General features: G+C 44.0%; 51 protein-coding genes and 3 pseudogenes (2 of these 54 cut by a window edge). 45 read left to right on the top strand and 9 right to left on the bottom strand.

Annotated features, from left to right (window positions below):
- The 6 genes from B5D54_RS03155 to radC form a co-directional block, all read right to left on the bottom strand.
- Positions 1-80, bottom strand: partial view of a hypothetical protein gene (locus tag B5D54_RS03155; protein WP_078925034.1) — the start only. Its footprint begins 1,399 nt before the window's first position; only the first 80 of its 1,479 coding nucleotides appear in the window; the start codon lies at positions 78-80; the stop codon falls past the left edge of the window.
- Positions 81-124: 44 nt separating this feature from the next.
- The gene (locus B5D54_RS03160) at positions 125-829 is read right to left on the bottom strand and encodes a WYL domain-containing protein (RefSeq protein ID WP_078925035.1); all 705 of its coding nucleotides are present in this window, start codon (positions 827-829) and stop codon (positions 125-127) included.
- 210 nt (positions 830-1,039) lie between these two features.
- A complete protein-coding gene (locus tag B5D54_RS03165; RefSeq protein WP_078925036.1) occupies positions 1,040-1,288 on the bottom strand; it encodes a hypothetical protein in 249 nt (82 codons plus the stop codon).
- Positions 1,289-1,302: 14 nt separating this feature from the next.
- A complete protein-coding gene (locus B5D54_RS03170; protein WP_032479414.1) occupies positions 1,303-1,752 on the bottom strand; it encodes a DUF2787 domain-containing protein in 450 nt (149 codons plus the stop codon).
- 69 nt (positions 1,753-1,821) lie between these two features.
- Positions 1,822-2,256 carry a DUF2787 domain-containing protein gene (locus B5D54_RS03175; protein WP_078925037.1) on the bottom strand — a complete coding sequence of 145 codons (435 nt, stop codon included), beginning with the start codon at positions 2,254-2,256 and terminating at the stop codon, positions 1,822-1,824.
- Entirely contained in the window at positions 2,253-2,714 is a 462-nt protein-coding gene (radC, locus tag B5D54_RS03180; RefSeq protein ID WP_078925038.1) for a RadC family protein, read from the bottom strand. Before radC ends, B5D54_RS03175 begins: the two co-directional genes overlap by 4 nt.
- Positions 2,715-2,873: 159 nt before the next feature.
- On the opposite strand from radC, the gene B5D54_RS03185 reads away from it, so the two are divergent.
- From B5D54_RS03185 to B5D54_RS03215, 7 genes are all read left to right on the top strand, one after another.
- Positions 2,874-3,062 carry an AlpA family transcriptional regulator gene (locus B5D54_RS03185; protein WP_172459859.1) on the top strand — a complete coding sequence of 63 codons (189 nt, stop codon included), beginning with the start codon at positions 2,874-2,876 and terminating at the stop codon, positions 3,060-3,062.
- A 115-nt stretch (positions 3,063-3,177) separates the two neighbouring features.
- A complete protein-coding gene (mads1, locus tag B5D54_RS03190) occupies positions 3,178-3,381 on the top strand; it encodes a methylation-associated defense system helix-turn-helix domain-containing protein MAD1 (protein WP_078925040.1) in 204 nt (67 codons plus the stop codon).
- Positions 3,382-3,503: 122 nt separating this feature from the next.
- Positions 3,504-5,063: a type I restriction-modification system subunit M gene (locus B5D54_RS03195; RefSeq protein ID WP_078925041.1), complete on the top strand. Its 1,560-nt coding sequence runs from the start codon at positions 3,504-3,506 to the stop codon at positions 5,061-5,063.
- Entirely contained in the window at positions 5,060-6,187 is a 1,128-nt protein-coding gene (locus B5D54_RS03200; protein WP_078925042.1) for a restriction endonuclease subunit S, read from the top strand. The genes B5D54_RS03195 and B5D54_RS03200 overlap by 4 nt, the downstream gene beginning before the upstream one ends.
- A 1-nt stretch (position 6,188) precedes the next feature.
- The gene (locus B5D54_RS03205) at positions 6,189-7,475 is read left to right on the top strand and encodes an ATP-binding protein (RefSeq protein ID WP_078925043.1); all 1,287 of its coding nucleotides are present in this window, start codon (positions 6,189-6,191) and stop codon (positions 7,473-7,475) included.
- A complete protein-coding gene (locus B5D54_RS03210; protein ID WP_078925044.1) occupies positions 7,475-10,588 on the top strand; it encodes an HsdR family type I site-specific deoxyribonuclease in 3,114 nt (1,037 codons plus the stop codon). Before B5D54_RS03205 ends, B5D54_RS03210 begins: the two co-directional genes overlap by 1 nt.
- Before the next feature lie 185 nt (positions 10,589-10,773).
- Positions 10,774-13,908 (top strand): type I restriction endonuclease subunit R, encoded by a 3,135-nt coding sequence (locus B5D54_RS03215; protein ID WP_078925045.1) that lies wholly within the window; start codon positions 10,774-10,776, stop codon positions 13,906-13,908.
- 179 nt (positions 13,909-14,087) lie between these two features.
- Here the strand turns inward: B5D54_RS03215 and B5D54_RS03220 are convergent.
- Together B5D54_RS03220 and B5D54_RS03225 are read right to left on the bottom strand one after the other, a co-directional pair.
- Positions 14,088-14,690: pseudogene (locus B5D54_RS03220) on the bottom strand (tyrosine-type recombinase/integrase); the annotation flags it as partial.
- Between the two features lie 6 nt (positions 14,691-14,696).
- A pseudogene (locus B5D54_RS03225) lies at positions 14,697-15,065 on the bottom strand (IS630 family transposase); the annotation flags it as partial.
- A 274-nt stretch (positions 15,066-15,339) separates the two neighbouring features.
- Here B5D54_RS03225 and B5D54_RS03230 point away from each other — a divergent pair.
- The 16 genes and pseudogenes from B5D54_RS03230 to B5D54_RS03300 all read left to right on the top strand — a co-directional run.
- Positions 15,340-15,774, top strand: a complete 435-nt coding sequence (locus tag B5D54_RS03230) for a MerR family transcriptional regulator (RefSeq protein WP_074373100.1) — start codon at positions 15,340-15,342, stop codon at positions 15,772-15,774.
- 1 nt (position 15,775) lies between these two features.
- Positions 15,776-18,496 carry a heavy metal translocating P-type ATPase gene (locus B5D54_RS03235; protein ID WP_078925046.1) on the top strand — a complete coding sequence of 907 codons (2,721 nt, stop codon included), beginning with the start codon at positions 15,776-15,778 and terminating at the stop codon, positions 18,494-18,496.
- A 236-nt stretch (positions 18,497-18,732) separates the two neighbouring features.
- Positions 18,733-18,963, top strand: coding sequence for a hypothetical protein (locus tag B5D54_RS03240; RefSeq protein ID WP_242004541.1), 231 nt, complete (start codon positions 18,733-18,735; stop codon positions 18,961-18,963).
- A gap of 19 nt (positions 18,964-18,982) precedes the next feature.
- Complete coding sequence (locus B5D54_RS03245; protein ID WP_078925048.1) at positions 18,983-19,225, top strand: hypothetical protein; 243 nt, start codon at positions 18,983-18,985, stop codon at positions 19,223-19,225.
- Between the two features lie 283 nt (positions 19,226-19,508).
- Positions 19,509-19,889, top strand: a complete 381-nt coding sequence (locus B5D54_RS03250; RefSeq protein WP_078925049.1) for a DUF3316 domain-containing protein — start codon at positions 19,509-19,511, stop codon at positions 19,887-19,889.
- A gap of 52 nt (positions 19,890-19,941) precedes the next feature.
- Positions 19,942-20,283 carry a P-II family nitrogen regulator gene (locus B5D54_RS03255; protein WP_078925050.1) on the top strand — a complete coding sequence of 114 codons (342 nt, stop codon included), beginning with the start codon at positions 19,942-19,944 and terminating at the stop codon, positions 20,281-20,283.
- Positions 20,284-20,313: 30 nt separating this feature from the next.
- Entirely contained in the window at positions 20,314-20,997 is a 684-nt protein-coding gene (locus B5D54_RS03260; RefSeq protein WP_078925051.1) for a heavy metal response regulator transcription factor, read from the top strand.
- Complete coding sequence (locus tag B5D54_RS03265; protein ID WP_078925052.1) at positions 20,994-22,313, top strand: heavy metal sensor histidine kinase; 1,320 nt, start codon at positions 20,994-20,996, stop codon at positions 22,311-22,313. Before B5D54_RS03260 ends, B5D54_RS03265 begins: the two co-directional genes overlap by 4 nt.
- A 77-nt stretch (positions 22,314-22,390) precedes the next feature.
- Positions 22,391-22,801, top strand: a complete 411-nt coding sequence (locus B5D54_RS16890; protein WP_139364769.1) for a hypothetical protein — start codon at positions 22,391-22,393, stop codon at positions 22,799-22,801.
- 92 nt (positions 22,802-22,893) lie between these two features.
- Positions 22,894-24,285, top strand: coding sequence for a TolC family protein (locus B5D54_RS03270; protein ID WP_078925053.1), 1,392 nt, complete (start codon positions 22,894-22,896; stop codon positions 24,283-24,285).
- 13 nt (positions 24,286-24,298) lie between these two features.
- Positions 24,299-26,008 carry an efflux RND transporter periplasmic adaptor subunit gene (locus B5D54_RS03275; RefSeq protein WP_078925054.1) on the top strand — a complete coding sequence of 570 codons (1,710 nt, stop codon included), beginning with the start codon at positions 24,299-24,301 and terminating at the stop codon, positions 26,006-26,008.
- The gene (locus tag B5D54_RS03280) at positions 26,008-29,133 is read left to right on the top strand and encodes an efflux RND transporter permease subunit (RefSeq protein WP_078925055.1); all 3,126 of its coding nucleotides are present in this window, start codon (positions 26,008-26,010) and stop codon (positions 29,131-29,133) included. Before B5D54_RS03275 ends, B5D54_RS03280 begins: the two co-directional genes overlap by 1 nt.
- 69 nt (positions 29,134-29,202) lie before the next feature.
- Positions 29,203-29,757 carry a copper-resistant cuproprotein CopI gene (gene copI, locus B5D54_RS03285; RefSeq protein WP_078925056.1) on the top strand — a complete coding sequence of 185 codons (555 nt, stop codon included), beginning with the start codon at positions 29,203-29,205 and terminating at the stop codon, positions 29,755-29,757.
- An 18-nt stretch (positions 29,758-29,775) separates the two neighbouring features.
- Positions 29,776-30,336: a hypothetical protein gene (locus tag B5D54_RS03290; RefSeq protein ID WP_139364770.1), complete on the top strand. Its 561-nt coding sequence runs from the start codon at positions 29,776-29,778 to the stop codon at positions 30,334-30,336.
- A gap of 19 nt (positions 30,337-30,355) precedes the next feature.
- Positions 30,356-30,796, top strand: a complete 441-nt coding sequence (locus tag B5D54_RS03295) for a DUF411 domain-containing protein (protein ID WP_074374971.1) — start codon at positions 30,356-30,358, stop codon at positions 30,794-30,796.
- Positions 30,797-31,130: 334 nt separating this feature from the next.
- Positions 31,131-31,488, top strand: a pseudogene (locus B5D54_RS03300) (transposase); the annotation flags it as partial.
- Positions 31,489-31,581: 93 nt separating this feature from the next.
- Here the strand turns inward: B5D54_RS03300 and B5D54_RS03305 are convergent.
- Positions 31,582-32,802 (bottom strand): tyrosine-type recombinase/integrase, encoded by a 1,221-nt coding sequence (locus tag B5D54_RS03305; protein ID WP_078925058.1) that lies wholly within the window; start codon positions 32,800-32,802, stop codon positions 31,582-31,584.
- A gap of 295 nt (positions 32,803-33,097) precedes the next feature.
- On the opposite strand from B5D54_RS03305, the gene B5D54_RS03310 reads away from it, so the two are divergent.
- The 22 genes from B5D54_RS03310 to B5D54_RS03410 form a co-directional block, all read left to right on the top strand.
- A complete protein-coding gene (locus B5D54_RS03310) occupies positions 33,098-33,373 on the top strand; it encodes a hypothetical protein (RefSeq protein WP_078925059.1) in 276 nt (91 codons plus the stop codon).
- A gap of 214 nt (positions 33,374-33,587) precedes the next feature.
- Positions 33,588-34,271: a transporter substrate-binding domain-containing protein gene (locus B5D54_RS03315; RefSeq protein WP_254847071.1), complete on the top strand. Its 684-nt coding sequence runs from the start codon at positions 33,588-33,590 to the stop codon at positions 34,269-34,271.
- 15 nt (positions 34,272-34,286) lie between these two features.
- Positions 34,287-34,955: an amino acid ABC transporter permease gene (locus B5D54_RS03320; protein WP_078925060.1), complete on the top strand. Its 669-nt coding sequence runs from the start codon at positions 34,287-34,289 to the stop codon at positions 34,953-34,955.
- 12 nt (positions 34,956-34,967) lie between these two features.
- Entirely contained in the window at positions 34,968-35,618 is a 651-nt protein-coding gene (locus tag B5D54_RS03325; RefSeq protein WP_078925061.1) for an amino acid ABC transporter permease, read from the top strand.
- Positions 35,605-36,333, top strand: a complete 729-nt coding sequence (locus B5D54_RS03330) for an amino acid ABC transporter ATP-binding protein (protein ID WP_078925062.1) — start codon at positions 35,605-35,607, stop codon at positions 36,331-36,333. Before B5D54_RS03325 ends, B5D54_RS03330 begins: the two co-directional genes overlap by 14 nt.
- 19 nt (positions 36,334-36,352) lie before the next feature.
- A complete protein-coding gene (locus B5D54_RS03335) occupies positions 36,353-37,171 on the top strand; it encodes a MurR/RpiR family transcriptional regulator (RefSeq protein WP_078925063.1) in 819 nt (272 codons plus the stop codon).
- Positions 37,172-37,212: 41 nt separating this feature from the next.
- Positions 37,213-38,226 carry a bile acid:sodium symporter family protein gene (locus B5D54_RS03340; protein ID WP_078925064.1) on the top strand — a complete coding sequence of 338 codons (1,014 nt, stop codon included), beginning with the start codon at positions 37,213-37,215 and terminating at the stop codon, positions 38,224-38,226.
- A 98-nt stretch (positions 38,227-38,324) separates the two neighbouring features.
- The gene (locus B5D54_RS03345; RefSeq protein ID WP_078925065.1) at positions 38,325-39,506 is read left to right on the top strand and encodes an amidase; all 1,182 of its coding nucleotides are present in this window, start codon (positions 38,325-38,327) and stop codon (positions 39,504-39,506) included.
- Between the two features lie 11 nt (positions 39,507-39,517).
- Complete coding sequence (locus B5D54_RS03350; RefSeq protein WP_078925066.1) at positions 39,518-41,110, top strand: gamma-glutamyltransferase family protein; 1,593 nt, start codon at positions 39,518-39,520, stop codon at positions 41,108-41,110.
- The gene (locus tag B5D54_RS17425; protein ID WP_277872740.1) at positions 41,085-41,210 is read left to right on the top strand and encodes a hypothetical protein; all 126 of its coding nucleotides are present in this window, start codon (positions 41,085-41,087) and stop codon (positions 41,208-41,210) included. Before B5D54_RS03350 ends, B5D54_RS17425 begins: the two co-directional genes overlap by 26 nt.
- Before the next feature lie 8 nt (positions 41,211-41,218).
- The gene (locus B5D54_RS03355; protein WP_277872741.1) at positions 41,219-42,316 is read left to right on the top strand and encodes a pyridoxal-phosphate-dependent aminotransferase family protein; all 1,098 of its coding nucleotides are present in this window, start codon (positions 41,219-41,221) and stop codon (positions 42,314-42,316) included.
- Positions 42,317-42,382: 66 nt separating this feature from the next.
- Entirely contained in the window at positions 42,383-43,618 is a 1,236-nt protein-coding gene (locus tag B5D54_RS03360; RefSeq protein WP_078925067.1) for an allantoate amidohydrolase, read from the top strand.
- A 118-nt stretch (positions 43,619-43,736) separates the two neighbouring features.
- Positions 43,737-45,737, top strand: coding sequence for a peptidase U32 family protein (locus tag B5D54_RS03365; protein ID WP_078925068.1), 2,001 nt, complete (start codon positions 43,737-43,739; stop codon positions 45,735-45,737).
- Between the two features lie 140 nt (positions 45,738-45,877).
- The gene (locus tag B5D54_RS03370; protein WP_078925069.1) at positions 45,878-47,473 is read left to right on the top strand and encodes an ABC-F family ATPase; all 1,596 of its coding nucleotides are present in this window, start codon (positions 45,878-45,880) and stop codon (positions 47,471-47,473) included.
- 526 nt (positions 47,474-47,999) lie between these two features.
- Positions 48,000-48,974 (top strand): autoinducer 2 ABC transporter substrate-binding protein, encoded by a 975-nt coding sequence (locus tag B5D54_RS03375; protein WP_078925070.1) that lies wholly within the window; start codon positions 48,000-48,002, stop codon positions 48,972-48,974.
- Positions 48,975-49,041: 67 nt separating this feature from the next.
- Positions 49,042-50,535, top strand: coding sequence for a sugar ABC transporter ATP-binding protein (locus B5D54_RS03380; protein ID WP_078925071.1), 1,494 nt, complete (start codon positions 49,042-49,044; stop codon positions 50,533-50,535).
- Positions 50,528-51,526: an ABC transporter permease gene (locus B5D54_RS03385; RefSeq protein ID WP_078925072.1), complete on the top strand. Its 999-nt coding sequence runs from the start codon at positions 50,528-50,530 to the stop codon at positions 51,524-51,526. The genes B5D54_RS03380 and B5D54_RS03385 overlap by 8 nt, the downstream gene beginning before the upstream one ends.
- Positions 51,526-52,485 (top strand): ABC transporter permease, encoded by a 960-nt coding sequence (locus tag B5D54_RS03390; protein WP_078925073.1) that lies wholly within the window; start codon positions 51,526-51,528, stop codon positions 52,483-52,485. Before B5D54_RS03385 ends, B5D54_RS03390 begins: the two co-directional genes overlap by 1 nt.
- Before the next feature lie 11 nt (positions 52,486-52,496).
- Positions 52,497-54,131 carry an FGGY-family carbohydrate kinase gene (locus B5D54_RS03395; RefSeq protein ID WP_078925074.1) on the top strand — a complete coding sequence of 545 codons (1,635 nt, stop codon included), beginning with the start codon at positions 52,497-52,499 and terminating at the stop codon, positions 54,129-54,131.
- Positions 54,132-54,619: 488 nt separating this feature from the next.
- Entirely contained in the window at positions 54,620-55,606 is a 987-nt protein-coding gene (iolG, locus tag B5D54_RS03400) for an inositol 2-dehydrogenase (RefSeq protein ID WP_078925075.1), read from the top strand.
- 94 nt (positions 55,607-55,700) lie between these two features.
- Complete coding sequence (locus tag B5D54_RS03405; RefSeq protein WP_040905021.1) at positions 55,701-57,407, top strand: solute:sodium symporter family transporter; 1,707 nt, start codon at positions 55,701-55,703, stop codon at positions 57,405-57,407.
- A gap of 103 nt (positions 57,408-57,510) precedes the next feature.
- Positions 57,511-57,671, top strand: the 5' portion of a protein-coding gene (locus B5D54_RS03410; protein WP_172459860.1) for a DUF294 nucleotidyltransferase-like domain-containing protein. Its footprint extends 1,699 nt past the window's final position; only the first 161 of its 1,860 coding nucleotides appear in the window; its start codon is at positions 57,511-57,513; its stop codon lies off the right edge, out of view.

Below are 57,671 nucleotides of genomic sequence, written 5' to 3' on the forward strand. Positions count from 1 at the left end.
TCGCTACTACCTCCACCACATGCAGTTAAGCTGGCGGTGAATAGTGCTAGCAGCACTGTGTTTAATTTGAATGGTTGCATAATGTTGTCCTTAAACGATGAAAAATAGGGGTGAATCAGCGAACTTATCGCTGAGTGGGAATAACCGTGTCGGAGAGTGAAAAGTCACTCGGGTACTCAAAAGTGAACGTCGATATGTCTGCCTGAGTGATGTCGGAGAAGGCGAGGGCCTCTCGCTCGTTTTTATGTTCGTAAACAAGGTAAAGCATGCCCTTTTCCCAAATCAGACCGAGTGGGGTGAGGTAGTCTGTCTGGGTATCATCGGTGAGCATCAAGCGAACTTGACGTTTGGCATTGATGGCTTGGCTGAGTCGTTCAAACACATCAAAGTCGTAGTCGTTTTGTTTGGGTAGCGCGAGACGAACCTCAATTTTGGTAGGCTCTATTACGTCACCGAGTTGCAGTGGCATAAAGGCTTCATGAATACCTTGTTCAAAGTGAAGAGGCAGCAACCTTTTCGCTGATGAAAAACACAGTCCGAGCAGCATGGTTTCCCATGCAGCGGACGAGACTTTGTTGTGGTATTTGCGTTTATAGGAGTAGCTATTACGCGCTCGCTCAAATCGCTCGACTTGGAAATAGTCGGGGTAATACATGATGACGTTCAGATAGCGCTGAATGGTACGCTTAGTGCGATCGACGCCCAGCTCGGATAAGCGAACTCGCAGCTCTTCAGCCGAGATTTCTGTCAATCGCGGAATGTGTGAATAGATTTCAAAGATGAGCTTAAAGTGCTCATCAGTCGAGAGTGTGTAGTCTGAGGGTTGCATGGCATCACCAACTTTCGCCTACCCAGCCACACGCACTGCGCTCAGTGCTTCAGTGAATGTCACGGATAGGGGTTAAACGAAGACTGGTGGCCACACAGTCTTAACGGGTCCTTATTGCAATGAGGCTAGGGTATGGATGAGCGAGACATATCCTGTCTCGCTCGGAGGGGAGGTTGCATATCTGTGATTGAGTTGGCATTTTACGACGCATTACTGTGTTGCTTGGCGGATTTCTTTGAGTAGATAACCGCGCTCGAGCAGTTCACGCACGGCGGCCCAGCGCAGAGCTTGCGTCGATGAGCAAGATCGGACGAGCTCAAGCAAATCATGGTCACTGTGTTCTTTCACTTCATCGCGAGCCTTTTGGTATTGAGCGTGAAGATAGCGACCACCTTTTGTGATGACTTGCAGCAAGAGCACAGACAGCACTCGGCGTAGTGATGGGGGATGTTTGTCCATGGGATCCCTTTTGATTATTGAGCGGTGATGTTTATCTCATCAAAGGCGTCCATATCGACGTAAGCCAGAAAGTTACTTTCCCATAACTGGTACAGCTCTTTGGCATCAGGGCGGCCTTGCATGGGCAACCAACCTCGATGAGCGACAAAGAACTCACCGACACGAAAATCAAAATCTAAGCTTCGTTCAAGTTCGGGGTAGTAATTTCCGATGTAGGCAAAATCGGTGATGTACTCGATGCTCCAATCGCCGCTGGTGGTGTGACAAATGCCCATCTCAACCGGATGAAAACCGCCTTCATCCGCGCTGTAGCTCTTATCACGAAAGTTGAACACCAGATAACGACTGGCGGCGAGTGTGCGACTGCTGTCATTAACTAACTGCTTGGTGAGTTGCTCACTCAGTAGGGCATGCAGTTTGTCTGAAATCGGTAAGAGGGAAGATGTGAAGGTTAATGAAGACATAGCAAGACCTCCTTAGGTCAGGATGAAGTCGAAAAAGAAAAAGGAAATAAAGAGAAAACAGGTGCGGCGCTAAAACTGACGGATCATGGTTAATTGCATCTCATCAAACACGTTGCGTGAAAGGTGGCGAGCAAAGGCTTTCATCCACACCATGAGCAGTTCAAGTACCTCAGGGTGAGATAAGTTAGCGGCCCCCGAATCGGGCTGATAACACCAGCGATTGGCGAGATGGAAATAGAGCTCAGGTTCAACCGCGATACTGCTTTCATTGGGATAAGAAAAACTGGCAAAGCACACTACCTGCCAATCACTGGACGGTGACTCACGTTTAAACTGCACTTCAACCGGGTGCAGTCCTTGTCGGTGTAAGTAATAACCTTTTTGGCGGCAGTTCAGCACAATGCGCTCAGCAGACTCTGAAATGCAGTAGCGAGCTATCAACTGCTCTAGTGAACGGTGAAGGTCTTCATCGAGTTCAATGTCGCCATAACGTTGCTCAATCATAACCAGCCCTTCTCAGCAAAAGAGACACTGTCTTTCCCCACCACAATGTGGTCCAGCACTCGTACATCCACCAGCGATAAAGCGTCTTTTAGCCTTTCGGTAATGCGTCTGTCGGCTTGTGACGGCGTTGCATCTCCAGAAGGGTGGTTATGGGCCAATATCACGGCCGCAGCATTCACTTCTAGCACCACTTTCACCACTTCACGCGGATAGACACTGGCCGCATCAATGGTGCCGTGGAACAGCTCTTTAAACTCAATCAATCGGTTTTGGTTATCCAACAGCAATAAGGCAAATACCTCACGCTCATAGGCCCCCAGTTTGCAGCGAATGTACTCCTTAGTGGCATCTGGATTGGTGAGCGTGTCACCGCGCACGTAACGGTGAGCAAGTATCTCAGCGGCATGTTCAAGAATCTGGTTTTCTTGATAGTGCTGCTCTTTTGTGTAATCGGTCATATCAGGCTCCGAGTGAGGTTTATTAACGGGATACACGGTAATGACATATACCTGATAATTTTTTGATTAAGCCTTGATGCGACAAGGCTTAACACATCACCGTCTTTTTTTACGCCAGCGCTTTATCCCATGAGGACCACAGACATAGGAGGACGTCCCATGAGATTCCTAAAGCTAAAAGAAGTAATGGAAAAGACAGCACTGAGCCGTTCAGCGATTTACCGCAAGATGAATGAGGGAGAGTTCCCGCAATCAGTGAGCTTGGGTTACAGGGCAGTAGCTTGGGTGGAAAGTGAAGTTGATGAATGGATGGAAGAACGTTTGCAAACCAGAGTGGTTGCCATGTAACCAACTAATCAGAGGCAGTGCACAATGCACTGCCCAGATCATTGTCCATTCCCCAATTTTCCCATATTCTCTCATAATTCATTTTATCTACTGAAGCATAGAGAAGCACTCAGCAATGGATGACCAAATTTTAACGCTGAAGGAAGTTGCAGCTTACTTGAAGCTAGCTGAGAAAACCGCATATCGATTGGCGAGTGAAGGAAAACTACCTGGCTTCAAAGTTGGTGGATCTTGGCGCTTCAAACGCGCAGATCTTGAAGTATGGATTGAAGAGCGGAAAACACACTCTGGGGATGTCAACTCAGACGATTTGAAATGATACCTGCAAGCATGTATCGAATCTTGTTTGTATTGATAACAAACGAAATTTCAACACTTTAGAAGTGCTCTCCCTTCTGGGATAGAGCAACAATCAGAAACAGTATTTTAGGAATCTGTAAAATGGTAAGTATCCAACAGCGCAAAGCCTTACAAAGCCAAATTTGGGCGATTGCTAATGATGTTCGCGGCTCGGTCGATGGGTGGGACTTTAAACAATACGTTCTCGGCACCTTGTTCTACCGATTTATTAGCGAGAATTTTGTCGACTATATTACCGGTGGCGATGATAGCATCGATTATGCTGCTATGGCTGACAATGATGAAAACATCGAGGCTGCAAAAGACGACGCTATTCGAACTAAAGGTTACTTTATCTATCCAAGTCAACTGTTTAGCAATGTTGCTACCAATGCTCATAACAACGACAATTTAAATACAGATTTGGCTGCTATCTTTGCAGCGATTGAAAACTCAGCCAATGGCTATGATTCAGAGAAAGACATTAAAGGCTTGTTTGCTGATTTTGATACGACCAGTAATCGTCTTGGTAACACGGTGGAAGCCAAGAACAAGCGCCTTGCTGCGGTGCTGAAAGGTGTTTCTGGGCTAAATTTTGGTAGCTTTGAAGAAAACCAAATCGACTTGTTCGGTGATGCCTACGAGTTCCTTATTTCAAACTATGCCGCCAATGCCGGTAAATCCGGTGGCGAGTTCTTCACACCTCAGCACGTTTCAAAATTAATCGCGCAGCTGGCCATGCACGGCCAAACTAGTGTCAATAAAATCTATGACCCTGCGGCGGGTTCGGGCTCGTTGCTGTTACAAGCCAAAAAGCACTTTGATGCGCATATCATTGAAGATGGTTTTTTTGGTCAAGAGCTCAACCACACCACCTACAACTTGGCGCGTATGAACATGTTTTTGCACAACATTAACTACGACAAGTTCAATATTCAGTTGGGAGATACCTTAACCGAACCGCACTTTTTAGACGACAAGCCGTTTGATGCCATTGTCTCTAACCCGCCTTATTCAGTGAAATGGATTGGTAGCGACGATCCAACCCTAATCAACGATGACCGCTTTGCGCCCGCTGGTGTGCTCGCGCCTAAATCAAAAGCCGACTTTGCCTTTGTGCTGCATGCCTTAAGTTACCTATCAAGCAAAGGTCGCGCAGCCATTGTTTGCTTCCCAGGTATTTTTTATCGTGGCGGTGCTGAGCAAAAAATTCGCCAGTACCTAGTAGATAACAACTACGTTGAAACCGTGATTTCACTGGCTCCTAACCTGTTTTTTGGCACCACCATTGCCGTGAATATTTTGGTGCTGTCTAAACATAAAGCCGATACCACCACCCAGTTTATAGACGCTAGCGGCCTGTTTAAAAAAGAAACCAATAACAACGTGCTGACTGACCAGCATATCGCAGACATCATGAAGGTGTTTGCCAGCAAAGAGAATGTGGAGCATTTTGCTAAATCGGTTGATTTGGATGTTATCGCAGGCAATAGCTACAACCTTTCGGTAAGCAGTTATGTAGAAGCGAAAGACAACCGCGAGCTAGTGGACATTACAGAGCTTAATGCCGAACTTAGAACCACTGTCGCTAGAATCGACGCGCTTCGCAGTGATATTGACGCCATTGTGGCGGAAATTGAAGGTGAGGAGGTTGAGGCATGAGTCAGTCAAGTTTTATAGACAAGCTGTTGGGTGGGGTTGAGGTTGAATGGAGAGCGTTAAGGGAAGTTGTAAAAACATTAACAGCACCAGCAAAGCTCAAGAGAGAAAGTTATCGAGAGACAGGTAAAACACCAATTATCGACCAAGGTGAAAAATTCATTACGGGCTATACGGACGAAGACGTTAAAGCATTACCTTTGGGGGAATATGTTATTTTTGGTGATCATTCTGAGTACATCAAATATGTAGATTTTTCTTTTGTCCAAGGCGCAGATGGCTTAAAGATTTTGAAATCTATTTCGGATAACCCAAAATATGTTTATTACGCTTTTCTAAACTTTTATCAGAAGGAACTTAATTACAAACGACATTGGGCTAGAGCAAGTGAGACTCTAATCCCAATCCCATGCCCAGATAATCCAGAAAAATCGCTGGCAATACAAGCAGAAATTGTGCGCATTCTGGATGCATTTACCGCCATGACCGCCGAGCTGACCGCCGAGCTTAACATGCGGAAAAAACAATACAACTACTACCGCGACCAGTTGTTGAGTTTTGATGAGGATGAAGTTGAGTGGAAGGCGCTAGGGAAAATCGCAGAAATAAATACTGGTCAGAAGCCATCTGAAATATTGGATACAGAGGCGGAGTTTGATTACATCAATGCTGGGACAACTAGGTCTGGATTTTGTGCTCTGAGTAATTGTGAGGGCGATACTGTGACGACCCCATCAAGAGGGCAAGGTGGCATTGGCTTTGTTGGATACCAAAATAAGTCATTTTGGTTAGGTCCCCTTTGTTACAAAATACGGTCTATAGATAACAAAATACTAATCAATAAGTACCTTTTTTATATTCTTCAGTCGAAAAATCAACTGTTATTAGGATTAAAAAAAGAAGGTGGTGTTCCAGCAGTGAATAAATCTGATTTGGCTAAGTTAGAAATTCCAGTTCCTTCTATTACAGAACAGGAGCGAATTGTGGAAATTTTAGATAAGTTTGACACGTTAGCCACTTCAATCCAAGAAGGTCTCCCCCGCGAAATCGAGTTACGTCAAAAGCAATACGAGTATTATCGTGACCGGTTGTTGAGCTTCCCTAAACCTGAAGAGTCGGCAGCTTAATATGGGTAAGGAACTAAAGGACATAGCTAAAGACTTAAAGAGCAAGAATAAAAAGGTACAGCTGATCTATGCCTTTAATGGCACAGGCAAAACGCGTTTGTCACGAGCTTTTAAGGAGGAAATAGCTCCTTCTACACAAGGCTATGGTACTGCCGGAGACGCTGGGCAATCGCGTGAGAAGTTCCTGTACTACAACGCCTTTACAGAAGACCTGTTTTATTGGGATAACGATTTAAAAGAAGATTCAAACCCAAAGTTAAAGATACAACCAAATACTTTTACGGGTTGGTTGATAGATTTGTTAAAAGATTTAGGTGAAGACGGTAACATCGCTACAAACTTTCAACGTTATACGGGTAGCAAAGCTACCCCGATATTTAATGAAAAATACAAAACTAAAATTGATGAAAAGGAAGTAACGATACCTTCATTTTCTGAGGTCACTTTTCAAGTAGCCGCAAATGAGCCAGTTAACTACGAGGCTGCTGTTGCCGCGTCTGATGGTGTCGAAAACATAGTTCAGGGTAAATACGAAGTAATAAAAATTTCAAAAGGCGAGGAAAGCAACTTTGTTTGGAGTGTTATGTACACCCTTTTACAACAAGTTATTTCAACCCTTAATGAGCCTGATGCTACAGATAGAATCACAGATAAGTTTAATGCTTTAGAATACGTATTTATTGATGATCCAGTGAGTTCATTGGATGACAGCCATTTAATTGAATTAGCCGTTGATTTAGCTGGTTTGATCAAGGCTAGTACGTCAGATTTAAAGTTTATCATAACAACGCATAGTCCTCTTTTTTATAATGTTCTCTGCAATGAGCTCAATAATAAGGCTTATCAAAAACAGGCCGATGAAACATTTAAGCTCTCTTACAATCCGAACAAAGAGTTCAAGAAGTACCGCTTAGAAAAACAGGCTGACGGCCTTTTTCAGATACTAGACCAGTCAACCGACTCACCATTTTCATACCATCTGTTCCTTTTGTCAGAGCTTCAATTGGCTATAAAGGGGGGGCAGATCAGAAAGTATCACTTCAGTTTTATCCGAAATGTGTTAGAGAAGATGGCAACATTTCTGGGGTACAACTATTGGCCTGCGCTATTACCAAAAACTGCGGAAGGTAAGCCTGATCCATTTGCTAATAGAATCCTTAATCTATCCAGCCACTCTGCCCATGCAGGCGAAGAAGTCGCGGATATTGAAGAAAAAGATAAAGAAAAGCTGGATGTTTTAGTGAAATATTTGATTGAAACCTATGGTTTCAGAAAGCAGGAAGCCTAATGACCAACTACAAAACCATAGCCGAATCGAACAATTTTATTGTTCTAGACAAATACAACAAAGAATGGCAGGTAGCAGAAAGCTACCAGAGCGAAGGTGATTTAGAACGTGAGCTGATCCAAGACTTAACTAATCAGGGCTATGAGTATTTACCTGCTCTAACGACGCCAGACGCCATGATGGCGAATGTGCGCAAACAACTACAAGTCCTCAATAAGGTCGAGTTTACTGATGCCGAGTGGGCTCGCTTTTGCGAGCAATACCTGAACACTCCCAGCGACAATATTCTTGATAAAACCCGCAAAGTGCACAGTGACTATATCTTCGATTTTGTCTTTGATGATGGTCATATAGAAAACATCTACCTGTTCGATAAGAAAACCATTGCTCGTAACAAAGTACAAGTGATACGGCAGTTTGAACAAACTGGTACGGCAGCCAATCGTTATGATGTGACGATCTTGGTCAATGGTTTGCCTTTGGTACATATAGAACTAAAAAGGCGTGGTGTAGCTATTCGAGAGGCGTTTAACCAAATACATCGCTACAGCAAAGAAAGCTTTAATGCAGAGAACTCGTTGTACAAGTTCTTGCAGTTGTTTGTGATCTCGAATGGCACCGACACGCGCTATTTTGCCAATACCACGAAGCGAGACAAAAACAGCTTCGACTTTACGATGAATTGGGCGAAGTCAGACAATACGCTGATCAAGGATTTAAAAGACTTTACCGCCACTTTTTTCCAAAAAGAAACCCTGCTTGAAGTGATTTTTAAATACTCGGTATTTGATGTCAGTAACACCTTACTGGTGATGCGACCCTACCAGATTGCCGCCACCGAACGCATTTTATGGAAGATAAAGAGCGCGTTTAACGCTAAGAACTGGAGCAACACCGAAAGCGGCGGGTATATTTGGCACACCACCGGTTCAGGAAAAACACTCACCAGCTTTAAAGCGGCACGTTTGGCCACCGATTTAGACTGTATTGATAAAGTATTTTTTGTGGTGGACAGAAAAGACCTCGACTATCAGACCATGAAAGAGTATCAGCGGTTCTCGCCTGATAGTGTGAACGGTTCAGACAGTACCGCAGGGCTTAAGAGTAACTTGGATAAAGACGATAACAAGATTGTCGTCACCACAATCCAAAAGCTCAACAACTTAATCAAAAGCGAAAGCGATTTAGCTATATACAACAAGCAAGTTGTCTTTATTTTTGATGAGTGTCATCGAAGCCAGTTCGGTGAAGCGCAGAAAAACCTGAAGAAGAAATTCAAAAAGTACTACCAGTTTGGCTTTACGGGTACGCCAATTTTCCCTGAAAACGCTTTGGGTGCTGAAACCACGGGCAGTGTGTTTGGTCAGCAGTTGCACACCTATGTGATCACCGATGCCATTCGTGATGAAAAAGTACTCAAGTTCAAAGTGGACTATAACGACGTTCGTCCGCAATTTAAGAGCATTGAGACTGAGCAGGATGAAAAGAAGCTTAGTGCCGCGGAGAGCAAACAAGCGTTCTTACATCCGATGCGTATTCGTGAAATCTCGCAGTATATTCTGAGCCACTTTAACCAGAAAACGCATCGAGCTTATTCTGGTGCGAAAGGGTTTAACGCCATGTTTGCGGTAAGTAGTGTCGATGCTGCTAAAGCCTATTATGAAACCTTCAAAACATTGCAGGTCGAGACTAAAAATGGCCCCACAAGTAAACCTCTGCGTATTGCGACTATCTTCTCATTTGCAGCCAATGAAGAGCAGGACGCCATTGGTGATATTTTAGATGAGAGCTTTGAAGTCAATGCCATGAACAGCAGCGCGAGAGAGTTTTTGAGCGCCGCGATTACGGATTACAACGCCATGTTTAAATCTAACTACGGCGTGGACAGTAATGGCTTTCAGAACTACTACCGTGACCTTGCCCAGCGCGTGAAGAATCAAGAAATAGATCTGCTCATCGTGGTGGGTATGTTTTTAACGGGCTTTGATGCGCCTACGCTCAACACCTTGTTTGTTGATAAGAATCTGCGCTATCACGGCTTGATGCAGGCGTTTTCTCGCACTAACCGCATTTATGATGCGACGAAGACCTTTGGCAATATTGTTACCTTCCGGGACTTGGAGCAAGCAACCATTGATGCCATCACCTTGTTTGGTGACAAAAACACCAAAAACGTGGTGTTGGAGAAGAGCTACAAAGAATATATGGAAGGTTTTAGCGATATTGCTACTGGCCAAGTGCGCCGGGGTTTTGTTGATATCGTAAAAGAGCTGCAAGAACGCTTTCCAAACCCAGAAAATATTGAAAAAGAACAAGATAAAAAAGAATTTGCAAAGCTGTTTGGTGAATACCTAAAAGCAGAAAACATTTTACAAAACTACGATGAGTTTGCTGGATTAAAAGCACTGCAAAGTTTAGATACCAGCGATGAACAAGCCGTCGAAGAATTCAAATCAAAGTACTATCTGGACGATGCTGACATCGAGGCAATGCAAAACATCGATATGCCAAGCGAGCGTGCTATTCAAGATTATCGCTCTACCTACAACGATACCCGCGACTGGTTACGACGCCAGAAGCAAGGTGAGGAAAAAGAAAAACTTACGGTAGACTGGGACGATGTTGTCTTTGAAGTGGATTTGCTTAAATCACAAGAAATCAACCTCGATTACATTCTTGAACTGATTTTTGATCACAACAAGAAGGACAAGAGCAAAGAAGGCTTGATTGAAGAAGTTCGCCGTATGATTCGTGGTAGCCTTGGTAATAGAGCGAAAGAAAGCTTGATGGTTGACTTTATCAATCAGACAAATCTTGATGAGTACAATGACAAAGCCAGCATTATCGATGCCTTCTTTAAGTTCGCCCAGGCTGAACAGAAGCGCGAAGCAGATTTCATTATTGCCTCTGAAAAGCTAAATGAGGAAGCTGCCAAACGTTATATTGCATCTTCACTCAAGCGTGAGTATGCCTCTGAAAATGGTACTGCGCTTAATGAAGCTCTTCCCAAACTTAGCCCATTGAACCCAAAGTACCGAACCCAGAAGCAAACTGTTTTTCAGAAAATTGCTGCTTTTGTTGAGAAGTTTAAAGGTGTGGGTGGGCAGATTTAACTGGTGAGCCATTATTAAATCAAAAGTGGCCGTCAAGCTAATAATTGTCGGTCACTCATTTAAAAAATATCAGCTTGGGGCCCTGACTAAATCACTATGTTAGAGCATCTTGGATATTAAAATCTCCAAAAATTCCAGATAGGCAGGTCTCTTCGATAGTGCGAAGTGAAGGATTAAGATTAAAAATGAATAACCATAACACTAATTCTAAGGGAAACCCCTTCATTGTAGTTGATAAATATATTAGAAAGTGGGAAATAAAAGGTAATTATCAAAGCGAAGAAGACCTTGAGCGAGAGCTGCTTGCAGACCTTAAAAGCCAAGGCTATGAATATGTACCAAGCTTAAATCGTCCAGAGAAAATGCTGGTTAATATTCGTGAACAGTTGCAAAATCTCAATGATGTTATCTTTCTCGATGGTGAATGGCTTCGTTTTGTAGAGCAATATTTAGATACACCGAGCGATGGTATCATTGAAAAAACTCGTAAGGTCCATGATAACCACATCTTGGATTTCAAATTTGACAATGGTTATGTCAAAAATATCAAACTGGTAGATAAGAAGAATATTTCAAGCAATAAAGTACAAGTGATAAGGCAGTTTGAACAAACTGGTACGGCAGCCAACCGTTACGATGTGACGATCTTGGTCAATGGTTTGCCTTTGGTACATATAGAACTAAAAAGGCGTGGTGTAGCTATTCGAGAGGCATTTAACCAAATACATCGCTACAGCAAAGAAAGTTTTAATGCAGAGAACTCGCTATATAAATTCATACAGCTATTTGTGATCTCAAATGGTACTGATACTCGTTATTTTGCTAATACCACTAAGCGTAACAAGAACAGCTTTGACTTCACCATGAACTGGGCGCAGTTAATAGATAACAAGCCGATCACAGACCTCAAAGACGTTACCGCTACTTTTTTACAAAAACATATCCTGCTTGAAGTGCTATTTAGGTACAGTGTGTTCGATGTTAGCGATACGTTGTTAGTGATGCGCCCTTATCAAATTGCCGCAACAGAACGCATACTTCGAAAAATTAATAGTGCCTATCAGAGTAAAAATTGGAGTAAGTTATCAAGCGGAGGTTATATCTGGCATACCACAGGGTCAGGTAAAACTCTCACTAGCTATAAAGCTGCACGGCTAGCTGCGCAGTTGGATTTCATCGATAAGGTGTTCTTTGTAGTCGATCGTAAAGACTTAGACTACCAAACCATGAAGGAGTACCAACGTTTCTCACCAAATTGTGTGAACGGCTCAAATAGCACCGCTCAACTTAAGCTTAATCTGGATAAAGACGATAACAAGATCATCGTTACTACCATTCAGAAGTTAAACAACCTTATCAAGAAGGAGAGTAGATTATCTATCTACAATAAGCAGGTAGTGTTTATCTTTGATGAATGCCATCGCAGCCAATTTGACGAATCACAGAAAAACTTAAAAGAGAAATTCAAGTACTATTACCAATTTGGCTTTACCGGTACGCCAATATTAAAAGGAAATGCTATACGAGGGAAAATAACTGCAAGTGTGTTTGGTGATCAAATCTCAGAACCGTATAAAATATCCGATGCCATCCGCGATGAAAAAGTACTGAAATTCAAGGTGGATTATAACAATGTGAGCTCGGAATTTGGATATATAGAAAGCGAAAATAATGAAGAAAAGCTCAGTTTTTATGAAAAGAAGAGACTGTTTGCACATCCTGAACGAATTAGAAAAATATCAGAATACATTCTCAGGAATTTCCGTCGAAAAACGCATCGCTTGCAGGGTAAAGGAAAAGGATTCAATGCCATGTTTGCCGTTAGCAGCGTTGATGCCGCGAAGGTCTACTATGAGTGTATTAATGCTCTACAAAAGGAGAGTAAAACTAAACATCCACTGAAAGTTGCAACCATCTTCTCTTTTGCAGCGAACGAAGAGCAAGAAACTGTTGGTGATATTGAGGATGAGAGCTTTGATGTGTCAGCGATGGACATCAGTGCTAAGGAGTTCTTGAGTGCGGCGATCAAAGACTATAATACTCATTTTAAGACTAACTTTGGTGTCGATAGCAACGGATTCCAAAACTACTACCGTGATTTAGCGCAACGTGTAAAGAATCAGGAAGTAGACTTACTGATTGTTGTAGGCATGTTCCTGACAGGTTTTGATGCGCCGACTCTCAATACTTTGTTTGTAGATAAGAACCTTCGTAATCATGGCTTGATACAGGCGTACTCACGGACGAACCGGATCTATAACTCCACAAAAACCTGCGGCAATATTGTTACTTTCCGTGACTTAGAAAAGGCAACTGATGACGCTATCATTCTCTTTGATACAGATAATGCTAAGCGAACGGTATTGGAAATGAGCTTTCAAGATTATATGAATGGCTTTGCAGGAAATTCGTTGAGAAAACCTTATCGAGGATATTCTGAAATAGTATCCGAGCTTCAAAGTAAATTTCCAGAACCAACCAATATAACAAGAGATAACGAAAAAAAAGAATTTGTGGAATTGTTTGGTAAATATCTTCGGATTGAAAAAATACTACAGAACTTTGACGAATTTGCAGCTCTAAAAGCTTGGAAAAAAGCCAATACAGATGATGTAAAAGCGGTTGAAGAGTTTAAAGAAAAGTACAATGTTGATGATTATGACATAGCGCAAATGAAAAGCATCGATGTACCTCTAGAACGAGTGATTCAAGATTACCAATCAACTTACAATGACATCAGAGATTGGTTGCTCATTCAGAGAGAGGCTAATCAAAGAAGCGAATCGATCATAGATTGGGATGACGTTGCTTTTGAAGTGGATCTAATCAAGTCAAAAGAGATTAATTTAGATTATACCCTTGATTTAATGATCGAACACAACAAGAAACACCAAGGTAAAGATGAGCTGATTGAAGAAGTTCGTCGTCTCATTCGCGCTAGTTTGGGCTACCGTGCCAAAGAGAGCTTAATTGTAGACTTCATTAATCAAACTGATTTAGATAAGGTTGAGAATAAAGAGGGCATAATTGATGTTTTCGTTAACTTTTCCCAAGCTAAGTTGACGAGAGAAATTGAGGAGCTGATAAATGCAGAAAACCTCAATAAAGAAGAGACTAAGCGTTATATCGCAGCATCTCTAAAACGAGGGTATGCCAGCAATAATGGAACCGATCTAAATGCGACACTTCCAAGCCTAAGTCCCCTCGACTCGCAGTACAAAACAAAGAAAGACTCTGTGTTTAAAAAGTTCGCTGAATTAACTGACAAATATAAAGAGATTGATTTGTCAAATATGGAATTTTTATCAGTTCAGAAATAGTTAAGAAATGAACTAATTCGTTCTGAGGATCACTGGTGGAAACTCGTCAAGAATAGGCTAAACAGTAGGGTTAGCTCAATATAGTGATACTGAGGTGTCTGCTCTTTAATTACTAAAAGTAGTAACCGCTTTACTTAGCTTGTCAGGGCCGAGATGAAGGGCTTACTAGCTATTTTCTATTAACCAATAACTTTTAAACCCTTAGTTCCTGTAACTGAGAGGCTGCCTTTGGCGGCCTCTTCTATATGCCCGCTCCACCAGCACATCATTGGCTTTCTGCGCTCAAGGTAATCCGTTCGATTATACGCACTGCGAACTTGGTTATCGTCAACGTGGGCGAGTGCTGCTTCTATCAAATCGGGATCAAAGCCTTGCTCGTTGAGAGTGGTACTCGCAAGCGAGCGTAAGCCGTGGCTAACAAGCCGACCAGCAAACCCCATGCGTTTCAACGCCATGTTTGCCGTTTGGCTATTACAGGGCTTTTTAGGGTCTCTATCTGACGGAAAAACAAAATCACGATGGCCACTAATCGGCTTCATCACTTCCAATAGCGCCAGCATCTGCTCAGTGAGTGGTATGCGGTGCTCTCTTCTTTTTTTCATTCTCTCGGCTGGAATGGTCCATATCTTTTCTTCCCACTCAATCTCATCCCATCTAGCGCCTGCGGCTTCAGAAGGTCGAGTCATGGTGTGAAGTTGCCACTCAATTAAACAACGAGTAGTACGCTTTATACTGGCATTGGCGATAGCTACCATTAGCTCTGGTAGTTCATCTGGTGCTATACCGAATCAACTTGAAGATGCAGGCTTGAGAACCTGAAAATTATCATTAATTCGAGATGCCAAAGAGCCTGCGATCTCTGGAAGAGTCACAGTAAAAAATTGGTCTATTGCCGCCTTGAAGTCCCGTTTACTTTTGAAGTAATCGTTGTTCCTCGACTTCTCATTCATTACTTTCCAAAGCCGCTCTATTGGATTGAGGTTTGGGCTGTAAGGTGGAAGATAATGCAGCTCGATATTAAGGACAAATGCCGCATCTCTGACCAAGTCACTACGGTGATATCCCGCACCATCTAAAATGATATGAAGCTTATGAGCTAACGGATAACTCTCTCTTAACTTACAGAAAAAGCGAACTATCGTTTCACTGTTAATGCTCATCAATAACATACCTCTTAAATTTTTTCTCAATATGCTTGACCTATGTCTAACACATAGGTTTTAAGCTACAACTAATACACATTGGTAACGAATTGGAGATAGTTATGAGTTGTTGTAACAAAGCCCCAAACGGTGGGAGCAGTGACCCTAAGTTGTTACTTAAACTGTTTATTGGGTTGTTTGTGATTATATTTTTAGTCGCATTTATTTTTGGCTAGCAACATAAAACGAATAAAGTTTCATGTGCGTTAAACCTTCAGAGGCATGGATTATGTTGACAACTGAAATTGCGAGAGCAGCAGGTGTGACTGCTGAAACAGTCAGGTTTTACACTAGAAAAGGCCTTCTTTATGCAGAGCGAGACCCCAACAATGGCTACAAGATGTACCAGCAAAGTGCGGTTAATCGCCTGAAGTTCATTTCTCATGCGCGATCTATTGGTTTTAGCCTTAGCCAGATTCAAGAAATCATTGATTACTCCGAGCAAGGGCTGACTCCTTGCCCAGCTGTGAGGCAAATGCTGACTGATAAAATCGTAGAAACCAAGCAAAAGATCGAAGAGCAACAACGCCATTTAGCCATGATGGAAGCAACTTACGCAGAGTGGAATGAAAAACCGGATATGGAGCCCAACGGCAACGCATTATGTTGCTTAATCGAGGACTGGTCTGAGAAGCACCATCAAGTATTACCCGAGGAAAACTAACATGAACACAACACAGTATTCACTAGCACTTTCCGGCATTAATTGTGGCCGATGTGTCGCTAAAATTGTAGATGGATTACGTGAACGAGACCCGGATGTATCTTTCACTATTAATGATACCAAACATAGAGCAGAGCTTATTACCACGTTAATGCCGGAAAGCGCGATAGAAGTCATTGCAAAGTTAGGCTATGCAGCTTCAATACCTACGCAACAAGAGTATCGTACATCAGTATCTAATGTTACTTGCCAACACTGTGTGGGTAAAATCACTAAAGCAATAGTTGAACTGGATGCCTCCGCTCAGGTAGTTGTTGATTTAGACAAACAAACATTGGTGGTGAATGGCAGTTTGAACGGCGATGACATTGAAAGCGTATTAGCCGAACTGGGTTATAGCGGTAATACCGATGACACACAACCACAAACTACGGACGTCATTAAATCGAATAAAGTGAAAACAACACAGGCGGTGGATGTCAGTATTGAGCTGTCATTAATTGGTGTCACTTGCGCAAGTTGTGTTAATACGATTGAAGGTGCGCTTATATCGGTGTCAGGAGTCGACTCTGTTGACGTGAACTTTGCGAATCGCACGGCGACCGTGGTTTCAAGTCAGCCTGCCAGCGTACTTATTGAGGCGATACGAGGCTCAGGATATGACGCAGAAGAAATTGTCGATCAGGCGTTAGCAAGTGACCTCAAAGAAGCGCGTGAAGCTGAGGAGTATCGCTTTAAAGTAAAACAAAGCGTTATTGGTCTTGGTCTTGGCGTACCGTTGATGTTATACGGTCTGTTCGGCGGACCAATGAATGTTAATACGCAATCTGAGCAGTTACTATGGTTGGCCGTAGGCTTAGTGACATTTTTCATTTTAGTCCGTGCGGGTAAGCACTTTTTTACTGGAGCTTGGAAGGCCTTTCTGAACCGTAATGCGAACATGGATACGTTGATAGCGCTGGGAACAGGTACCGCCTGGCTCTATTCAATGGTGGTCGTTGTTGGGCCGCAGTGGCTACCGGAAAGTGCAAGGCATCTCTACTTTGAAGCTACAGCCATGATCATTGGCTTAATCAATTTAGGACAGGCGCTTGAGTTAAAGGCGCGAGGCAGAACTTCGCAGGCTATTAAGCGTTTACTTGACTTGAGAGTCAAAACTGCCATGGTGATTCGTGACGGAAAAGAGATGTCTTTACCGATTGAACAAGTTATCGCAGGCGACTTGATTCGCGTTAGAGCCGGTGAAAAGGTCCCAGTTGATGGTGTGATTACAGAGGGTGAAACAACGATTGATGAGTCTATGCTCACTGGAGAGCCTATTCCTGTGGTTAAACAAGTGGGCAGCTCAGTGTCTGCCGGGACAATTAATGACCACGGAAGTTTCGTTTTTGAGGCTCAGAAAGTGGGCAGTGATACTGTTCTTGCTCAGATCATCAGCATGGTGTCGAACGCGCAAAACTCAAAACCACCAATCAGCCATCTAGCCGATAAAGTGTCTTCAGTGTTTGTACCAACCGTGATGATTCTATCGATTCTTACAGCACTGGCTTGGTATAACTTTGGTCCTCAACCTTCCTTAGTTTATATGATTGTGGCAGCAACCTCGGTGTTGATCATCGCATGCCCATGTGCACTTGGTCTTGCAACGCCGATTTCTACTATGATCGGTGTCGGTAAGGCAGCCGAGTTTGGCGGGTTAATCCGAAATGGTGAAGCGCTGCAAAGAGCCAGTGAATTGGATGTCGTCGTATTGGATAAAACTGGCACGATTACTCAAGGTAAACCTGAAGTAACCAATTTTGTCTCGTTGTCAGAAGATTCAGAGCTGCTGCCTCTGGTCAATGCTTTGGAGAAGGGATCTAACCATCCACTAGCGAAAGCGTTAATCGCATTTACTCAAAGTGAGGTACATGATGAAGCGAGCCTACCAGAAGTGTCAGATTTTGAGTCATTAACTGGACTTGGTGTTCAGGCTCAGTATGCGAGTCAACGCGTGTTGCTTGGCAATCGCAAGCTGATGAGCCAGTTTAACGTCAATGTTGAATCGGTAGCAGAGTATGCTTTTCAGTGGGAACAAGAAGCCAACACAGTGGTGTATTTTGCGATAGGCGATCAAGTGCAAGCGCTGTTCGGTATCAGTGACCCGATTCGAGATGATGCTCGAAGTGCGATAAATCGTTTTCACCAGCAAGGCATCCATGTCGTGATGCTAACGGGGGATAACCACAATACAGCGAAAGCGGTGGCATCACTCGCGAATGTTGATGAATATCACGCGGAATTGATGCCTGAGGATAAGCTTCACTGGATTAAGCAGTTGCAAGCGAAAGGGCATGTTGTTGGCATGGTCGGTGATGGTATCAATGATGCGCCAGCACTTGCTCAATCAGACGTTGGCTTTGCTATCGGCAGTGGTACGGATGTCGCGATTGAAAGTGCCGATATTACCTTGATGCGTAGCTCACTCCACGGTATCTCAGATGTGATTGGGATCAGTACTGCCACAATGAAAAACATTAAGCAGAACTTGTGGGGGGCGTTTATCTATAACAGCTTGGGTATTCCTGTGGCAGCAGGGCTTCTGTTTCCGTTCACGGGTTGGCTATTAAGTCCGATCATCGCTGGGGCTGCGATGTCACTGTCCTCTGTTACCGTCGTAACCAATGCGAACCGCCTGCGTTTGTACACACCGAGTTCAACTATTTCAGCCATTGAGGAGTAATAAAATGTTAGCCAATATTTTGGGTCTTACAGCAATCGTGTTTATAGCGTGGTGGTTTTGGGGTAAAAAAAACTACTAAGATGATAAAAATGTCATAAATTCCCCCCCATTACTGATCTAAGCGCTGCGATAAACTTAGTCTTAGTTAAACGAGTTTAAGTCATTTGGAGAGTAATCGAATGAAAAGCAAAAAATCAAATTGTCACAAGAATGGTCATCATAAAGGTCATGGATGGATGATGGTTCTATGCGCGTTACTAATGGTGGGTATTCCATTATTTATTCTCTCTTCTAGCCAAGAGATGTTTAGTTGGGCATACCTTAGTAGTGCGATTGTTCCATTAATCATCTGTTTAGCGATGCATGGTTTAATGATGAAGATGATGATGCCGAGTGAAAAGAAAGGCTCCGAAGCCAACGAGCAATCGGTGGAAAAAATTGAAAACAATCAACAGTTCAAAGCATAAGTAAGGGTTAGGTGATTTTATGAAAAAGTTATATATATCAGTGTTATTAAGTGGTCTAGTTGCGATGCCGGTGTTAGCAACAAGTTCCATCGATGATCAGCATCGACATCACAATGTCGCGCAAAATGAGAAAGTGCATGCTAAGCAATCTCACGCGGATAAGATGAAGGATCACGATGGGATGATGGAACACATGCAAATGATGCAAAACATGAACATGGAAGACATGCCAGAAGAGTGCAAAAAAATGATGAGTAGCTGAACAAATGAAATATTCGTAATCAGAAAAAGAGATCCCCTTTACTTTTTCGAGTAAAAAAGAGCCGCCTGAGCTACCTGGGCGGCTCTTTATCGTTTATAGCCACAGGATTCTTCGCAATCACTGCAAGGCTATTTTTGGGGGTGCTTGATTTTATTGCGGTTAAAAGTCTATCGATTGTCTCCCTCCTAAATCTTAATATGACAAAAATGTCATGTTTGAGTGCCGAAAACGGTCACACTGGTTTAGGTAAACTAAGAGCATCCAAACAGAGAAGGAAATAATAATGAATCTATTAGTCAAAACTCTATTAACTAGCTCTATTATACTTACTAGTGCCGCATCATTTGCACAACCATTGTATTCCGGTGGCAATTATGTGAGTCGAGTTGTTCATAAAACAGTCTCTATTGATGCCGTGAGCTCTAAACAGCAAGCATACACTTTAGGCCTGGAAAAACTGTCAGAGTTTGAGGATATGAGCGGGCGAGATTTAAGTACAGCTCTGGTCCCTGTAAGAACTTATGGTAGTGCTCGAAATTCTACTCACCTGAAAGATGGAGGGTATGTAACTGTTCAGGAAAGAATGAATAATCAAGGTCAGACAGAGTATGTAGCCAAAGTACATCTTAATGTTCATTATCAAGAACGAGATAGCAACAACTAATCTCAGCAGAGCTCCTAGAGCATCAATTTGTTCTAGGAGTTAAGGAGCAACTATGATTGATAAAATTTCGGTAATATTTCAGGATCAAAAGCTTGAAGATATAGAATCGGTGCTCGCGGAGGAAGGCGTGCGAAACTTCACAATTTATCAAGTACAAGGGCGTGGAAGTTATGCGAACCTAATTGATACCCATGCTTTAAATACACATTACCAACTAGATGTTTTCATTGGTCATAGCCATACTCAGATTTTAGTTGGTGCATTACTAGATACTCTATGTGTGTCACAAGAAGGAAATGGTGTTACGTCTGTCATAGAAAACGTTTTGTTGTTTGATAATAATACGAAAAATCAAATTTCTAACCCATCATATAATCACAAGCTCGATGTATAACATCCAAGGAATTCAAGGCATTTTTCTTATATGAAGTTACTCGTTGTAGAAGATGAAGAGAAAGCGGGAGCTTATCTTAAAAAGGGCTTAATTGAATCAGGCTACACTGTAGATCTATCTACCGACGGTGTTGATGCTTTGTACTTAGCTACCACCAATGATTATGACCTGATAGTCTTAGACATTATGCTACCAAAGCTGAATGGGTGGCAGCTATTGCAAACGCTTCGCAGCAGTGAAATTCCTACACCTGTCATCATTCTATCCGCTAAAGATCAGGTTGAAGATAGAGTGAAAGGGCTTGAGCTGGGAGCGAATGATTACCTTGTCAAACCTTTTGCCTTTGTCGAGTTGCTTGCTAGAGTCAAAAATGCATTACGTCATCAAACTACCACAGTCAAAACTGAGTCTGTGCTATGTATTGCTGATTTGAGCCTCGACTTGCTTAAACGAAAGGCGACTCGCAACAATGACACGATCCCTCTGACAGCAAAAGAGTTTTCTTTGTTGGAATATCTATTTACGAAGAGGGGTCAAGTCGTCACTCGCACTCAGATAGCGTCTGCTGTTTGGGATATGAACTTTGATAGTGATACGAATGTTATTGATGCAGCAGTGAAAAGATTGAGGTCGAAAATCGACAAGCCCTATCAGAAAAAACTTATCCTGACCGTGCGAGGTATGGGGTACAAACTTGATGACGCCGTAGAATGAAAGAATTACTAAACCAATCCATCGCGCGCAAACTGGTGTTTATGTTTGTCACAGCCTCTTTTGTTGTTTTAGTCGTGTTTGCTTTGACGATCCAAAACGCTATCAAGAGCCATTTTAATGAGCAGGACTATAGTCACCTAGAAACAAAACTCCGTCCTTTAACGGGCACTATTGAGCAAGATCTAGACCTGTTTAACTCTTTGGATATCTCAGCCTGGATCTTAAACAACAGACAGGTGGTGAAAACGAATAATGAAACTATTGACTTTCCACCTGAGCTGATTGGCGACTCCTCATTCGAATGGAGTGTAGACAATAAACATTACCAAGCTTTTAAGTTTGACTATCCAGATACGGAAGGCGGTGCGATTGTTCTTGCAATGGATGTGACTCACCATAAACTATTTTTCGACAAGCTAAATACCATCCTATTATGGACATTAGTTTTGACCGTGATTTTGTCTGGCGCCTACGCCTTAATTATTGTTAGAAATGGCTTACTGCCACTAAAGACATTAAAAGGGTATATCGAACGAGTTAACACTAGCAACCTAAGCATACGTATCCCAAGTAACTCACTTCCAAATGAGTTAAGCAGCTTAATTATTTCTCAAAATGAAATGTTAGACAGGTTACAAGAAGGCTTCCTCAGACTGAGTGAGTTTTCATCCGATATTGCGCATGAGCTAAGAACACCTTTGAACAATATCATGACCCAGACTCAAGTAACGCTTGGTTTAGAGCGTTCAATTGAAGAGTATCAAGATATTTTAGTGTCTAATCTTGAAGAGTTAGGGCGGTTCAATAAGACCATTTCGGATACACTTTACCTAGCTAAATCAGAGAATAAACTTTTACATAAGATCGAAGAAATGCTTGATTTAAAAGAGGTGATCACACCCTTACTTGAGTACTATGAAGTGTTGGCAGAAGAGAAAAACGTTCGATTTACCTTCGATGGCTCATCGATTTTACTCGGTGACAAAGATATGCTTCAACGAGCATTTGGTAATGTGTTGTCTAATGCGTTGAGGCACTGCTTTCATAATACGGAGATATCGGTTGTAATCACAGAGTCAGAGACGACCAACACGGTGACAATCAGCAACATTGGTGAGCCTATCTCTACGGGCTCTTTGCCCTATATATTTAAACGGTTCTATCGTTCCGATAAATCTCGTGTCCATAATGGAAGTGTTGGTGCCGGGTTAGGGCTTCCTATAGCTAAGGCTATTATGAAAGCACACAATGGGGATATTTTAGTTAATGCGAAGGATGAGCGAAGTGAGTTCGTCTTTATTTTCAATAACCTTTAGTTCTAACAAGTTTTAAATATCACTATTGCCCATCAGTTCTGATACTGTATTATGAATGCAAAGTGAAAAGGTACCACATGACAAACTCTTTGAGACAAACAAGTATTTTGATTATCAGCATCTTAGCGATGTTGATGTCGAGCTACGTCTCAAGTATGCCAATGATGGATATGAGTCCAATATCGACCTCTTCAGTTCAACCTTCTAATCATGACTCGATGGAAATGTCTGAGACTACAGCAAGCCATTATGCGATGATAGGCTGCCCATCGATGGAGGTGACAAAGAGCGATAGTTCTATTCATTGCGATAGCTCATCTACCTCTGGTGGTGACTGCTGTAAAAGCGTGTGTACTAGCGTATTTTTCCCACTCTCATCTTCTCGCTTAATCAGTACATCTGAATCTGATTTAGCCCTGCGTCACCCAATCAAAATAGGCGTTACAGTAACTCGTATTCAGAGCTTACTGCGTCCACCCTCTGTTTAATTCAACTATCATAGCTATTTAGCTCTCAATTCTTTCTGCTGGAAGGCAGAGGTTGAGGTATGTCCATATCGTTTTATCGTGGATAAACAACAATGAGTATTGAATTAAACGGCTTCAGGGCATTTAAATCCCTGAGTCTTGGGGTTGCAATTGCACTTTATGCAATGCCTGCCCTGTCACATTCGGGGTCGAACGCGACTCCACAAACTATTGCGGCTTCGACGCAGCAGTTGAATGCCCTAATTGAAGCGGCTCTAGCAAATGATACGAGTCGCTCTCAATATGCTGCGCAGTCACAGGCGATGCGTGAAACGGGCGTTGCAAGCTCGACTCTCATGGATCCAAAACTTAAGGTGGGCTTTGGCGGTTTACCTGTGGATTCATTTAAGTTTGACGAAGATCCTATGACGAACATTTCTGTTGGATTAATGCAACAGTTTGAACGGGGTGCAACGTTAGATCTTAACCAACGTAAAGCGAATCAACAGGCCGATGGTATGGCGTATCAGGTTCAAGTTCGTGAACGTGAAGTGGCGAATAGTATTACTCAACTATGGTTGGAGCTGGGCTACCTTCAATACGCAGAAACGTTGATTGAATCTAATCAACGTCTCATGGTAGAGATGGAGCAGTATATTCAAACCAATTACTCAATTGGTAAGAGCGAAGCGCAAGACCTGCTTAACACCCAACTTCAAGTCAATAAGCTCGACGAAAAACTGCAATCGAATCAACAAATGCAAAATCGAGTCGTTGCCCAGTTATCGGAATGGCTAGGTTCAGAGTGGTTGAATCGTCGTTCTATTGACTCGAATCAGGCTGGCTATCAATTAGACTGGTCGCATTTGAATGCGCTTTTAGATCAGCAAACGAGTGACACCCAGTACTACATGCTGCTTAATCAACATCCGATGTCGCAAATTGCTGAAGCGAATATCTTAGCCAATCGCACTCAAGTTGAGGTTGTAGAGCAAGCTTACACGCCACAATTTGGTGTCGAAGTGATGTATGCCTATCGCCAAGCTAACAACATGATGGGTGAGCCAGCTTCAGATTTATTGAGTGCATACCTTACGATGGATATCCCATTGTTCACTGATAATCGCCAAGATAAAAATTTAGCAGCTGCTCAATATCAAGTAGGTGCTGCTCAATATCAAAAAGACACGCTACTTGCACAGATGAATGCCCAAGTCGTTGCCTTAATGACTGATAGAGAGAATCTTGCTGAGCGCATCGAACGTTATCGAAGTCGACTTATTCCTCAATCGAAAGCACGTATTGAAGCGGTTGAGCGCGGTTATCAGAACAATACCGCTCAGTTTGGTGATGTCATTACTGCATCAACCGATGAATTGGCTCTTCAAATGGAGCTTGCTCGCCTAATAACCGATATGAACCAGGTCAATAGCAAGTTATCCATGTTACTTGGTGGTTTCGAATATAAAGTTTCTGCGCCAAACACTCAGTACAATGAACAATAATAAAGGAATCAAGATGAGTACATTTAAAGTTGCAAGCCTAGCGTTACTGATCGGCAGCGCATTGGGTTATGGAGCGAATATTTACCTTTCAGGCATGAACTATAACATGGTTGGAATGACAGCTTCTGAGTCTAAATCAAGTGATGAACCACTGTATTGGGTCGCACCGATGGACCCAAACTATCAGCGAGATAAACCGGGAAAGTCGCCTATGGGGATGGATCTTATTCCTGTGTATGCTGATGACCTCAATGGTAGTAACGACAAGCCAGGAACAGTAAAAATCGATCCTGCGGTTGAAAATAACCTCGGTGTAAAAACAGATACCGTAAAGCAAGAGGTCCTTGCACCACGCATCGAAACTGTCGGCTATGTCGCCTTTGATGAGAGTCAACTTTGGCAGACCAATGTTCGAGTATCGGGTTGGGTTGAAAAGCTTTATATCAATGCCGTTGGTGAAAAAGTGAATCAAGGTGACACGCTGTTCACTCTGTATTCCCCAGAGCTTGTAAAAGCACAAGAAGAACTGATCAGTGCCTATAAGACCCAACGTAAAGGAATGATACAAGGTGCTACCGATCGTTTGATCACTTTGGGGGTTGACCGCAATCAAATTAAATCCATCGCCCGTCGAGGTAAAGCGTCACAATCCATTGAAATTAAAGCACCGGCAGACGGCGTTATTGCAAGCCTCAATATTCGTGAAGGTGGCTACCTTTCTCCAGCTCAAGCGGTGATCAGCGCAGGTCCTTTGAATCAAGTATGGGTAGATGCAGAAGTCTTTGAACGTCAATCACATTGGATTAAACAAGGCAGTCAAGCATCTATGACATTGGATGCCTTACCAGGTGGAGAATGGAATGGTGAAGTGGATTATGTTTATCCCATTCTTGACCCTAGTACGCGTACATTGCGTGTCCGCCTTCGATTCGATAACCCACAAGGTGAACTTAAGCCGAATATGTTCGCTAACGTCGCGCTAAAACCGGTATCAAGTGATGAAGTGTTAACCATTCCACGTTCCTCAGTCATCCGCTCTGGCGGTATGACTCGCGTGGTTCTGGCTGAGGGAGATGGAAAATATCGCTCTGCCAGAATTGAAGTTGGTCGTGAGTCCGCTGACAAGATTGAGGTTCTAAAAGGATTGCAACAAGGGGAGCGAGTTGTTACTTCAGCGCACTTCATGTTGGACTCTGAATCAAGCCAGTCTGCCGACCTATCAAGAATCAATGGTGTCGAACCAACTGCTGAAACGGCGTGGGCAACCGGCGAAATTACAGACGTAATGGCTGGGCATAGAATGCTAACTATTAATCATAAACCTGTTCCTGAGTGGGACTGGCCAAGAATGACCATGAATTTTATGGTATCAGAGAACGTTGAAATGGACCAACTTTCAAAAGGTCAAACGATTGATTTTGAAATGCAAAAATCTGAATCGGGTCAATATGAAGTAGTTGATTACAAAGTGAAAGAGCTGAGCATAGATACAGAGTTATGGGTAGACGGTAATATTTCTATGCTAATGGCAGATTTTGGTATGGTGACACTAAATCATCTTCCTGTAGCCGATTGGTCATGGGATGCTGGTGAGCTCAACTTTTCAGTCGGTGGTGACTTTGAACTCTCAGGTTTTCAGGAGGGTGACAAAGTTCGGTTTCTAGTTGAGAAACAAGGATCCGATTATCTTCTCAAAGAGTTAGTTAAAAGTGAGGATAAGTAATGATAGGTGCCATTATTCGCTGGTCTATCAACAATCGCTTCTTAGTGTTGGTAGCCACTTTTGCCCTCGTATTTGGTGGGCTTTATAGCGTAAAAAACACTCCTGTAGATGCCTTACCTGATTTATCAGACGTACAAGTTATCATAAAAACAAGTTACCCGGGTCAGGCACCCCAAGTGGTGGAAGACCAAGTTACGTATCCTCTGACAACGGCGATGCTTGCGGTTCCTGGCGCTGAAACTGTTCGTGGATATTCGTTCTTTGGTGATTCCTATGTGTATATCATCTTCAATGACAAAACAGACATGTATTGGGCACGTTCGCGAGTGCTTGAATATTTAAGTCAAGTTGCGCCAAACCTTCCCCCAAGCGCTAAGCCAACACTGGGTCCAGATGCGACAGGTGTGGGCTGGATTTATAATTATGTATTGCAAGATAAAACTGGAAAGCATGACCTTGCTGAACTGCGTAGCTTACAAGATTGGTTCTTGAAATATGAGCTGCAAACTGTTGATGGGGTGTCTGAGGTTGCAACTGTTGGCGGTATGGTTAAACAGTACCAAGTACAAATTGATCCAGCTAAATTACGCGCATATGACCTTACCTTACAACAAGTCAATATGGCTATTCAAAATGGTAACCAAGAAAGTGGCGCGTCTGTAGTAGAAGTTGCTGAAGCTGAGCACATGGTTCGAACCACTGGTTACTTGTCTAGTATTGATGACATTAAAGCGCTTCCACTCAAGGTAAGCAAAAAAGGAACCCCCCTATTATTAGGTGACGTTGCTGATATTGACCTCGGACCACAGATGAGACGAGGAATCTCTGAATTAAATGGAGAGGGCGAAGCCGTAGGTGGCGTAATTGTCATGCGTTTTGGAGAAAACGCGAGCGAAGTGATCAATAATGTTAAGGATAAGCTAAACGAGCTTCAGGGTAGCTTGCCTGATGGTGTTGAGATAGTGGCTACTTACGATCGTTCTACGTTAATCAATGCAGCGGTTGAGAACCTTTGGAAAAAGCTTGCAGAAGAGTTCATTGTTGTCGCTATTGTATGTGCGTTGTTCCTATTCCATATTCGGTCTTCGCTCGTTATCGCATTGAGTCTCCCTGTCGGTATTTTAGGAGCCTTTATTGTCATGCATTGGCAAGGTATCAACGCCAATATCATGTCGCTAGGAGGGATTGCAATCGCGATAGGTGCAATGGTAGACGGTGCTATCGTTATGATAGAAAACGTACATAAGCACATTGAACGGACTCCATTGACTGACAAAAACCGATGGCAAGTGATTGGTGATGCGGCGCAAGAGGTTGGTGCACCGCTGTTCTTCTCGCTACTGATCATCACGCTAAGTTTTGTTCCTGTATTCGCATTGGAAGGTCAAGAAGGCAAGATGTTCTCGCCACTCGCCTTTACTAAAACTTATGCAATGGCGGCAGCAGCCGGCCTTGCTATTACGTTAGTGCCGGTGCTCATGGGATATCTTGTTCGCGGTAAAATATTACCAGAGAACAAGAACCCTATTAATAAAGGTCTAATTGCCCTTTACAAGCCCTTACTGAATATTAGTCTCAAGCACCCGAAAAGCATGATTGTATTGGCTATTGCTCTTATGGGGTCTGCTTATTATCCAACAATGAAGCTCGGTAGTGAGTTCATTCCTCCTCTTGATGAGGGTGACTTGATGTATATGCCAACCACCTATCCAGGTATTTCTATTGGTAAAGCGCGAGAGTTGCTTCAGCAGACAAACAAGCTAATTAAGACGGTACCCGAAGTACAGACAACATGGGGTAAAGTCGGTCGTGCTGACACTGCGACAGACCCTGCTCCCTTAACTATGATTGAAACCGTTATTCAGCTTAAACCGCGTGATCAGTGGCGTGAGGGCGTGACAACTGAGTCGCTACGAAAAGAGTTTGATGACTTGATTCAATTTCCTGGTTTAACTAACGCATGGGTGATGCCTATAAAGACGCGCATCGATATGTTGTCAACCGGTATCAAAACTCCAATTGGAATAAAAATAGCTGGAAGTGATTTAGCTGAAATTGAGAAAATAGGTGCTCAACTTGAACCTATCCTAAACAACATTACAGGCACTGCATCTGTCTATGCAGAGCGTGTTGCTGGTGGTCGCTATGTGACTATTGATATCAATCGCAAAGCTGCAGCTCGCTACGCTCTTAGCATTAAGGAGATCCAACAAGTTGTTTCTACCGCAGTAGGTGGCATGAACATTGGTGAAACGATTGAAGGCCTCGAGCGTTACCCAATTAATGTTCGCTACCCTCAAGGCTATCGTGATTCAGTTGTTAAGCTACAGCAATTACCATTGGTTACCCCAAGTGGCGCTAGAATTGCTTTAGTTGATGTTGCCGATATTCGCTATGAAGATGGGCCTCCAATGATTAAAACAGAGAACGCTCGTCCAAATGGTTGGGTGTTTGTTGATATTGATGGTCGAGACTTAGGTTCTTACGTCCAAGAGGCCAAGCAGGCAGTTGCAGAACAGCTTGATATGCCTGCTGGCTATTCCCTCGCTTGGTCTGGTCAGTATGAGTATATGGAACGAGCGAAAGAGCGTTTAGGTGTCGTAGTACCTATTACGATTGCCATTATTATGCTTTTGCTTTACTTCAGTTTCCGGCGAGTTGGTGAAGTAATGATCATCATGTTAACTCTACCGTTAGCAATGGTTGGAGGGCTGTGGCTGATGCACTACCTCGGCTATAACTTTTCAATTGCAGTGGGCGTTGGTTTTATCGCTCTGGCAGGTGTTGCTGTCGAAATTGGGGTTATCATGTTGGTATATCTCAACCAAGCATGGCATTACACAAAGCTTGATGCTAAAGAGCAGAACAAATCACTTAGTGAAGATGATTTAAGTCACTCGATTCAAGAGGGGGCAGGCTTACGCGTACGCCCAGTGATGATGACGGTATTGACAGTAATTATCGGCTTGATCCCAATTATGTACGGTGAAGGTACAGGTTCTGAAGTTATGCAACGCATCGCTGCGCCGATGATCGGAGGTATGGCGTCAGCTCTGCTCCTCACACTTCTCGTTCTTCCAGCGATTTTCAAGCTTTGGAAAATACGCGAACTCAAAAGAAACTAAACACATATACGGGCTAAGAGTAAACCTAGCCCGTAGACATTCATTAATGAATTAGTAAGGAACATAACCATGAAAAAGGTACTACTAGCCACATTATTCTCTGTGACTTCAATGTCGGTAATGGCAGGAATGGATCACTCAAACATGGATCATGGCTCGATGAATCACGCTGATATGGATAGCAGCAACATGAACCATGGCGATATGGATCACAGTCAAATGAGTAATTCGATGATGTCGATGGAGGGGATGTCTGACGTTGGTATGCCAGCAACAGGTGCAAAGCCAGATAAAGTGGTTCATGTTGTGTTGGCAGATGACATGACAATCAAGTTCAAAAAAGAAGTACAAATTGAACCTAATGATGTAGTTCAATTTGTGGTTATGAATGTTGGCAAGATTGATCATGAGTTCACTATTGGCTCAGCGAAAGAGCAACTTGAACATCGAGAAATGATGAAGAAAATGCCTCATCATATGCATGATTCTGGGAATGCAGTTACAGTAAAACCGGGTAAAGCTAAGCAGTTGATTTGGCACTTCCACGGGGATAGCAAGGTTGAATTTGCATGCAATATTCCAGGGCATGCAGAAGCAGGCATGATTAAAAAAGTGAGTTTATAGACGCTATAAAGGAACCTGATGATGTTAAAGCGTTTATTCATGCTAGCGGGTATGTTTAGTGTGAGTTTGTTCACCTATGCTTCAGAAGACTCAATTTCAGCCGGTGAGTCCACTTTTCGTACTGTAGGGGGATATGGATGTATTGCGTGTCATGGGCTTTATGGTCAAGGGGGAGGTAACGTTGGTGGGAATATCAGAGGTAACTCCTTAAATGACCTGAAATACAGCCTAGAGCATGAACAAACAATGAAGCTTTTAGGCGACGCACTAAGTGAACAAGATAAGATAAATCTAGCAGAATACATGGAGTATCTTGGAACGTTTCAATTAGTGGATTGGATGTATGAAGGTACCAAGGGGGCGCTACTCTCAGTTTCTATAGATAGCGGCAAGAAGAGTCAGTTGGTGGTACTAAATAAAATGTTTGAGTCGATGTCAATTGATCTCTCCCCTTTGGCTGGTAAACATTTAACACTGCGTGTAGAGCCGTATGAAACTCAGTACTTTGAGTGGCTTCCTGAAAAGGGAGTATATGAGCTGAGTTATGGCGATGAAGCCGTCAGTATTAACGTAAAATAGATTTTGGTTAGGTAACTTTATGAGTAAAAATTTGAGACTTATTGCACTTTCATCTTTGATTTTGAGCTTTAACGTCTTTGCTAAGCCTGTTATTGAGCTTTATAAATCGCCTACGTGTGGTTGCTGTAAGGAATGGGCAGCAATTATGGAGAAGAAAGGCTACGAAGTGAATGTTAACCATGCTCGTGATTGGAGTGATGTCAAACAAGAGTTTGGTATGCCTAATCAACTGATGTCCTGCCATACAGCTGTCATTGGTGGCTATATGATTGAAGGGCATGTTCCTGAGTCTGATATCAAACGTTTGCTTGAGGAGAGACTTGAAAATATTTCAGGAATTGCGGCTCCTGGTATGCCGCAGCATTCGCCGGGAATGGCACGACCAGGGCAAGAGTACAAAGGCTTTAATGTGGTGTCTTTTGACAAGACAGGTCACATGAAGCTGTACAATAAGTACTAAAAGTCGATTAAGCATTTTGGGCTCTTGAGGTAAGAGAGGAGCTCTTTTATTTAATTAAAAGCAGCACTTACACTAACTGAAACGAGCCCCCATCATTCCGCTTTATCCAAAAGTTTGCTAAGCGAGACTCGGGTTGACCAACAACTAAATGCCTAGAAAGGACTGTCTCTTGTAACGCTCAAAAAGTTTCAAACTTTACTGTCATAATTCTGTTGTACAGAAGGTTATTGATCAATTTAGTTTCAAACTTTATTGTCACTTTTTGTATCTAGAGCTACTTGGTATTAAACCTTACAGGATAGAAAAGTTTCAAACTTTAATGTCCTTCGACAAAACTGAAGATGAGGCCTTGCTAGCGTTAGGGAAGTTCGCTGCTCAATGGGACGCTAAGTACCCTCAAATCAGCCGGGCCTGGACAACCCACTGGGTTAATCTCAATACGCTGTTTAACTACCCAGAGGAAATCAGGAAGGCGATTTACACGACTAACGCCATCGAGTCGTTGAACTGTAGTGATCAGAAAAGCCATCAAAAAATGTAAGCTGTTCCCAACAGATGAATCGGCTAAGAAGGTCATCTTCTTAGCGATCCAAGGTGCTTCCAAGAAGTGGACGATGCCCATTAGAAACTGGCGACAAGCCCTGAACCGTTTTATGATTATGTTCGAAGACAGACTGAGTGATTATATTTAACCCCGACAGTTACACAGAATTATTTACAGTTTCGGGAGTGCTGATTTGTTCCTCTCCCTTAAGTGGCTTTTACTTTTACACCAACTTAACTTATTAGCTATCCTGTGCTTTAGCTTTAGTAATAAATTCACTCCACCAGCTCATGATTTCTTTCCTTTGTTCGAAAAAGTCAGAGCGGTTATAACTTGCTCTTGTCACATTCTTATCCATATGTGATAAACAAGCTTCTATATGAAGTGTATCAAAGCCCTGTTCGTGCAGAGCGGTCGATGCAATAGCTCTTAAACCATGTGCAACGAGTTCATCTTTGAATCCTAAACTACGTTTTAAAGCAGCATTAGCTGTATAGACGCTTACATGGCTATCAGGGTTCCGTTCACTAGGGAACACGAACTCTTTGCCGATGCTTTGAACTTTGATCTTTTCAAGGATGTCGATCGCTTGTTTGGTTAAAGGAACTCTATGCTCTCGTCTTCGCTTCATCTCTTCGGCGGGTATAGTCCAGCATTGCTTATTGAAATCAATGTCTTTCCAGCGTGTTCTAGCCGCTTCTTTTGGGCGAGAAATAGTGTGCAACTGCCATAACAAAAGTAGTTTAGTCTTATCTTGAATGTTTTCATTCTGCCGCAAACGAGTCATAAATTCACCTAGCAGCTCAGGGCGTATGGTAGGCATATTTTCTACTTTATGTTTCTCAAATGAATTGATCATCTTGGTTAATGGGTTAGCGTTAATCACATCACTTGCTACCGCATACTCCATAATTTGGTTTAAGCTCTGACAAATTCTTTTGATGGTGGATAGCTTTCCGTCTTTTTCGAGAGGGCGTAGCATTTCAATTGCATCGCGCCGAGTAATGTTACTTACTGGAAGATCCCCTAAGCTATCAAATACGTACTTTTCCAGTGTTCTCCAGATTCGCTCTGCATGAAATGAGCTGACTGACTTACGCTTCCTATCAAACCACATAGTTGAAACTTCAAGAAAGTTATCATTGTGCTTACGTAATTCTTCGATTCGTTTATCTTCTTTGAATCGTTTTGGATCGATACCCTCAGCGATTTGTTTCCGATATTCGGCGGCTTCGAGTTTTGCAGCTGCAAGTCGCAGTGAAGGGTAGGTGCCCATTGGAATTTTGGTTATTTTTCGCGTTACAGGGTGACGGTATTTGAATTGCCAAGCCTTAGTGCCTGTCCCTTTATCAGAGCGCTTAGGTCGAATACGAAGCTGTAAACCCTCTTCAACAGTATATGTATATTCCTTGTCTTTGATGACGAGAGCTTTGATTGTTGTATCAGTGATTCGTTTTGCCATAGCGAATGATCTTTGAAGTGATTATTTGAAGACCATTGTATAGTAAATTGATTTGGTGGGGTACCAGGTGGGGTATCAAAATCCTGAATTGTGGTGAGTTTTGTTGAGACGTTCTGGGATGTTGGATATATATAAGATATTGATTTTAAACCATTAAATGGAATTCTTGGTAAGTTGTGAAACTTCAATGCTGGTGACCCGGAAACCATTGAATACTGTTGTTAATCATTTGAATTTATTGCCTTTGGTTTTGGGTTTTAGCGGGTAGGGTATCCGGTGGGGCACCAAACAATTTATGAATTTGATTGGAGAGCCATACCAAATTAGCCATAACGACAGCCGCTCTTATTCTGTGCATTTTAGCATTTTTATCATGGTGCGGGAATCTGCATGTTTTAACGTATCAACGATTAAGCTGGGTGGTGATCTACCCAGTGACGGGCAGCTTTACACAGAGGCCGTAATTTCAATCAATGAGACTGGAACGATTGCACCAACATTGGTCATCTCTGCACCAAAAGTTTCACAAGGTCAGTCATCGGTAAGGTGGGGAAATTATGATTGGTTATAAGTTAATGAAATTATTACAATTTTTATTTTCATCATAAGTTGGCGCAATCGTTGCACATTGCTTAATAAATATTTCAAACGTTTCATTATCGATAAGGAGATTCACAATGAAATTATTTGCAGCAATGTCAAGTGTGATCATGTCTGCCAGTCTGTTATTTGGGGCAACTTCAGCGTAAGCCGACCAACTAGAGTCTATCCAGAAAATGGGGGTGTTGAAAGTTGCAGTACCGCAAGATTTTCCTCCATTTGGCTCGGTTGGTATCGATCTTAAGCCCCAGGGTTATGACATCGATATGGCAGGATATTTGGCCAAAAAGCTCGATGTCAAACTTGAACTGGTGCCTGTCACCAGTGCTAACCGAATTCCTTATCTGCAAACGGGGAAAGTGGATCTGGTGATTTCCAGCATGGGCAAGAACGCTGAACGTGAAAAAGTGATTGATTTCAGTGCGGCGTACGCGCCTTTCTACCTCGGAGTTTTTGGCTCGCCGGATGAAACAGTGACTAGCGCACAGGATCTGAAGGGCAAAACCATTGGTGTGACACGTGGCTCGGTAGAAGATTTAGAACTGAGCAAAATTGCGCCAAGTAATACGACCATCAGACGTTTTGAGGATAACAACGCAACGTTATCTTCATTCCTATCGGGGCAGGTGAGCTTGATTGCAACAGGTAACCTCGTGGTAACCGAAATAGCGACCCGTTATCCAGCAAAAGCGCCACAAACGAAGTTCCTTTTGAAAAGCTCACCGTGTTATGTGGGGGTGATGAAGGGCGAAGAGGCATTGTTAAACGAAGTGAACCGCCTAATCACTCAAGCGAAGCAAGAAGGCGTGTTGGAAGGCTTCTCACAAAAATGGCTTAAAGCACCGTTCCCTGCGGATCTGGGTGTGTAACGTGAAGGACGAAGCATGAGCTATCAGTTGAACTTTAGTGGTTTAACTCCTTACCTGCCACAGTTTGTGGCAGGGCTGGGAACAACCGTAGAACTGACCGTTATCTCAACCTTTGGTGGATTACTGCTCGGTACTTTGTGTGCCAGCGCGAAAACGAGTCAAGCCAAATGGCTGAAGTTTGTTTGTACCTGCTACATTGAAGTGATTCGTAACACCCCATTTATTGTGCAGTTATTCTTTATCTTTTTTGGTTTGCCTGCACTCGGCATCAAATTTTCTGCTTGGCAGGCGGGCGTGATTGCAATGGTGATCAACTTAGGTGCGTATTCGGCAGAGATCATTCGTGCGGGTATCGAAGCTACGCCAAAAGGTCAGTGGGAAGCTGGGAAAACATTGGGATTAACTCGCATGCAGATCTTCACACGGATCGTGATTTCACCGGCATATCAACGTGTTTACCCAGCGATTGTCAGCCAGTGCATCATTGTGATGTTGGGTTCTGCGGTCGTGTCACAAATATCAGTGGAAGATCTGACGTTCGCGGCCAACTTCGTACAGTCGCGCAGCTTTCTAAGTTTTGAATCGTACATGCTGACCGCCGCAATTTATTTGGTCCTTGCTATTGTAATGCGTCAGGTGTTTGCGCTGATTAAGCACGTCGTTTTCAAAAACCCATCGCTGTAGGAGAGCACAACCATGATGCAATTTACTGATTGGGATATTTTTCGCAGCCTGTTGATGGCTGCTCGTTGGACCGTTGCTCTGTCACTGATTGCATTTGTTAGCGGCGGGCTGCTTGGATTGTTTATTACCTTGCTGCGCAGTACGCGACATTCGGTGTTTACCGGTCTCATCAAACTGTATGTGGAACTGTTTCAAGGTACGCCGCTTTTGATGCAGCTATTCCTCGCATTCTTTGGGCTATCACTGGCGGGGGTAGAAGTCAGTGCTTGGACCGCTGCGGTGTTGTCTTTAACCTTATTTAGCAGCGCCTTTTTCCATGACATCTGGCGTGGTTGTATTGAATCTTTGCCAAAAGGGCAATGGGAAGCGTGCCGTACGCTAGGTCTGACCCACATGCAAACTATGCGTTACATCATTGCGCCGCAAGCCGCGCGTCTGGCGATTGCGCCGACAGTCGGTTTTTCGGTACAGATAGTGAAAGGGACTGCACTGGCGTCAATTATCGGTTTTGTTGAGTTGACCAAAGCAGGCACTATGCTCAACAACGCAACGTTTCAACCGTTCAAAGTGTTTGCGCTGGTTGCTTTACTTTACTTTGTTATCTGTTTTCCCCTTTCTGCGTTAGCTCGATATTTGGAGGCTAGAAATCATGTCACTCGTTAGTGTTGAACAAGTCCATAAATATTATGGTGAAAATCACGTCCTAAAAGGGATTGATCTCAAAATTAACCCGGGTGAAGTGGTGTCGATCATCGGCCGCAGTGGCTCGGGGAAGAGTACGCTTTTGCGCTGTATGAACGGTCTCGAAGACTATCAGGACGGCGTGATCATCGTCGATAACCAAGCGGTAGAAAACGACGATTACAAACTGCGTTTACTGAGCCGAAGTGTCGGTATGGTGTTTCAGAATTTCAACTTGTTCCCACACCTGACGGTTGGAGAAAACGTGATGTTGGCGCCTAAGTTAGTCTTGAAGAAAAGCGCAAAAGAGTGTGAAGCACTGGCACGTGAACTGTTGGAAAAGGTCGGTCTGGCCGATAAGTTTGATGCCTATCCGACCAATCTTTCCGGAGGTCAGCAACAACGCGTGGCCATTGCACGTTCACTGGCAATGAATCCCAAAGTGCTATTGTGTGATGAAATAACCTCTGCGCTAGATCCGGAACTGGTTGGTGAAGTGTTAAGGGTGTTGGAACAGTTAAAAGCGGAAGGTATGACACTGATTCTGGTGACCCACGAAATGAACTTTGCCCGTGATGTGGGCGATCGTGTCGTGTTCATGAATCAAGGTAAAGTGTGGGAAAGTGGGCCGAGTGAATCGGTGTTTATTTCACCTCAAACCCCAGAACTGCAAAGCTTTTTGTCCGCTGTTCGATAAGCATCATGATGGAGTCAGTATGACCAATAACCACCACTCACTCAGTGAACGTATTACTCAGCAGTATTCACGCTTAACCGAAAGCAGTCGCCGAATTGCAGACTATCTGCAACTGAATCCGGAAAAGATTTTGATGCTGTCGACGGCCGAAATTGCTGAATCCTGCTCGGTATCGAAGACCAGTGTGAGTCGTTTTATCCGCCAACTGGGTTATGACGATCATGTTGCGCTCCGTCAGGAGTTGATGCAGGAGCGCGAAAAGGGAATTCCGGTATTAACCTCCCACATCGAAGATCTGGACATTCAACATGACATGCGAGCGTTAGAACAACTTTGCCTACAGTTGGCGACGCTTGATGTCACAGAACTGGTTGATGCCATGGTCAAAGCGAAACGGGTGAAAATCATCGGTTACCGTAATAGTTATCCGCTGGCGATGCATTTTCGTCAGCAACTGATGCAGTGCCGCGCTAACGTTGAACTGTTGCCGTTACCCGGTCAGACATTGGGAGAGGATCTCGTATCGATTACTGACGACGATTTTGTGATAGTGATTGGCATCCGTCGTCGTATCTCTCAGTTTGAAAAAATCATTCACCACCTGAATGGGAAGCCGAGTTTATTAATTACCGATCAATCTGGCCAGAAGTATGCAGGTTTAGTGAAACATTTTCTGGTCTGCCACATGAATAATCAAGCACCTTTGGATAGCTATGCGGTACCAATGAGCTTAGTATCCTATCTGGTTAACAAGGTGTATAGACACCTTGGAGAGAAGGCGACCAAACTCAGTCGTCATATCTCAAAAAACTATGCGCAGTTGAACGAAGTGGAATAACAGCAACTGTTGAGTAACATGAAAAGAGCAAAAATAATAATATGAATGTATTAGCTAAACTGAAAAAAGAGTGGTTCCTTGTCGGGATGCTCATTGCTATCGTGCTGGCGACGGTAACGTCTGAATTTGGCCGTTCTGACGGAGTGATTCATCTGGATCAACTGACCGGGGTGGGGATCGCTATTGTCTTTTTCCTGCACGGGCTGGGGCTTTCCCCACAAGCGATCAAAGCGGGGGTCACTAATTGGCGTCTGCACGTTTATATCCAAATGGCTACGTTTGTGGTTTACCCTATTTTATGGGTGATTTTCGGTGAAACCTTTTTAGCATACATGCCTTCTGCTCTGGCATTCGGTTTTTGCTATTTGCTGGTTCTACCAAGCACGATTTCTTCATCTGTTGCCATGACCAGCGTGGGTAAAGGCAACGTTCCGGGCGCTATTTTTAATGCTTCACTTTCAAGCATTCTTGGGGTTTTCATTACGCCACTGTTGATTCAACTTTTCATGGGATTTGAAGGCGTGCAACTTGATTTACTGGACTCCGTCGTTTCGATTTCCGAACTGCTGCTAGTACCGATGATCGCCGGTCAAATCATGCGTCCATATTTGGTTACTTGGGTTGAACGCCACAAAGCATTGGTTAATAAAGTTGACAAATACGTGATTCTCTTAATCGTTTACAACGCGTTTTGTGATTCCGTTGTGAATGGTATCTGGAGTGAGTTTTCGGTTGGCTTGTTAGCCACATCAATCCTCATTTGTACCGTTATTCTGTTGGTTATGGTGCACCTCATTCAATGGGGCGCACGTTTTACCAAATTTGCGCTGCCGGACGAAGTGGCTGCTGTTTTTTGCGGTACCAAAAAAACGTTGGCCGCGGGGATTCCTATGGCCAAAGTGATTTTTGGTGCAGATCCGGCACTGGGGATGGTTCTGCTGCCAATCATGCTGTATCACCCGATTCAGATTTTCTACTGTGCTTTACTGGCAAACCGCTATGCGCGCCAAAGTGAATCACTGAAAACCGTGACTCACTCATCCGCACCGAACTAAGTATCTTCACGAATTGGATATCTGCACGAGTTAGGTCTCAGTATCAGGTTCGGCGCTACGGATTCAGCGCCCAATAAGCATCAAGAGTAAGGAAGAATATGAGTAAGGACACTCGCATTTATTGTTCTCAGGGGCCTGACACGTTACCCGCAATGGCACAGGGGACGCTGTCTGGAACTCGATTTGTTTTTAAAGATTTGTTTGATGTCAAAGGGTACGCTACTGGCGCGGGTAATCCTATCTGGCTGAAAAGCCATGAATTAGCAACAGCAACATCGCCGCTGATCACCGCGTTGCTTCGTCAGGGAGCGGAATGCGTAGGTCGTGTTCAAACTGACGAACTGGCTTACAGCCTCAATGGACAGAATGTTCACTATGGGACGCCTATCAATCCTAGAGCGACAGAGTGCATTCCCGGTGGTTCATCCAGCGGTAGTGCCGTCGCGGTGGCTGCCGGAGATTGTGACTTTTCCATCGGTACCGATACTGGTGGTTCGGTACGAGTGCCAGCCAGCTACTGCGGCTTGTTTGGTCTGCGCCCAACGTTGGGGGCGCTTGATCTTTCGCACTGTTTTGAATTGGCAAAGAGTTTTGATACCGCTGGCATTTTTACCCGTGATTTGCGCCTAATGAGAGATGTGTGGTCGGTATTGGCTGCACGTAGTCAGTTCGGCGAACGGGTGACTCGCGTTTATCTCGATGCGCAGTGCCAAACGGTGATGAGTTCGGCCCGTTTTGAGCGCTTTACTCAGCAGTGTCAGGGGGCTGGTATTGAGATTGTGCAGAGCCATTTTCTTGCTGAGAGTGGCTGGCAACTGGCTGAACTGAGCTTACTGTTTCGCACCATTCAAGGTTTTGAAATCATTGTTCATCACGACGCATGGCTCACACTTTATGGTGACAGCCTAGATCCTGCGATCTGGGAGCGAGTGCAGTGGGCGAGAACGATCACCTATGAGCAGTATCAACATGCTAAAGCGCAGCAGCAGGATTTTCAGCAACAGCTGCTGACACACTTGAAGCAACAGCACTGCTTGTGGGCGATTCCGACTGCCCCATCGGGTCCACCGTCATTGATGATGCCGGCTGATGAACTGGCTGCCTATCGCTCACAGTTGGTGGGACTCACCAGTATTGCAGGGCTGTCTGGATTACCGCAGCTTCACCTGCCTATGGAAGCATTATTAGAAGGGCCCTGTGGTATCTCATTGATGGGGTTGCCTCATCAGGAAGAGAGTCTACTCGTAACGGGTGAAGCTGTTTACAGCGGTCAATGTTAAGGAGAAGGAGAATGAAGCATCAAACCGCATTTACTGCACCGCACTTTAAGGCCACGCAAGTTGGTCAGCAAATTCTTGACGCTGGCGGTACTGCCAGTGAAGCCATGGTCGCAGCAGCGGCAATGATTGCGGTGCAATACCCGCACATGAACAGTATTGGTGGCGACAGTTTCTGGCTGATCGCCAAAGCGGGTCAAACACCGATTGCCATTGATGGTTGCGGCGCTGCGGCATTGAATGTAGAGGTTGAACACTATCGCGCATTGGGTGATGAACTGCCATTTAGCGGAGGTGAATCTGCCATTACTATGGCTGGTACAATTTCAGCTTGGCAAAAAGCGCTGGAAGTTGACGCGGGCACCTTAACATTAAAAACACTATTGCAACCAGCAATGGATGCCGCTCGTAAAGGTATTGAGGTGACGCAAAGCCTAGCCAGTGCCAGTGAAAAGACCTTTGATCGCCTAGCATCACAGCAAGCTTTTGCGCAGAACTTTCTCAAGCAAGGAAAAACACTCAATATTGGCGATACCTTAGTTAACGAGGCGCTGGCCAATACGCTGCAACAACTGGCTGAACATGGGCTAGACGCTTTCTACCGCGGCGAGATTGCCGACTTAGTGGCTAAAGAATTGCAATCGGCTGGCAGCCCACTGACGTTGGATGACTTCCATAATCATCAGGCAAAAGTGATGGCACCTTTAACGGTCAACACCTCAAAAGGGCGCTTGTATAACTTCGGTGCGCCGACGCAAGGTGTTGCTTCACTGTTGATTCTGGCAATTTACGACCGGTTAGCCTCTCAAGCGAAAAGTGAAGTCGACCATATTCATCTGCTCGTTGAAGCGACCAAGCAAGCCTTTATCATTCGTGATCGTGAAGTGTGTGACGAAGAGTTATTAAGCCTGCCGTTGCAAGAATGGTTAAGCGACTCGGTTATTGAGCAATGTGTACAGAATGTGTCTATGCGTAAGGCATCACCTTGGCCGTATCAGGCAAAACCGGGTGATACTGTCTGGATGGGGGCGAGCGATCAATATGGCACCATGGTGAGTTTCATTCAAAGTGTTTATTGGGAATTTGGTTCTGGCGTGTTTCTGCCGGAAACTGGCATTTTGTGGAATATTCGTTCAAAAAGCTTCTCACTCGATGCTCGTCACCACAACGTGTTGGCACCGGGCAAAAAGCCGTTTCATACATTAAATCCGGCTTATGCAGAACTCATAGATGGCCGTCGTATGAGTTACGGCACCATGGGTGGGGAAGGCCAACCTCAGACACAAGCTTGTCTGTTTAGCCGTTACCACTATCAAAACTTCTCACTCAGCAACGCGATTGCCGCGCCGCGTTGGCTGCTTGGCCGCACTTGGGGTAACAATACCAATAATTTACGGCTTGAACAGTCGCTGTATGACCAATATGGCGATGCCTTAAAACAACGTGGCCATGAGGTTACCTTCGTGGCCGATTGCAACGAATTAATGGGACACGCTGGTGCAATCATCCTCGACTCGCATGGAAAGGCGTGTGCAACCAGTGATCCTCGCAGTGATGGAACCTGTTTACTTGGAGAATACCATGACCACCCAAAACGAATTATTTGAAGCCCTAAATCCGCCCCAACGGTTACTGATGGGACCTGGCCCCATCAATGCCTATCCACGTGTTCATCAGGCTATTTCTCAAGCCCTGATTGGTCAGTAGATCCCGTGATGACCGGATATATGAATCAGGTTCAGTCGTTGTATCGTGGTGTTTTTCAGACACAAAATCAACAGATCTTGTTGGTTGATGGCACGGCTCGCTCAGGGATTGAAGCGGTATTGGTTTCGGTGTTAAAGCCGGGTGATAAAGTGCTGGTGCCCGTTATTGGTCGTTTTGGTCATCTACTGTGTGAAATTGCCCAGCGTGTTGGTGCTAAGGTGCAAACCATTGATATCGAATGGGGGGAAGTCTGTCCGCCAGAGAAAGTGGAAGCGGCGATCAAAGTGTTTCAACCAAAGTTGCTGGCAACCGTTCAGGGTGACACCTCAACCACGATGAATCAGCCACTCAAAGAGATGGGCGAAATCTGTCAGCGGCATGGGGTGTTGTTTTATTGTGACGCAACCGCTTCGATTGCGGGAAACGATCTTAAAGTCGATGAGTGGAATCTTGATGCGGTGTCTGCCGGTTTGCAGAAGTGCCTTGGTGGCCCTTCGGGTTCAGCACCCATTACCTTGAGTGACCACTGTGCAGAGCGGATTAACCGCCGTAAACACGTGGAGGCTGGGATTCGAGCCGATCATCATACTCAAGGTGATGAGGTGATGATTCAATCTAACTATTTCGATTTGGCGATGATCATGGATTACTGGGGACCAGAGCGTCTGAATCACCATACCGAAGCCACGTCAATGCTGTACGCCGCTCGTGAATGTGCGCGTATCTTTCTTGAAGAAGGTGCAGACAACGTGATTGCTCGGCACAAACAAGCGGGGGAAGCGTTGGCGGCTGGCCTACGAGCAATGGGGCTGGAGTTGTTTGGCAATCAAACCTATAAGATGAACAACGTGGTGGGGGTTTACATTCCGGCCAACGTGAATGGTGATGCCATCCGCCTTGAGTTGTTGCAACGTTTTGGGATTGAAATTGGCACCTCGTTTGGCCCGCTGCATGGCAAAATTTGGCGTATCGGTACCATGGGCTACAACGCCCGACAAGAATGCGTATTGTCGACACTGGCGGCGCTGGAAGCGATTCTGATCAAGCATAAAGCCGTTATTGTTGCGGGGCAGTCCGTTGTTGCGGCGATGGAATTTTATGCTTAGTCACATCAGAAAGAAAAGCCAATATTACAACGTGAATGGGATGAGGCAACTGAAGGAGCGTCGAGGATGACAGTAGAAAAAGACACCATGGCGCGGCAGGCAAAAAAACTGATGGATCAAGCAGACACATTGGCTCAATTCAGCGCTGACGAAGATGCGATTACGCGAGCTTATCTGACGCCACAGCATCGTGCCGCCCATGACCAATTGGCACAGTGGATGCGTGAAGCGGGTCTGGAAACATGGCAAGACAGTGTCGGTAATCAGTGGGGACGCAAAGTCTCGGCCAACCCAATCCAGTCAACACTGATTTTGGGCTCTCATAGTGACACTGTCACTAATGCTGGTAAATATGATGGCAACTTGGGCGTGATTCTGGCTATTGAAACCCTCGCTCTGTTGGTTGATGAAGCATTTCCGTTTCATATCGATGTCGTTGCCTTTGCCGATGAAGAAGGGACACGATTTAACACTACGTTGATAGGTTCCAGTGGGGTTGCTGGGTGTTTTAACCCACAGTGGTTGGATGTAAAAGATGCTGACGGCATTTCGATGGCAGCCGCGATGCGCTCGTTTGGCCTTGACCCAAGTCTCGCAGGCAGTGATGCTCGAACGCCAGAGGAGACTCTGGCATATCTCGAAGTACATATTGAGCAAGGGCCAGTGTTGGAAGCTGAAAATCTGCCAGTGGGCGTGGTAACAGGGATCGCGGGTGCGAAGCGTTTTCAATGCCAAGTTAAAGGCATCGCGGGCCATGCAGGAACAGTGACGTTGGATTTACGCCATGATGCGCTGTGTGGTGCAGCAGAAATGATCATGGCTATCGAAACATTTGCGCAGCAAAACGGGATTGTCGCCACCGTTGGGAAATGTGAAGTATTACCCGGTGCCGTGAATGTGATTCCTGGTGAAACTCATTTTACGATTGATATTCGCAGCCTTTCTCAGGTGACGCTGGAACAATGCTCCGTTGAGCTTCTAGCACAATTAGCCGACATCGCACACAGACGTAACCTGAGTTTTGATTACGAAAATATCTACCAAGCAGAAGCGGTATTGTGCAGCGATCAACTTCAGCGACAATGGGCGGAAGTGGTTGAATCTGTGACTCAGAACTCCCCCCGTTTCTTACCCAGTGGGGCCGGTCATGATGGGCTTGCCATGACGAACCTGACCGAAATCGGCATGCTGTTTGTACGATGTGAAAAAGGAATCAGCCACAATCCACGAGAGCAGGTGATGGAAGCTGACGTGCTCGTCGCACTCAATTGCTTTGTGCAGATGGTGAAAAGCTTTCGCTAGCACGATGTATTCTCTTTCTCAAAATAAAACCCTTGATATGACTCTCACCTGAGCCACATCAAGGGTTTTGTGATCAAGGTCGCTATAATGTGTGGGATAAATGAAATAAGAAAGAGTCATCAGTTTGGTTTTTCAAAAAGAACAGTTTGAGTTACTGGCCCCCGGTGGGGATTTAGATTCAATTAAAGCCGCTATTGCCGCTGGGGCAGACGCGATTTACTGTGGCCTAGAAAGGTTTAACGCTCGCAACCGAGCGACCAATATCACGTTAGAAGTCTTGGATAGTGTTTTAGCGCTGGCCCATCAACACCAGTGTAAAATTTTTCTCACGCTTAATATTGTATTACTGGAACATGAAATCCCTTCCGTTATCCGCCTACTTCAGCAGTTAGCAGAATCTTCCGTTGATGGCGTGATCGTGCAAGATCTCGGTTTAGCTTACATTATTAAGCATCATTTCCCTGCGCTGGATATGCATGCATCTACCCAGATGAATACGCATAATGATGGTCAGATTCTACTTTTGAGCAAGTTGGGAGCCAGTCGTGTAAACCTCTCTCGTGAACTGAATATCAATGAAATTACCCATCTGGCTCAATTTGGGCGTCAGCATAATGTTATGACAGAAGTCTTTGTGCATGGCTCATACTGCATTGGTTTCTCTGGTTTGTGCTATTTCAGTTCTGAACGCAGTGGTGCTTCTGGCAACCGAGGCCGATGCAGCCAACCCTGCCGCGATCAATATCAAACGACGCCTGCGGGAAAAAATTACCCACTTAATTTAAAAGATAACTCGGCATACTCTGATATTGAAGCGTTGGCCCAAGCGGGAGTGTATTCCTTAAAAATCGAAGGGCGAATCAAAAAGCCACACTATGTTTATACGGTGGTCGATAACTGGCGTAAACAGATTGACCAATTTTGTGAAACAGGGACGATTCGGGAAGACATGACAGAACTATACAGTGTCTTTAACCGTGATTTCACCAATGGCTATTTGCAAGGTGATATTCATCGTGACATGTATATCGATAATCCAAGAAACCACGCCGCTACGCATTTTTCCACCATTTATCAGTGTCGTAGCCTCGATGAAGTTAAACAGGTTAAGCAGCACTTGTATGACAAGACGACGAAAATTATCGATAAGGTCGAAGCGCTCACTCGATCAATGCCGATTGAACCCAAGGCCCCGCGCAGTTTAAAAAGCAATGGAAGAAAAAGTGACATATTGATGTCAAAACAGATGAATATCGATGACATGGCTTCGCCTCAATTGTCGGTGCTGATTTCTGATTACAGCGACTTGGAACTGCTTGATTCGTGTCGTGATGTCTCTTTTTTCTATCAGCTTCCAGATGCACTGAACGATCAGCTTGAAGCGATGAGCGTGATGTTTAGCCGGCATCCCACCCTGATTCCCTTTTTTCCCGCTGTTCTGATTGGTGAGCATTATCAAGCCGCGACGGAATTCCTGCGACAGCTTAAGCCCGATTGGATTATTACTGATAATCTTGGCGTTGCTAATATTGCACAAACGTTAGGAATAAACTGGGTTGCGGGGCCACAGCTTAACATCACTAACTCCTATGCTCTGCAATGTGTACAGCAGGAATTAAAAGGGGTAGGCGCTTTCATTTCCGATGAAATTAATGCTCTGCAGATGCGGCGAATGGTTCGGCCACAAGGCTTTAGGCTATTTTATACCCTTTATCATCCAATACATTTGATGACGAGCCGCCAGTGCTTCTTTATTCCAACGGTGGGGTGTAAAAAACAGCGGATGAATAAAGGTTGCATGACGCGTTGTGAAAAAACCGCTTCGATTATCTCGTTAAAAGAGAGGCCTTATGTCATTCACAAACAGAAAGGCAGTCATAACCGTTTGTACAGTGATGTCAATTGCCTCAATCTCGCGGTTTTAGAGGATTTACCACAACGTTATACGGATTTCATGATCGATTTACGTTCGATTCCCACCCAAACTCAAATTCATATGGGGAAGAGATCGCTTATCGAACACTTTAAACAAGCTTTACAAGGGGATAGTACTGCTAAAAAGACGTTATCGACGCAAATTCAAGGCACCACAAACCAGCAGTATCAAAAAGGCTTATAGCAAGCCATTCGGCGCTAAAAAAGCCCATCAACAAACGCGGGTGATATTTATCACAAAAACTGTTAGTATCGCCCCCACTTTTTGGAAGGTTGGTTTTTGCCAACCTTTTGCTTTTACCATCCAACAACTTGGAATTCTCTGTGTTAACGACTGCAAACATCACCATGCAATTTGGCGATAAGCCATTATTTGAAAATATCTCGATTAAATTTGGGAATGGCAACCGTTATGGCCTGATTGGTGCTAACGGTTGTGGTAAATCTACCTTTATGAAAATCCTCAGTGGTGAGCTGGAGCCTTCTGCCGGTTCCGTCTCAACGGATCCTAATGAACGTATGGCCAAATTAGGGCAGGATCAATTTGCGTTCGAGGAATTTACCGTGGTGGATACCGTCATCATGGGCCATAAAGAGTTGTGGAAAGTAAAAGAAGAGCGTGACCGAATTTACGCGTTACCAGAAATGACTGATGAAGATGGTATGCGAGTGGGCGATCTTGAAACCGAATTTGCGGAGATGGACGGCTATTCTGCCGAAGCGCGCGCAGGAGAACTTCTGTTAGGTTTGGGCATTCCAGAAGCGCAACACTTTGGTTTGATGAGTGAAATTGCGCCGGGTTTGAAACTTCGAGTCCTGCTGGCACAAGTGCTGTTTGCTGAACCAGAAATTATGCTGCTTGATGAACCGACCAACAACTTGGACATGCACACCATTGCTTGGTTAGAACAAACCTTGCTGGCACGTAACTGTACCATGATCATCATCTCGCACGACCGTCATTTCCTGAACACCGTCTGTACTCATATGGCGGATCTTGATTATGGTGAATTACGCCTGTTCCACGGTAACTATGATGAATATATGATTGCCGCAGAACAAGCGCGTGAGCGTTTACATGCTGATAATGCGAAGAAGAAAGCACAAATGGCTGAACTACAAACGTTCGTAAGCCGATTTTCTGCCAATGCCTCAAAAGCCAAACAGGCAACTTCTCGTCAGAAACAGCTTGATAAAATTCAGCTTGAAGAAGTAAAACCATCAAGCCGTCAATCACCTTTTATTCGCTTTGATCAAAAGAAAGAGCTATTTCGTAATGCGTTAGAGGTAGAGGGTCTTAAACAAGGTTATGGTGATAACATCTTGTTTGATAACGTTAACTTAATGGTCGAAGTGGGTGAGCGCATCGCCATCATTGGTGAAAACGGTATCGGTAAATCAACCATGCTCAATACCCTTGCGGGTGTAATGGAGCCGATGGCTGGCATGATCAAATGGTCTGAAAATAATAACATCGGTTTTTACGCACAGGATCATGCGCATGATTTTAGCGAAGAGATGACCTTGCTGGACTGGATGAGTCAATGGAAAAACGAAGGGGAAGATGAGCAAACCGTACGGGGTATTTTGGGGCGCATGCTCTTTTCGCAAAATGACATTAAAAAGTCAGTCAAAGTGATTTCTGGTGGTGAACAAGGTCGAATGCTATTTGGTAAGTTAATCATGCAAAAACCGAACATTTTGCTGATGGATGAACCAACCAACCACATGGATATGGAATCGATTGAAGCGTTGAACTTAGCTTTAGAGAACTATAAAGGCACCTTGCTGTTTGTCTCTCATGACCGTCAGTTTGTTTCCTCTATTGCAACGCGCATTATTGAGATCACCAAACAAGGCGTGAACGATTTCCACGGCACCTATGATGAATATTTGGCTAAACAAGGCCTGATGGGTTAATTAGGTACATCGTGAACCTTTATGAAGCCATCGCACCGTGCGGTGGCTTTTTGTTTATTGGCTGCAAACTGAAACTCTAGGACAAAGAACCGGTTACTTAGTAACAAAAAAACGAGCATGAGGCGGTTATAACATTCGTTGTTGAGTGTTTTTTGTTCGTTCAAGAGTCAAAGTTATGATGGTATTGAAGAGTAAAAGTGATCTTATTCATATATTTATCAAAATACGGTTTTTAGGCTAAGAGCTTACTGACTATTTTTTTGTTTTTAATTTTTTTGATTTATTTTTGTTTTTATATTGTTAATTTAATGATGATTAATTGATCTTTTTCATGGCTTTTTTATTCGTAATTTTACACCTTTCTATGATTTTTACTTGTATGAAGTATTATGTTAACTAAATGTTAACATATTCGTGTCTGCATCACGTTTTCTCTATTGGCTATCAATATTGTCTTGAAATCCGATTTAACATTCTTTCATCGATTCACCTTAACCCTACATACCACAAGAAAGGATTGATGAAGATGAAAAAGGTCTTATTAAAAGCCGCCGTATTAACGCTTGCTATTGCTGCTGCGGGAGCACAAGCGAAAGATTACGAGATTGTAAACGTAGTAAAAGTCTCCGGTATTCCTTGGTTTAACCAAATGAATAAAGGGATAGAACAAGCCGCCACCGATTTTGGTGTGAATGCACGCCAACTGGGTCCTTCTACGCCAGATCCCGCTCAGCAAGTGAAAATTATTGAAGATTTAATCGCAAAGGGTGTGGATGCGATTACCGTTGTCCCTAATGATGTGACCGTGCTTGAGCCCGTATTTAAGAAAGCACGTGAAAAAGGCATTATTGTTTTAACCCATGAATCTCCTGATGGTCATAGTGCCGATTGGGATATCGAAACGATTGATAATCAAGCCTATGCGAGAGCGACCATGGATGAACTCGCAAAGAATATGGGAGAGAAAGGCGGCTATGCCGTGTATGTGGGTTCATTAACGGTGCCTCTGCATAATAACTGGGCAAATTTAGCCATCGACTACCAGAAAAAAACCTACCCCAATATGTATGAAGTCACTAGCCGTATGCCAGTGGCGGAAAGTATCGATCAATCTTATGCTGCCACTAATGATTTGATGAAAGCGCACTCAGATATGTCTGGCATTGTCTCTTATGGTTCACTTGGCGGTATTGGTGCTGGGGAAGCGATCAGAAAGAAACGAGCAAAAGATAAGATCAGCGTAGTGGGCATCATGATGCCAAGTCAAGCGGTTCCTTATTTGGCTCGTGGGGAAATTAAAAAGGGTTTCTTATGGAACCCCGCCGATGCAGGTTATGCCATGGTGGCTGTAGCGAAGCAGATGCTAGAAGGCAAAGATGTCTCAAAAGGCGTGACAGTTGAAGGGCTTGGTGAGGCGGACATTGATACCGAAAATCGTGTCATCAAATTCAATAGAATCTTAGAAGTGGATAAAACTAACGCTCGTCAGTTAGGTTTTTAACGGCTTAACGTTCTACCTCTACTTATTTGGGCGGTGCAACGCCGCCCTCTGACTTCTGGAGATTCTTATGTCAGGTACTCCTTTTATTACCCTTAAACATGTCTCAAAGCATTTTGGTTCAGTGAAAGCTCTAGATGGCATTGATCTTACCTTTAATCAAGGTGAAGTACATTGTTTAGCGGGCAAAAATGGCTGTGGTAAAAGTACGTTATTTAAAGTGATCTCCGGTGTTCATGCACCAGAGAAAGGAGCAGAAATCATCCTTGGAGGTAAAAGCTATGCAAAGCTTACCCCACAACAGTCGATTGAATACGGCATCCAAGTGATTTATCAGGATTTGTCATTATTTCCCAACTTAACCGTTGCAGAGAATATCGCTATTCAAGATCACATTGAGTGGTCGAAAGGGTTGGTGCAAAAAAAACGAATTCGAGACATTGCACTTACCGCGATGGCAAAAGTCGGTGTGAAGTTGGCGTTAGACAAAAGGGTTGAACAGCTCTCTATTGCTGAATGTCAGCTTGTGGCAATTTGTCGTGCTATGGCATCGGATGCCAAATTAATGATCATGGATGAACCTACCGCATCGTTAACTCGCACGGAAGTTAACCATCTGATTAATGTGGTTGCCGATCTCAAATCTAAAGGCGTCACGGTCGTCTTTGTGAGCCATAAATTGGATGAAGTGATGGAAATTTCTGATCGAATTACCGTTATTCGTGATGGAAAAACGATTGGAACGTATCAAGCCTGTGATGTTGACAGTGACAAGTTGGCCTTTTTAATGACGGGGCAGCGCTTTGAATTTACTCCGCTGGCACCTTACCACGAGCAAGGTGAGATCAAACTGGAAGTCAAAGGCCTGACGAAAAAAGGGCAATTTAGTGACATTTCTTTCTCTGTTCGCGCGGGTGAAGTGGTTTCTATTACGGGATTACTGGGTGCTGGCCGAACGGAGTTATGTATGGCGTTATTTGGTATGACAAAACCAGATGGTGGTCAGATATTGATCAACGGACAGCCGGTTTTCTTCGAATCCAACCGAGAGGCGATTGCTCATGGTATTGGGTATGTATCAGAAGACCGAATGTCGACTGGGCTGGTTATGGATCAAACCATTCAAGACAACATTACGGCCGCGGTGTTGGATCGATTGCAAAAACCGTCGGGTTTTCTCGACCACATCAAAGCGAATAAGCTGGTGGAGCTTTTGATTTCATCACTCTCAATTAAAGTGGCTGACCCTCAATTACCAGTGACCAGCCTTTCTGGTGGTAATGCACAGCGCATTTCTATTGCAAAGTGGATAGCGGCAGAACCTGAGGTGCTGATCCTTGACTCTCCGACCGTTGGCGTTGATGTCGCCAATAAAGAGGCGATTTATGCCATCGCCAAAGATCTTGCCGCAAAAGGAATGGCCATCATCATGGTCAGTGATGAGATCCCTGAAGTGTTTTATAACAGTCACCGTGTGATTGTAATGAAAGAAGGACGTTTTACTCATGACTTCTACCCCGCTTACACCACCGAACAAGAGATTATGGAGGCCGTCAATGGTTAATTCATTTCGCTGGTCTCTCACGTCGTTAACGAAACATCATGAATTTTATCTGTCGATGATGATTGTTCTCATTGTGGGAGCACTAACAGCGACCTCTGAAGATTTTCTAACCTTAGGTAACTTATTTGATATGTCCGTCAGCTCAGCCATTCTTGGTATCATGGCTTGTGGGTTATTTGTTGTTTTGATCGCTGGGGGAATTGATATCTCTTTTCCTGCCACGGCGGCGATAGCGCAGTATGTGATGGCGACTTACCTTTTAACGCTCGGTGGCAATTTTATGCTTGCTTTTGCCATTGCTACCATGGTGGGGATTTTACTGGGAATGATCAATGCGATCCTTGTTTACAAGTTAAAAGTGCCCGCCATCATTATTACCATCTCCACCTTAAATGTTTTCTTTGGTTTGCTGATTTATGTCAGCAATGGTGAGTGGTTATACGGTTTTCCCGACTGGTTTATGGATGGTATCGAGTTATTCACGTTCACAGGTAGTGATGGCTATGACTATGGTTTGTCACTTCCGATCTTGACGCTCATTGTGATGGTTCTCGCCACTTCTTTTTTAATGACGAAAACTCGCCTAGGACGACAAATTTATGCGGTTGGTGGCAATGCTGATGCGGCGAGCCGGATTGGTATTAACCTTTTTGGTATTCATTTATTTGTCTATGGGTATATGGGGGCACTGGCGGGCATCGCTTCAGTCGTGCAAACCCAAATCACTCAGTCGGTTGCACCAAATTCACTGATGGGGTTTGAGTTGACCGTGCTCGCTGCTGTTGTTCTGGGGGGTACCAGTATGACAGGAGGAAAGGGAAGATTAATGGGAGTGATCCTTGGGGTTATCTTACTGGCAATTGTAAAAAATGGATTAACGATTCTAGGGGTTCCTTCTTATTGGCATACCGTTGTAACCGGTTTAATCATTGTATGCAGCATTAGCATAACGGCGATCAACGAGAAAAAACAAGCGATGCAGGGGGCATAATGGAAGTCATTCTCAATAAACTACAACTACCGACGGATAAAAATATTCGCTATTTGTTGGTGATATTAGTGGGTATTTTACTGGCCATGGGATTTTTGGCCGGTCCCTCTTTCTTTTCGTTTAATAACCTACAGTCGATGTCTTCTCAAATGCCATTATTGGGTTTGCTCGCGCTGGCAATGGCAGTCTGTATGTTAACCGGAGGCATTAATTTATCCATTATTGCCACGACCAATGCCTGCGGTTTGGTAATGGCGAGCATCATTACTCAAGCACCAGACAGTGTGGCGATGCTGGTGATTGCCTTGGCTGGAGGCGTGGCAATAGCAGTCATGATTGGGCTGTTTAACGGGGCGTTAATTGCCTATGTTGGTGTTTCTCCCATTTTGGCAACACTAGGAATGATGACATTGATCAATGGGCTAAATGTTCTTATTTCTGGGGGAAGCGTGATCTCTGGGTTCCCGAATACATTGTTGGTGCTGGGAAATGGGGTATTTTTCGGTATTCCCATGCCTCTTATTTTGTTTGCTGTCTTTGCGATCGGGCTTTGGGCTCTACTCGAGCATACCCGCTTAGGACGAACTATTTATTTAATGGGGTCGAATGAAAAAGCCACCCGTTTTTCAGGGATTAACACGAAAAAGGCCACCTTATCGGTTTATGTCCTCTCATCCATATTATGTTGGGTGGCAGCATTGGTCATGATGGCAAAATTCAATTCTGCTAAAGCCGGATATGGCGAATCTTATTTACTGATTGCCATTTTAGCGTCGGTGTTAGGCGGTATTAACCCTGATGGCGGTTTTGGGAGAATTATTGGTATTGCGCTTGCCTTGATAGTGCTTCAAACATTAGAAAGCGGCCTTAACTTGCTGGGAGTGAGCAGCTATCTCACCATGGCTTTATGGGGCGGTATCCTGATTTTATTTATTTTCTTACAAAAGAATAAGGCTTAACGGTGAAATCTATGAGTATTTATTTTATCGGCGTTGATGTAGGCAGTGGTAGCGCACGAGCTGGGGTATTTGATGCCAATGGACATAAAGTAGGTGAAGCGAAACGCGATACGCTTATGTTTAAGCCACAAGCCGATTTTGTTGAACAATCGTCGGAAGATATTTGGCAGTCGGTGTGCCTAGCGGTGAAAGATGCGGTATCTCAGGCCAATATCGATCCGATTCAAGTCAAAGGGATAGGGTTTGATGCAACCTGTTCTCTGGTGGTGTTGGACCCACATGGTCAACCTTTAACCGTGAGCCCAACGGGGCGTAGTGAACAGAACATTATCATGTGGATGGATCATCGAGCCATCGTTCAAGCCGATCGCATTAATAAAACGGAGCATCCTGTGCTGGCTTATGTGGGGAGTCGGATTTCACCTGAGATGCAAACCCCAAAGTTACTCTGGCTAAAGCAAAACATGCCGAATACTTGGTCAAAAGCGGGGTATTTTTTTGATTTACCGGATTTTTTAACTTGGAAAGCTACCTTTGATGATAGTCGTTCATTGTGTTCAACCGTCTGTAAGTGGACCTATCTGGGCCATGAAGGTCGATGGGATAAAAGCTTTTTCAAAGAAGTGGGTCTTGATGATTTACTCGACAGTAATGCGAAAGTGATTGGCGAACGTATTTTGCCAATGGGGCAACCAGTAGGAAACGGGTTAACCGCTCATGCGGCTTCAGATCTCGGTTTAATGGCTGGAACCGCCGTTGCGACCTCCATCATTGATGCCCATGCGGGGGGAATTGGTGTCTTAGGTGCGGCAGGAATGACGGGGGATAAAGCGGATTTTAATAAGCGGTTAGCCTTAATTGGTGGCACTTCCTCTTGTCACATGGCCGTTTCAAAAACCGCTCGATTTATTGATGGGGTATGGGGAGCTTACTACAGCGCCATGATCCCGGGGTACTGGTTAAATGAAGGCGGTCAGTCTGCAACCGGAGCCTTAATTGATCATGTGATTACTTCTCATCCACTGTATGACAGTGTCAAGATACAAGCGGGTAAAGTAGGAAAAACGGTCTACCAGTTGTTAAATGATCGTTTGCTGAGTTTAGCGGGCAGCAAAGACAACATTGCCTTTCTAACCAAAGACATTCACGTACTGCCATATTTTCATGGCAATCGTTCACCGCGAGCTAATGCGCATCTCACGGGGACGGTTACTGGATTAAAAATGTCCCAAACCATGGATGATATGGCATTACTGTATTTGGCAACTATTCAGGGAATCGCTTTGGGAACTCGCCATATTATCGAAGTCATGAACCGCTCAGGCTACGAAATTGATACCATCATGGCTTGTGGGGGAGGCACCAAGAACAGTATTTTTCTGCAAGAACATGCGAACGCGACAGGATGTATTTTCTTGTTACCAGAAGAGAGTGAAGCTGTCATTCTTGGCTCCGCAATGTTAGGAGCCGTGGCCGCCGGTTTTTATAGTGACATTCCAGATGCCATGAATGCGATGAGTCGTATCAGTAAAAGTGTGACGCCACAGACCGAAAAAATTAAGCATTTCTATGACATGAAATACACTATTTTCCACAAAATGTATGAGGATGACATGGAATATAAACGGCTAATGACAGATTTCTAATCCATTCGCACTAGAAGCGTGAAGTGTCACCAATGAACGAAAGCCACAAAGAGAAGCGCGATCATATTGTGGCTTTTTTGTTCTAGATCGTTCGGAAATGCGCGCGGTTTTTAGTTGATATGAAATATTTATTTCATATCATTCCCTATTCTGTGAGGAGAGTAATAAAAAGCCTTTATATATCAATAATGTTTCTATTTTGTTGATCAATGTTCTTCAATTCCTCTCATATTATCCTTAATGAATACAGCCTCAAGGTTCATGGTGAGCAAAAATGTTGCGATACTCTCAATTCTCAAAAAAACAAAATAAAAATTTCATTTTAAATTATTGTGGAATTATTTTTTCGTTGCTATGGTGTGTTTGTCATTAACAAGAACTCATTGTTTCCATCCCGCTCATTAATGAAGTGAGAAAGCCAACACTCGTTATGCGGTAAAGCTTCAATGAAAAGATCATAAAAACATCCTGTAGAAGGAGAGTACCCTATGTATAACATTGCTTTGTTTGGCGCTGGTAGAATTGGACAAGTTCACGCCGTCAATATCGCTGAACATAAAGAAACCAACCTCTACTCTGTCATTGACCCTTATGGTGATGGTGCATCAAAACTGGCCGATAAATATGGCGCTAACATTCAAACCACAGAACAAGCTCTGGCCGATCCCAATGTCCATGGGGTGCTGATTGCCTCTGCGACGGATACCCATGCAGAGCTGATTGAACTGGCTGCACGAGCTGGGAAAGCTATTTTTTGTGAGAAACCTGTCCATTTAGATATTGAACGAGTCCGTGAATGTTTAGCCATTGTCAAAGAGCATCAGGTTCCTCTCTTTGTCGGATTTAACCGCCGTTATGATCCACAGTTTCGAAAAGTGCGTGAACAACTGAGTGCGGGTGTCATTGGTAAAGCGGAGTCACTGCTGATCACTTCCCGCGATCCATCGCCACCTCCTGCTCAATATGTCAAAGTTTCTGGTGGCATGTTCCGAGATATGACGATTCATGACTTTGATATGGCTCGTTTTATCATGGGAGAAGATCCTGTCTCTATTTATGCACAAGGCAGTAATCTTGTCGATCCTGAAATTGGTCAAGCGGGGGATATTGATACCGCATTCATCGTGATGAAATTCCCATCAGGGGCAATGGCGACGATTACCAATAGCCGTCGCTCTGGTTACGGTTACGATCAACGTATTGAACTGCATGGCGAAAAAGGTTTACTGCGCGCTAATAATATCCATGAAGATGTGGTGGAAGTTTGGGGCGAACAAGGCTGTGTGGCCGCAAAACCTGAACACTTCTTCTTACAGCGTTATGAAAAAGCGTATCGCGCAGAATGGCAGCACTTTGTGGATGTGTTATCTGGCCGAGCGAAGCCTGAATGTAGTGGTTATGATGGTGAGCAAGCATTATTGCTCGCGGATAAAGCGTTGGAATCACTGCACTCAGGACGTGAAATTACACTGTAAATCGTCATTAGCCTTCGCTAATCAGGTTGGCTAATTTATCGCCCAGCATGGAGATATAAAGGTGCTGGGCGTAATAAAAGCTTTTGGAGGAACCATGCTCGCTTTTATTTCATTTATCGGTTTTACGCTGTTCGTTGCGGGATTTGCCTACTATAAAACTCACAACGCACACCTTACTGATTCAACAGAAGGATATTTTCTCGGCGGTCGGTCGTTAACTGGGGTTTATATTGGCGGATCCATGTTGCTGATGAACCTCTCCACAGAACACCTCGTCGGACTCAATGGCTTATCTTTTCGTACTGGTTTTATTGTTATGGCATGGGAAGTGATGGCAGCCATGACCATCGTTCTTTTTGCGATTTTCTTTCTACCGCGTTATCTAAAACTGGGTATTTCGACCATTCCTGAATACTTAGAAAAGCGGTTTGATAAACAAACGCTGACCATTACGTCGATTCTATTCTTAGCCATGTATGTCATTTCACTCCTACCTATTGTGCTTTATACCGGTGCGATCGCTTTGGAAAGTTTGTTCCAAGTATCCAATGTATTTAGTGTCGATAAAGATACCGCTTTATGGCTAATGGTTTGGGGTGTGGGTACGATAGGGGCCATTTATGCTGTTTTTGGTGGCATTAAAGCGATTGCAGTGGCCGATACTATCAATGGTGTTGGGTTAATTACTGGCGGCTTGATGGTCACGTTGTTCGCTCTGGCTTATGTGGGCAATGGTGATATATGGGGCGGCTTAGTGGAAGTCTATCAAGCTCACCCAGAAAAATTTAACTCGATTGGTTCTGAAGATTCGATGGTACCATTTTCGACCTTATTTACTGGGTTGATCGTCTCCAATATGTTCTTCTGGTGTACCAATCAGTCCATTGTACAAAAAGCCTTGGGGGCGAAGAACCTAGCAGAAGGACAAAAAGGAGTACTGCTTTGTGCTTTCTTTAAACTGATGATTCCAAGTATCATTATTTTACCCGGTATTATTGCCTTCCATGTTTTCAGTGGGCAGATGGATAACCCTGACCATGCTTATCCTAGCCTTGTACAATTGGTTCTACCGGAAATGTTGGTCGGTTTCTTCGCTGCAGTGGTAGTGGGCGCGGTATTCTCTACCTTTAGTGGCGGGTTAAACTCTTCGGTGACCCTATTTACCGTCAATATTTTCCAAAAATCGCTTAAACCTGATGCAACGGAAGCACAAACGGTGTCACTTGGAAAATGGCTAGGGCTAAGTTTGGCATTAATTTCTATGATTGTAGCCCCGTTGGTGGCCAACGCACCAGATGGCCTGTTCTATCTTATCCAGCAGTTACAAGGTTTGTTTAACTCGCCGATTCTAAGTGTGGTACTGGTTGGGTTATTGACCAAACATGTTCCCGCCATTGCCGCTAAACTTGGGCTACTTTTTGGTGTGTCAGCCTATATTCTGTTTAACTTTGTGTTCCAAGTAGACATCCACTTCTTCCACCTTGTTGGGTTATTATTTGTTGCCAACGTTGTCTTTATGTTGACGGTTGGGTATTTCTATCCTCAGGAAGATCATGAAGATGTTTATACCGAACAAGTGGATATTACGCCTTGGTCTATGACACCTGCGGTGGCGGTATTGATCACGCTCGCTTCGGTCTCTATGTATGTGTTCTTAGCGCATAATGTGCCAACTTGGATCATGACTGGATACTATTTATTGGCTATGGGTTCACTGGGGTATGTCTTCTGGATCATTTTCCGTGAGTTAATGCGTAGTCCACGAGCCAAAATGATCAAAGCTCAGAAAGACGCTCAATAGTGACAAGTTTTTACCTTGGCGCTTACTAGAGTGAAATACGTATACCGCTCAATCTTTTCGCAAAAGGATTGAGCGATTTTCATTGATAGAAATAGGCTCTGCGATGGAACGTTCACTTTTACCCAATATTGTTAGTTATCTCTCTTCGATTGATCCCTTCGAGCGATTAGGAACACAAGAGCAAGAAGCCCTAGCGGCGGCAGTGGATATTCTCTATTTAAAGCAAGGCAAACCGCTTGCTGGAGAGCATATTGTCGGGCAGGG

The sequence above is a fragment of the Vibrio cincinnatiensis DSM 19608 genome (assembly GCF_900167345.1).
Taxonomy (GTDB): domain Bacteria; phylum Pseudomonadota; class Gammaproteobacteria; order Enterobacterales; family Vibrionaceae; genus Vibrio; species Vibrio cincinnatiensis.

Bases quoted from the DNA above. Each gene is read 5' to 3' on its own strand.
- B5D54_RS03250 (WP_078925049.1), top strand. From the start codon at position 19,509: ATGAATCTATTAGTCAAAACTCTATTAACTAGCTCTATTATACTTACT.
- B5D54_RS03335 (WP_078925063.1), top strand. From the start codon at position 36,353: ATGACCAATAACCACCACTCACTCAGTGAACGTATTACTCAGCAGTAT.
- B5D54_RS03325 (WP_078925061.1), top strand. From the start codon at position 34,968: ATGATGCAATTTACTGATTGGGATATTTTTCGCAGCCTGTTGATGGCT.
- B5D54_RS03350 (WP_078925066.1), top strand. From the start codon at position 39,518: ATGAAGCATCAAACCGCATTTACTGCACCGCACTTTAAGGCCACGCAA.
- B5D54_RS03270 (WP_078925053.1), top strand. From the start codon at position 22,894: ATGAGTATTGAATTAAACGGCTTCAGGGCATTTAAATCCCTGAGTCTT.
- B5D54_RS03275 (WP_078925054.1), top strand. From the start codon at position 24,299: ATGAGTACATTTAAAGTTGCAAGCCTAGCGTTACTGATCGGCAGCGCA.
- B5D54_RS03340 (WP_078925064.1), top strand. From the start codon at position 37,213: ATGAATGTATTAGCTAAACTGAAAAAAGAGTGGTTCCTTGTCGGGATG.
- B5D54_RS03160 (WP_078925035.1), bottom strand. From the start codon at position 829: ATGCAACCCTCAGACTACACACTCTCGACTGATGAGCACTTTAAGCTC.
- B5D54_RS03345 (WP_078925065.1), top strand. From the start codon at position 38,325: ATGAGTAAGGACACTCGCATTTATTGTTCTCAGGGGCCTGACACGTTA.
- B5D54_RS03290 (WP_139364770.1), top strand. From the start codon at position 29,776: ATGATGTTAAAGCGTTTATTCATGCTAGCGGGTATGTTTAGTGTGAGT.
- copI (WP_078925056.1), top strand. From the start codon at position 29,203: ATGAAAAAGGTACTACTAGCCACATTATTCTCTGTGACTTCAATGTCG.
- B5D54_RS03210 (WP_078925044.1), top strand. From the start codon at position 7,475: ATGACCAACTACAAAACCATAGCCGAATCGAACAATTTTATTGTTCTA.
- B5D54_RS03205 (WP_078925043.1), top strand. From the start codon at position 6,189: ATGGGTAAGGAACTAAAGGACATAGCTAAAGACTTAAAGAGCAAGAAT.
- iolG (WP_078925075.1), top strand. From the start codon at position 54,620: ATGTATAACATTGCTTTGTTTGGCGCTGGTAGAATTGGACAAGTTCAC.
- B5D54_RS03255 (WP_078925050.1), top strand. From the start codon at position 19,942: ATGATTGATAAAATTTCGGTAATATTTCAGGATCAAAAGCTTGAAGAT.
- B5D54_RS03235 (WP_078925046.1), top strand. From the start codon at position 15,776: ATGAACACAACACAGTATTCACTAGCACTTTCCGGCATTAATTGTGGC.
- B5D54_RS16890 (WP_139364769.1), top strand. From the start codon at position 22,391: ATGACAAACTCTTTGAGACAAACAAGTATTTTGATTATCAGCATCTTA.
- B5D54_RS03175 (WP_078925037.1), bottom strand. From the start codon at position 2,256: ATGATTGAGCAACGTTATGGCGACATTGAACTCGATGAAGACCTTCAC.
- B5D54_RS03230 (WP_074373100.1), top strand. From the start codon at position 15,340: ATGTTGACAACTGAAATTGCGAGAGCAGCAGGTGTGACTGCTGAAACA.
- B5D54_RS03195 (WP_078925041.1), top strand. From the start codon at position 3,504: ATGGTAAGTATCCAACAGCGCAAAGCCTTACAAAGCCAAATTTGGGCG.
- B5D54_RS03265 (WP_078925052.1), top strand. From the start codon at position 20,994: ATGAAAGAATTACTAAACCAATCCATCGCGCGCAAACTGGTGTTTATG.
- B5D54_RS03405 (WP_040905021.1), top strand. From the start codon at position 55,701: ATGCTCGCTTTTATTTCATTTATCGGTTTTACGCTGTTCGTTGCGGGA.
- B5D54_RS03330 (WP_078925062.1), top strand. From the start codon at position 35,605: ATGTCACTCGTTAGTGTTGAACAAGTCCATAAATATTATGGTGAAAAT.
- B5D54_RS03385 (WP_078925072.1), top strand. From the start codon at position 50,528: ATGGTTAATTCATTTCGCTGGTCTCTCACGTCGTTAACGAAACATCAT.
- B5D54_RS03320 (WP_078925060.1), top strand. From the start codon at position 34,287: ATGAGCTATCAGTTGAACTTTAGTGGTTTAACTCCTTACCTGCCACAG.
- B5D54_RS17425 (WP_277872740.1), top strand. From the start codon at position 41,085: ATGACCACCCAAAACGAATTATTTGAAGCCCTAAATCCGCCCCAACGG.
- B5D54_RS03240 (WP_242004541.1), top strand. From the start codon at position 18,733: ATGATGGTTCTATGCGCGTTACTAATGGTGGGTATTCCATTATTTATT.
- B5D54_RS03310 (WP_078925059.1), top strand. From the start codon at position 33,098: ATGAATTTGATTGGAGAGCCATACCAAATTAGCCATAACGACAGCCGC.
- B5D54_RS03260 (WP_078925051.1), top strand. From the start codon at position 20,314: ATGAAGTTACTCGTTGTAGAAGATGAAGAGAAAGCGGGAGCTTATCTT.
- B5D54_RS03380 (WP_078925071.1), top strand. From the start codon at position 49,042: ATGTCAGGTACTCCTTTTATTACCCTTAAACATGTCTCAAAGCATTTT.
- B5D54_RS03215 (WP_078925045.1), top strand. From the start codon at position 10,774: ATGAATAACCATAACACTAATTCTAAGGGAAACCCCTTCATTGTAGTT.
- radC (WP_078925038.1), bottom strand. From the start codon at position 2,714: ATGACCGATTACACAAAAGAGCAGCACTATCAAGAAAACCAGATTCTT.
- B5D54_RS03245 (WP_078925048.1), top strand. From the start codon at position 18,983: ATGAAAAAGTTATATATATCAGTGTTATTAAGTGGTCTAGTTGCGATG.
- mads1 (WP_078925040.1), top strand. From the start codon at position 3,178: ATGGATGACCAAATTTTAACGCTGAAGGAAGTTGCAGCTTACTTGAAG.
- B5D54_RS03200 (WP_078925042.1), top strand. From the start codon at position 5,060: ATGAGTCAGTCAAGTTTTATAGACAAGCTGTTGGGTGGGGTTGAGGTT.
- B5D54_RS03165 (WP_078925036.1), bottom strand. From the start codon at position 1,288: ATGGACAAACATCCCCCATCACTACGCCGAGTGCTGTCTGTGCTCTTG.
- B5D54_RS03170 (WP_032479414.1), bottom strand. From the start codon at position 1,752: ATGTCTTCATTAACCTTCACATCTTCCCTCTTACCGATTTCAGACAAA.
- B5D54_RS03390 (WP_078925073.1), top strand. From the start codon at position 51,526: ATGGAAGTCATTCTCAATAAACTACAACTACCGACGGATAAAAATATT.
- B5D54_RS03395 (WP_078925074.1), top strand. From the start codon at position 52,497: ATGAGTATTTATTTTATCGGCGTTGATGTAGGCAGTGGTAGCGCACGA.
- B5D54_RS03185 (WP_172459859.1), top strand. From the start codon at position 2,874: ATGAGATTCCTAAAGCTAAAAGAAGTAATGGAAAAGACAGCACTGAGC.
- B5D54_RS03280 (WP_078925055.1), top strand. From the start codon at position 26,008: ATGATAGGTGCCATTATTCGCTGGTCTATCAACAATCGCTTCTTAGTG.
- B5D54_RS03305 (WP_078925058.1), bottom strand. From the start codon at position 32,802: ATGGCAAAACGAATCACTGATACAACAATCAAAGCTCTCGTCATCAAA.
- B5D54_RS03375 (WP_078925070.1), top strand. From the start codon at position 48,000: ATGAAAAAGGTCTTATTAAAAGCCGCCGTATTAACGCTTGCTATTGCT.
- B5D54_RS03355 (WP_277872741.1), top strand. From the start codon at position 41,219: ATGACCGGATATATGAATCAGGTTCAGTCGTTGTATCGTGGTGTTTTT.
- B5D54_RS03295 (WP_074374971.1), top strand. From the start codon at position 30,356: ATGAGTAAAAATTTGAGACTTATTGCACTTTCATCTTTGATTTTGAGC.
- B5D54_RS03360 (WP_078925067.1), top strand. From the start codon at position 42,383: ATGACAGTAGAAAAAGACACCATGGCGCGGCAGGCAAAAAAACTGATG.